The 57,671-nt window shown below is 44.6% G+C and carries 46 protein-coding genes; 21 read left to right on the top strand and 25 right to left on the bottom strand.

What is annotated here, in order from left to right:
* Positions 1 to 45: 45 nt before the first annotated feature.
* Entirely contained in the window at positions 46 to 1,314 is a 1,269-nt protein-coding gene (locus ACED46_RS10880; RefSeq protein WP_017061406.1) for an O-acetylhomoserine aminocarboxypropyltransferase/cysteine synthase family protein, read from the top strand.
* 102 nt (positions 1,315 to 1,416) lie between these two features.
* On the opposite strand, the gene glmS is transcribed toward ACED46_RS10880, so the two are convergent.
* Positions 1,417 to 3,249 (bottom strand): glutamine--fructose-6-phosphate transaminase (isomerizing), encoded by a 1,833-nt coding sequence (gene glmS, locus ACED46_RS10875; RefSeq protein WP_017067690.1) that lies wholly within the window; start codon positions 3,247 to 3,249, stop codon positions 1,417 to 1,419.
* Between the two features lie 107 nt (positions 3,250 to 3,356).
* Positions 3,357 to 4,127, bottom strand: a complete 771-nt coding sequence (locus ACED46_RS10870; protein WP_017061404.1) for a DeoR/GlpR family DNA-binding transcription regulator — start codon at positions 4,125 to 4,127, stop codon at positions 3,357 to 3,359.
* Positions 4,128 to 4,556: 429 nt separating this feature from the next.
* Between ACED46_RS10870 and pykF the strand changes: the two genes are divergently transcribed.
* Both pykF and ACED46_RS10860 read left to right on the top strand, forming a co-directional pair.
* Positions 4,557 to 5,969, top strand: a complete 1,413-nt coding sequence (gene pykF / locus ACED46_RS10865; protein ID WP_017061403.1) for a pyruvate kinase PykF — start codon at positions 4,557 to 4,559, stop codon at positions 5,967 to 5,969.
* 176 nt (positions 5,970 to 6,145) lie between these two features.
* Complete coding sequence (locus tag ACED46_RS10860; RefSeq protein WP_136979312.1) at positions 6,146 to 6,817, top strand: GntR family transcriptional regulator; 672 nt, start codon at positions 6,146 to 6,148, stop codon at positions 6,815 to 6,817.
* Between the two features lie 583 nt (positions 6,818 to 7,400).
* Here the strand turns inward: ACED46_RS10860 and ACED46_RS10855 are convergent.
* The 10 genes from ACED46_RS10855 to ACED46_RS10810 form a co-directional block, all read right to left on the bottom strand.
* Positions 7,401 to 9,284, bottom strand: coding sequence for a diguanylate cyclase (locus ACED46_RS10855; RefSeq protein WP_017068819.1), 1,884 nt, complete (start codon positions 9,282 to 9,284; stop codon positions 7,401 to 7,403).
* A 113-nt stretch (positions 9,285 to 9,397) separates the two neighbouring features.
* On the bottom strand, positions 9,398 to 9,892 hold the full coding sequence (gene ilvN / locus ACED46_RS10850) for an acetolactate synthase small subunit (protein WP_008219984.1): 495 nt from the start codon (positions 9,890 to 9,892) through the stop codon (positions 9,398 to 9,400).
* Position 9,893: 1 nt separating this feature from the next.
* A complete protein-coding gene (locus ACED46_RS10845; RefSeq protein WP_017062926.1) occupies positions 9,894 to 11,651 on the bottom strand; it encodes an acetolactate synthase 3 large subunit in 1,758 nt (585 codons plus the stop codon).
* Positions 11,652 to 12,111: 460 nt separating this feature from the next.
* On the bottom strand, positions 12,112 to 13,920 hold the full coding sequence (locus ACED46_RS10840) for a long-chain fatty acid--CoA ligase (protein ID WP_017066937.1): 1,809 nt from the start codon (positions 13,918 to 13,920) through the stop codon (positions 12,112 to 12,114).
* 201 nt (positions 13,921 to 14,121) lie between these two features.
* Complete coding sequence (leuO, locus tag ACED46_RS10835) at positions 14,122 to 15,081, bottom strand: transcriptional regulator LeuO (RefSeq protein ID WP_371721433.1); 960 nt, start codon at positions 15,079 to 15,081, stop codon at positions 14,122 to 14,124.
* A gap of 345 nt (positions 15,082 to 15,426) precedes the next feature.
* The gene (locus ACED46_RS10830; protein ID WP_371721432.1) at positions 15,427 to 16,482 is read right to left on the bottom strand and encodes an MJ1255/VC2487 family glycosyltransferase; all 1,056 of its coding nucleotides are present in this window, start codon (positions 16,480 to 16,482) and stop codon (positions 15,427 to 15,429) included.
* Between the two features lie 54 nt (positions 16,483 to 16,536).
* On the bottom strand, positions 16,537 to 17,061 hold the full coding sequence (locus ACED46_RS10825; RefSeq protein WP_017068816.1) for a phosphatase PAP2 family protein: 525 nt from the start codon (positions 17,059 to 17,061) through the stop codon (positions 16,537 to 16,539).
* Between the two features lie 293 nt (positions 17,062 to 17,354).
* Positions 17,355 to 20,462 (bottom strand): efflux RND transporter permease subunit, encoded by a 3,108-nt coding sequence (locus ACED46_RS10820; protein WP_102393665.1) that lies wholly within the window; start codon positions 20,460 to 20,462, stop codon positions 17,355 to 17,357.
* On the bottom strand, positions 20,459 to 21,796 hold the full coding sequence (locus tag ACED46_RS10815) for an efflux RND transporter periplasmic adaptor subunit (protein WP_371721431.1): 1,338 nt from the start codon (positions 21,794 to 21,796) through the stop codon (positions 20,459 to 20,461). The genes ACED46_RS10820 and ACED46_RS10815 overlap by 4 nt, the downstream gene beginning before the upstream one ends.
* Complete coding sequence (locus ACED46_RS10810; RefSeq protein WP_017062933.1) at positions 21,796 to 22,455, bottom strand: TetR/AcrR family transcriptional regulator; 660 nt, start codon at positions 22,453 to 22,455, stop codon at positions 21,796 to 21,798. The genes ACED46_RS10815 and ACED46_RS10810 overlap by 1 nt, the downstream gene beginning before the upstream one ends.
* A gap of 568 nt (positions 22,456 to 23,023) precedes the next feature.
* Here ACED46_RS10810 and leuA point away from each other — a divergent pair.
* The 5 genes from leuA to ACED46_RS10785 all read left to right on the top strand — a co-directional run bounded on the left by leuA (position 23,024) and on the right by ACED46_RS10785 (position 28,846).
* Positions 23,024 to 24,571 (top strand): 2-isopropylmalate synthase, encoded by a 1,548-nt coding sequence (leuA, locus tag ACED46_RS10805; protein WP_371721430.1) that lies wholly within the window; start codon positions 23,024 to 23,026, stop codon positions 24,569 to 24,571.
* 97 nt (positions 24,572 to 24,668) lie between these two features.
* On the top strand, positions 24,669 to 25,760 hold the full coding sequence (gene leuB, locus ACED46_RS10800; RefSeq protein WP_017061390.1) for a 3-isopropylmalate dehydrogenase: 1,092 nt from the start codon (positions 24,669 to 24,671) through the stop codon (positions 25,758 to 25,760).
* Between the two features lie 117 nt (positions 25,761 to 25,877).
* A complete protein-coding gene (leuC, locus tag ACED46_RS10795; RefSeq protein ID WP_371721429.1) occupies positions 25,878 to 27,290 on the top strand; it encodes a 3-isopropylmalate dehydratase large subunit in 1,413 nt (470 codons plus the stop codon).
* 14 nt (positions 27,291 to 27,304) lie between these two features.
* A complete protein-coding gene (leuD, locus tag ACED46_RS10790) occupies positions 27,305 to 27,907 on the top strand; it encodes a 3-isopropylmalate dehydratase small subunit (protein ID WP_017062937.1) in 603 nt (200 codons plus the stop codon).
* Between the two features lie 156 nt (positions 27,908 to 28,063).
* A complete protein-coding gene (locus ACED46_RS10785) occupies positions 28,064 to 28,846 on the top strand; it encodes a DUF547 domain-containing protein (protein WP_137001752.1) in 783 nt (260 codons plus the stop codon).
* A gap of 95 nt (positions 28,847 to 28,941) precedes the next feature.
* On the opposite strand, the gene ACED46_RS10780 is transcribed toward ACED46_RS10785, so the two are convergent.
* Together ACED46_RS10780 and djlA are read right to left on the bottom strand one after the other, a co-directional pair.
* The gene (locus tag ACED46_RS10780; RefSeq protein ID WP_017061386.1) at positions 28,942 to 29,487 is read right to left on the bottom strand and encodes a DUF924 family protein; all 546 of its coding nucleotides are present in this window, start codon (positions 29,485 to 29,487) and stop codon (positions 28,942 to 28,944) included.
* 57 nt (positions 29,488 to 29,544) lie between these two features.
* Positions 29,545 to 30,399: a co-chaperone DjlA gene (djlA, locus tag ACED46_RS10775; RefSeq protein ID WP_017061385.1), complete on the bottom strand. Its 855-nt coding sequence runs from the start codon at positions 30,397 to 30,399 to the stop codon at positions 29,545 to 29,547.
* A 149-nt stretch (positions 30,400 to 30,548) separates the two neighbouring features.
* On the opposite strand from djlA, the gene lptD reads away from it, so the two are divergent.
* The 6 genes from lptD to ACED46_RS10745 all read left to right on the top strand — a co-directional run bounded on the left by lptD (position 30,549) and on the right by ACED46_RS10745 (position 37,311).
* Positions 30,549 to 32,876, top strand: coding sequence for an LPS assembly protein LptD (gene lptD, locus ACED46_RS10770; RefSeq protein WP_371721428.1), 2,328 nt, complete (start codon positions 30,549 to 30,551; stop codon positions 32,874 to 32,876).
* A gap of 43 nt (positions 32,877 to 32,919) precedes the next feature.
* Positions 32,920 to 34,218 carry a peptidylprolyl isomerase SurA gene (gene surA / locus ACED46_RS10765; protein ID WP_065584690.1) on the top strand — a complete coding sequence of 433 codons (1,299 nt, stop codon included), beginning with the start codon at positions 32,920 to 32,922 and terminating at the stop codon, positions 34,216 to 34,218.
* Positions 34,205 to 35,197 (top strand): 4-hydroxythreonine-4-phosphate dehydrogenase PdxA, encoded by a 993-nt coding sequence (gene pdxA / locus ACED46_RS10760; protein ID WP_017062941.1) that lies wholly within the window; start codon positions 34,205 to 34,207, stop codon positions 35,195 to 35,197. Before surA ends, pdxA begins: the two co-directional genes overlap by 14 nt.
* Positions 35,194 to 36,009, top strand: coding sequence for a 16S rRNA (adenine(1518)-N(6)/adenine(1519)-N(6))-dimethyltransferase RsmA (gene rsmA, locus ACED46_RS10755; RefSeq protein ID WP_017062942.1), 816 nt, complete (start codon positions 35,194 to 35,196; stop codon positions 36,007 to 36,009). Before pdxA ends, rsmA begins: the two co-directional genes overlap by 4 nt.
* A gap of 88 nt (positions 36,010 to 36,097) precedes the next feature.
* Complete coding sequence (gene apaG, locus ACED46_RS10750) at positions 36,098 to 36,478, top strand: Co2+/Mg2+ efflux protein ApaG (protein WP_004735899.1); 381 nt, start codon at positions 36,098 to 36,100, stop codon at positions 36,476 to 36,478.
* Positions 36,479 to 36,507: 29 nt separating this feature from the next.
* The gene (locus ACED46_RS10745; protein ID WP_017062943.1) at positions 36,508 to 37,311 is read left to right on the top strand and encodes a symmetrical bis(5'-nucleosyl)-tetraphosphatase; all 804 of its coding nucleotides are present in this window, start codon (positions 36,508 to 36,510) and stop codon (positions 37,309 to 37,311) included.
* 74 nt (positions 37,312 to 37,385) lie between these two features.
* On the opposite strand, the gene folA is transcribed toward ACED46_RS10745, so the two are convergent.
* The 6 genes from folA to rplU form a co-directional block, all read right to left on the bottom strand.
* Positions 37,386 to 37,865: a type 3 dihydrofolate reductase gene (gene folA / locus ACED46_RS10740; protein ID WP_017062944.1), complete on the bottom strand. Its 480-nt coding sequence runs from the start codon at positions 37,863 to 37,865 to the stop codon at positions 37,386 to 37,388.
* A gap of 36 nt (positions 37,866 to 37,901) precedes the next feature.
* The gene (locus ACED46_RS10735; RefSeq protein WP_017062945.1) at positions 37,902 to 38,375 is read right to left on the bottom strand and encodes a threonine/serine exporter family protein; all 474 of its coding nucleotides are present in this window, start codon (positions 38,373 to 38,375) and stop codon (positions 37,902 to 37,904) included.
* Complete coding sequence (locus tag ACED46_RS10730) at positions 38,375 to 39,142, bottom strand: threonine/serine exporter ThrE family protein (RefSeq protein WP_017061378.1); 768 nt, start codon at positions 39,140 to 39,142, stop codon at positions 38,375 to 38,377. Before ACED46_RS10730 ends, ACED46_RS10735 begins: the two co-directional genes overlap by 1 nt.
* A 164-nt stretch (positions 39,143 to 39,306) precedes the next feature.
* Complete coding sequence (cgtA, locus tag ACED46_RS10725; protein ID WP_371721427.1) at positions 39,307 to 40,479, bottom strand: Obg family GTPase CgtA; 1,173 nt, start codon at positions 40,477 to 40,479, stop codon at positions 39,307 to 39,309.
* Between the two features lie 305 nt (positions 40,480 to 40,784).
* Positions 40,785 to 41,042, bottom strand: coding sequence for a 50S ribosomal protein L27 (gene rpmA / locus ACED46_RS10720; protein WP_004735905.1), 258 nt, complete (start codon positions 41,040 to 41,042; stop codon positions 40,785 to 40,787).
* Positions 41,043 to 41,061: 19 nt separating this feature from the next.
* On the bottom strand, positions 41,062 to 41,373 hold the full coding sequence (gene rplU / locus ACED46_RS10715) for a 50S ribosomal protein L21 (protein WP_004740823.1): 312 nt from the start codon (positions 41,371 to 41,373) through the stop codon (positions 41,062 to 41,064).
* A gap of 268 nt (positions 41,374 to 41,641) precedes the next feature.
* Here rplU and ispB point away from each other — a divergent pair, with 268 nt between their 5' ends.
* On the top strand, positions 41,642 to 42,613 hold the full coding sequence (gene ispB, locus ACED46_RS10710; RefSeq protein WP_017061376.1) for an octaprenyl diphosphate synthase: 972 nt from the start codon (positions 41,642 to 41,644) through the stop codon (positions 42,611 to 42,613).
* 110 nt (positions 42,614 to 42,723) lie between these two features.
* Here ispB and ACED46_RS10705 read toward each other — a convergent pair whose 3' ends face one another.
* Both ACED46_RS10705 and mdh read right to left on the bottom strand, forming a co-directional pair.
* Positions 42,724 to 42,906: a hypothetical protein gene (locus ACED46_RS10705; protein WP_371721426.1), complete on the bottom strand. Its 183-nt coding sequence runs from the start codon at positions 42,904 to 42,906 to the stop codon at positions 42,724 to 42,726.
* Positions 42,907 to 43,030: 124 nt separating this feature from the next.
* Positions 43,031 to 43,966, bottom strand: coding sequence for a malate dehydrogenase (gene mdh / locus ACED46_RS10700; protein ID WP_009847834.1), 936 nt, complete (start codon positions 43,964 to 43,966; stop codon positions 43,031 to 43,033).
* Positions 43,967 to 44,298: 332 nt separating this feature from the next.
* Between mdh and argR the strand changes: the two genes are divergently transcribed.
* From argR to ACED46_RS10680, 4 genes are all read left to right on the top strand, one after another.
* Positions 44,299 to 44,769 (top strand): transcriptional regulator ArgR, encoded by a 471-nt coding sequence (argR, locus tag ACED46_RS10695; RefSeq protein ID WP_004740827.1) that lies wholly within the window; start codon positions 44,299 to 44,301, stop codon positions 44,767 to 44,769.
* Between the two features lie 342 nt (positions 44,770 to 45,111).
* Positions 45,112 to 46,080, top strand: coding sequence for a TAXI family TRAP transporter solute-binding subunit (locus ACED46_RS10690; protein ID WP_017061374.1), 969 nt, complete (start codon positions 45,112 to 45,114; stop codon positions 46,078 to 46,080).
* A 254-nt stretch (positions 46,081 to 46,334) separates the two neighbouring features.
* Positions 46,335 to 48,914, top strand: coding sequence for a TRAP transporter permease (locus ACED46_RS10685; RefSeq protein ID WP_371721425.1), 2,580 nt, complete (start codon positions 46,335 to 46,337; stop codon positions 48,912 to 48,914).
* A gap of 107 nt (positions 48,915 to 49,021) precedes the next feature.
* Positions 49,022 to 49,459, top strand: a complete 438-nt coding sequence (locus tag ACED46_RS10680; protein WP_010434405.1) for a universal stress protein — start codon at positions 49,022 to 49,024, stop codon at positions 49,457 to 49,459.
* Positions 49,460 to 49,543: 84 nt separating this feature from the next.
* Here the strand turns inward: ACED46_RS10680 and ACED46_RS10675 are convergent, their stop codons facing one another.
* Complete coding sequence (locus ACED46_RS10675) at positions 49,544 to 50,506, bottom strand: D-2-hydroxyacid dehydrogenase (protein ID WP_229647483.1); 963 nt, start codon at positions 50,504 to 50,506, stop codon at positions 49,544 to 49,546.
* Positions 50,507 to 50,542: 36 nt separating this feature from the next.
* Positions 50,543 to 51,277: a pseudouridine synthase gene (locus tag ACED46_RS10670; protein WP_371721424.1), complete on the bottom strand. Its 735-nt coding sequence runs from the start codon at positions 51,275 to 51,277 to the stop codon at positions 50,543 to 50,545.
* Positions 51,278 to 51,435: 158 nt separating this feature from the next.
* On the opposite strand from ACED46_RS10670, the gene ACED46_RS10665 reads away from it, so the two are divergent.
* Positions 51,436 to 52,713, top strand: coding sequence for an NRAMP family divalent metal transporter (locus ACED46_RS10665; protein ID WP_065584686.1), 1,278 nt, complete (start codon positions 51,436 to 51,438; stop codon positions 52,711 to 52,713).
* 92 nt (positions 52,714 to 52,805) lie between these two features.
* Here ACED46_RS10665 and rapA read toward each other — a convergent pair whose 3' ends face one another.
* Positions 52,806 to 55,715: an RNA polymerase-associated protein RapA gene (gene rapA / locus ACED46_RS10660; protein ID WP_017062952.1), complete on the bottom strand. Its 2,910-nt coding sequence runs from the start codon at positions 55,713 to 55,715 to the stop codon at positions 52,806 to 52,808.
* Positions 55,716 to 56,181: 466 nt separating this feature from the next.
* Here rapA and ACED46_RS10655 point away from each other — a divergent pair, with 466 nt between their 5' ends.
* Positions 56,182 to 57,561, top strand: a complete 1,380-nt coding sequence (locus tag ACED46_RS10655; RefSeq protein WP_017062953.1) for a PhoH family protein — start codon at positions 56,182 to 56,184, stop codon at positions 57,559 to 57,561.
* The last annotated feature ends 110 nt before the right edge of the window (positions 57,562 to 57,671 follow it).

Genomic DNA, 57,671 nt, shown 5'->3' with positions numbered 1-57,671 from the left:
GCAATATGAGAGTACATAAATCGCTCAATAGTTCAGGGAAGACTCATGAAAGACGAAACACTCTCGATTCACTTCGGTTACGACACTGATCCAACAACCAAATCGGTTGCCACTCCAATCTACCAAACCGTCGCGTACGAATTCGATGACGCACAACACGGCGCCGACCTCTTCAACCTTGCGGTGCCAGGCAATATCTACACTCGCATAATGAACCCAACCAATGATGTGTTAGAAAAACGCATGGCCGCCTTAGAAGGAGGTATCGCAGGCTTAGTGGTAAGTGCGGGCAGTGCTGCGATCAACTATGCGATTCAGACGTTGGCGCAAATCGGTGACAACATTGTTTCAACACCTCAGCTTTACGGTGGTACTTACACCCTATTTGCTCATATGCTGCCAAACCAAGGGATCGAAGTTCGTTTTGCTAAAGACGATAAACCAGAAAGCTTAGCGGCACTGATTGACGAAAAAACCAAGGCGGTTTACTGCGAAAGTATCGGTAACCCAGCAGGTAATATTATCGACTTAGAGCGTGTTGCTGAACTTGCTCACGCACAAGGTGTACCTGTGATTGTTGATAACACGGTGGCGACGCCTGTACTGTGTAAACCTATCGATTTTGGTGCTGACATCGTGGTGCACTCACTAACTAAATACGTGGGTGGTCACGGTACAACGTTAGGTGGCGTGATTGTCGACTCAGGTAAATTCCCATGGGCACAGCACAAGGACCGCTTCCCTGTGTTTAATCAGCCAGAGCCTTCTTATCATGGCGTGGTTTATACCGAGGCCTTTGGTGAGGCTGCGTTTATTGGTCGTGCTAGAACGGTTCCCCTACGTAATACAGGTGCAGCACTGTCACCAATGAATGCTTTCATGTTGATGCAAGGTTTGGAGACGTTGTCGCTACGCATGGAGCGACACACAGAGAATGCCTTGAAAGTAGCGGAATACCTCAAGCAACACGAGAAAGTCAGTTGGGTAAGTTACGCTGGCCTGCCTGATTCAGAATTCTATCCACTCGCTGAAAAGTACATGCAAGGTAAGCCATCGGCCATTCTATCTTTTGGTTTAAAAGACGGTTATGAAGCCGGTGTTCGCTTCTATGATGCACTGCAAATCTTCAAGCGCTTAGTTAACATTGGCGATGCGAAATCTCTCGCTTGTCACCCAGCTTCGACGACACACCGTCAACTAAGCGAAGCTGAACAGAAACAAGCCGGTGTATCACCGGAGATGATTCGCCTATCAGTAGGTATCGAGCACATTGACGATATCTTGGCTGACCTAGAGCAAGCACTGAGCGCTTAATGACGCTACAGCTAGCTCTAACACTGATCGTTAAGTAACAGACATAAAAAAGCCCATCACAGGATGGGCTTCTTATTATCTATATCTTAGGTAAGCTGTCGATTACTCAACTGTTACCGCTTTCGCTAGGTTACGAGGTTGGTCAACGTCGGTACCTTTTATTAGTGCGACATGGTAAGACAGCAGCTGCATCGGTACTGTGTAGTAGATAGGCGCTGTTACTTCACTTACGTGAGGCATCTTGATGATCTTCATGTTCTCATCGCTTTCAAAGCCCGCATCTTCATCAGCGAATACGTAAAGTAGACCGCCACGAGCACGCACTTCTTCAACGTTCGATTTCAGCTTCTCTAGCAAGTCGTTGCTTGGTGCAATAACGACTACAGGCATATCTGCATCGATAAGAGCCAAAGGACCGTGCTTAAGCTCACCAGCTGCGTATGCTTCTGCGTGGATGTAAGAGATCTCTTTCAGTTTAAGAGACGCTTCCATCGCGATTGGGTAGAACTCACCACGACCCAAGAACAGTGTGTGATGCTTATCAGCAAAATCAGGTGCCAGTGCTTCAATTTCTTTATCGAACGCTAATGCTTTCTCGATATCAGCAGGCAGTTGGTGAAGTGCTTGAACGATTTCCGCTTCTTTTTCTTCATTGATACGACCTTGTAGACGACCAATTGACGTTACCATCATCAGCATCGCTGCTAGTTGAGTTGTGAAAGCTTTAGTAGAAGCAACACCGATCTCTGTTCCTGCGCGAGTCATGAAGGCAAAATCAGATTCACGAACCAGTGAAGAACCCGCAACGTTACAGATAGTCATTGCAGACATATAACCCTTCTCTTTTGCAAGACGAAGTGCAGCAAGCGTATCCGCCGTTTCACCAGATTGAGACAGAGTCACCAATAGGCTGTTCGGACGAACAACGAAATCACGGTAACGGAATTCAGAAGCAATCTCTACGTCACAGCTTACGCCAGCTAGAGATTCAAACCAGTAACGCGCTGCCATGCCTGAGTTGTAAGACGTACCACATGCGATGATCTGCACGTGTTCAACCTTGCTTAGGATCTCTTCAGCTTTAACGCCGATCGCGTTAGTGATAACCGAAGTATCAGAGATACGGCCTTCCATTGTATTGATCAGCGCTGTTGGCTGCTCGAAGATCTCTTTCTGCATGAAGTGGCGGTATTGACCTTTGTCACCTGCGTCGTGTTCAGCGTTTGACTCAACGATTTCACGCTCAACACGCTCACCCGCTACATCAAATACCGTAACATCACGACGAGTTACCTCAGCAACATCACCTTCTTCTAGATACATGAAGCGACGAGTTACGCTCAGTAGTGCAAGTTGGTCTGATGCCAAGAAGTTCTCACCGACACCAAAACCGATAACGATAGGGCTACCAGAACGAGCCACAACAATGCGGCTAGGATCTTTGCGATCAACCGCTACCGTGCCGTATGCACCGTCTAATTGTTTTGCTGTTTTCTGTAGCGCTTCAACCAAAGAAGCTGAAGTGCGAAGTTCCCACTCAACTAAGTGAGCAATAACTTCTGTATCCGTTTGTGAAGTAAATACGTAACCACGCTCTTGCAGCATAGCGCGCAGTGCTTCGTGGTTTTCGATAATGCCATTGTGTACAACGGCAATATCACCAGACATGTGCGGGTGTGCGTTCGCTTCAGATGGCTCACCATGTGTCGCCCAACGTGTATGAGCGATACCTGTACCGCCAATCACTTGTTGCTCTTCTACTGCGTCAGCTAGCTCTTGTACTTTACCTAGGCGGCGTACACGAGTTAGGTTAGATGCAGTATCGACGACAGCGACACCAGCTGAATCGTAGCCACGGTATTCTAGACGACGAAGGCCTTCTACTAAAATTTCAGCTACATCACGCTGTGCTACTGCACCAACAATTCCACACATAGTTTCACTCCATCAATTTTGTTTTATTCCTATTGGCAGCAAGCAAAGGCCAAATCTTCATTAAGATCAATTATAGGAAGGTAAATGCATAATACTTAAATTTGTTTTTACGCTGGATCGGTCAGGATCACTCGAACATCATGTGATTCGATACTTGCTTTGGATTCTTCGCCTAAGTCTGTATCGGTAATTAAGATGTCAATGTGTTCCCATGCCAGCTCTAAGTTCGGGATCTTTCGTCCCACCTTTTCCGACTCAACCATCACGATCACTTCTCGTGACACTTCAGCCATTACTTTGCTCAGGCCAACCAGTTCGTTAAACGTGGTTGTGCCTCTATCGAGGTCGATACCATCAGCCCCAATAAATAGTTGGTCAAAATCGTAAGCACGAAGTACCGACTCTGCAACTTTGCCTTGGAAAGAGTCCGAATGGGTATCCCAAGTGCCGCCAGTCATTAATAACGTCGGCTCGCTTTCAAGCTCATTAAGCGCATTAGCAACGTGCAATGAGTTGGTCATAACAACCAAGCCACGCTTAGCATTAAGCTGCTGAATTAGAGCACCGGTCGTACTGCCACTATCGATCACGATGCGGTTATGGTCGCGAATTAAATCTGCAGCGGCTTTTGCCAATGAAATCTTTCGAGTCGAAACTTGTTGACCCAGTTCTTCGTTGACAACCTCTTTCGGTAACGAAATCGCACCACCATAACGGCGTAAAAGCTGACCGTTTTTCTCTAAAGACGCCAAGTCCTTTCTAATAGTGACTTCTGAGGTTTCGAACTTAGCGGATAATTCATCAACACTAACCTCCCCTTTTTCATTCACTAGGTTAGAAATTGCATGTCTTCTGAGCTGGGTGTTTCGTTTCGACATTTAAAAAAGGCCATTAAGTTTCGATATGAAACATATTATAGTTACAACGAAACTATTTAGTCCATTTATTTTGATCCAAAAAATTAATAAATAGCGATAAAACCTTGTCCTAAGACAATTGTTAAGCAGTGATATTGAACTCATTAGGTGGTAGAATCCGCACCCGAAAAGAAAAAAAATTACAAAACTGACTGTTATTTTTTTGCAACCTACCCCCTATATAGTGGGGTAAGTCACAGAAAACCGATATTGAATCAAAATCTTTTAGTCATAAAATGACTAAAATTGATGAAAGACTTACAACTCTGAAGGACATATTGGAAGTCCCGCGCTTTTACACAACAGGCACAAAATGTTGATGTAGCGGACCAATCTTCAGAACTTAAATAAATTTCAAATTGTAACAATACTTACCGGAGAGTACCTTCCATGAAAAAGACCAAAATCGTATGTACGATTGGCCCTAAAACTGAATCTGTAGAGAAGCTAACTGAACTAGTAGATGCTGGCATGAACGTTATGCGTCTTAACTTCTCTCACGGTGATTTCGCAGAGCACGGCACTCGTATCGCGAACTTCCGTAAAGTAATGGAAAACAAAGGTGAGCAACTTGCTATCCTTCTAGATACTAAAGGTCCAGAAATCCGTACTATCAAACTTGAAGATGGTAACGACGTAGATCTAGTAGCTGGTCAAGAGTTCACTTTCACAACTGACGCAACAGTTGTTGGTAACAAAGACGTAGTAGCAGTAACTTACCTAGGTTTCGCTAAAGACCTAACAGCAGGTAACACTATCCTTGTTGATGACGGCCTAATCGAAATGGAAGTTATCGCAACAACAGAAACTGAAGTTAAGTGTAAAGTTCTTAACAACGGTGCTCTAGGCGAAAACAAAGGTGTTAACCTTCCTGGCGTTTCTGTTCAACTTCCAGCTCTTTCTGAGAAAGACAAAGCTGACCTTAAGTTTGGCTGTGAGCAAGGCGTTGATTTCGTTGCTGCTTCTTTCATCCGTAAAGAAGAAGACGTTAAAGAAATCCGTGAGCTTCTAAACGCTAACGGCGGCGAGAACATCCACATCATTTCTAAGATTGAAAACCAAGAAGGTGTTGATAACTTCGATTCAATCCTTGAAGCTTCTGACGGCATCATGGTTGCTCGTGGTGACCTAGGTGTTGAAATCCCAGCTGAAGAAGTAATCTTCGCTCAGAAGATGATGATCGAGAAGTGTAACCGCGCACGTAAGATGGTTATCACAGCAACTCAAATGCTTGACTCTATGATCAGCAACCCACGTCCAACTCGTGCTGAAGCGGGTGACGTTGCGAACGCAATCATGGATGGTACTGATGCAGTAATGCTTTCTGGTGAAACTGCTAAAGGTAAGTACCCAGTTGAAGCTGTTACTATCATGGCTCAAATCGCGAACCGTACTGATTCAGCTCTTAAAGCTGAGCTAGGTTCTCGTCTAGACAGCCCACGTCTACGTATCACTGAAGCAGTATGTAAAGGCGCTGTAGACACAGCAGAGAAGCTAGCTGCTCCTCTAATCGTTGTTGCAACTGAAGGCGGTAAATCTGCACGTTCAGTACGTAAGTACTTCCCAACTGCAAACATCCTAGCTCTAACAACTAACGAAAAGACAGCTGCACAGCTAGTTCTTACTAAAGGTGTTAAGCCAGTTCTTGTTGACTCTATCGAGAACACAGACGCGTTCTACATCAACGGTAAAGAAATCGCTCTACAATCTGGCCTAGGTAACAAAGGCGACATCGTAGTTATGGTTTCTGGTGCTCTAGTAGCTTCTGGTACTACAAACACGGCATCTGTTCACGTTCTATAAGAATGAACCGATTCGCATAAAATATAAAAGAGGGCTTCGGCCCTCTTTTTTTATGAAACAAAATCTTGCCTAACTTTTCAGTACGCTGTATTATCAATCGCAATAGAACTACGTACTGTTAACCTCCAATTGACTCTTTCTAAGAGACGGATTAGCAGACTAGAAATCATATATAGATGAGGTTTGTAATGTCTAGTCCTACGCTCACTGAAAAAGTATCAAAGATGATTCGCCAAGATATTCTTAATGGTGAGTTAACCCCAGGCCAAAAGCTTGTTGTTGCTGATCTAAAAGCACGCTACAACGTTGGCGCATCCCCTATTCGCGAAGCCTTGGTACAGTTATCTTGGAGCAAATACGTAAAGCTAGAGCCACAAAAAGGCTGCTGGGTATCTCCTGTATCAAAGAAAGAACTGAATGACCTATACGAAAGCCTTCGTGTTGTATCATCGGTTCTGCTTAAAAAAGCGATTGCAGCAGGTGATGAGAGCTGGGAACTGGATGTACTAACGTCTTACCATAAACTATCGCGAGTACAGTACGTATCTGAAGAGTTTGACTGTGTAGAATGGGAAGAGCGCCACCAGCAATTCCATGTCGCACTGCTTGAAGGTGCAGATTCAGAGAACATGTTTAAGTTCTTTGATGACCTAATTAACCAAGTGAAACGTTACCGCTTCCTCGCTATGTCTGCAGAAAGCGCATCTGATGATCTGTTCAATATTGATGAGCACGAAATGATCATGAAACTAGTACTCTCTAAGAATGTAGAACAAGCAACAGAACTGCTTGATCAACACTTACTAGGTTCAATGAAACGAATTGAAGAAGTTATCGAAGCGGCATGATGCCAAGATAGATTCTAACCAAATAAAAACGGAGCCCAGCGGCTCCGTTTTTTTGTTTCCAGTACCACGACTGAACTACCACCCAAAAAACTCTTTGTGATGAGTATTGAGCAGCACAACCATAGGTAAAAAATACAATGCACTAAGTTGAAAGCCAAGAATGGCTAATGTGCCTATGGTTAACCTAACTAAAAAATCGACAAACATACCACGCCTCTTTTAACCAGACTGTATGATCCCCAAACTCTTGCTCCAGCTAACCTAATTCTACTGCTGCCTTTCAAGTTATTGATAAGGCTAGCTAACCAGCTGAATTAAGTTAACGGTGTCATCCTTTTACATCTGGTAAACACTCTATTTATTGCATCGTTTAACACGATGTAATCTGAAGCAAAGTAGTTTACTTACTGTTCATTTTAGCTCAAATTTTCACCAGCATTAGACTTTAGTCTAACTGTATAGATTTTGTGACATAGGTCGCTCAAAAGTGAGATTCCTAATAAAAAGAGGGGAAGGAAAAAGGAGTCGGGCCGCGACTTGAAGAGGTGAAGGAAATAGAAGACAGGACTAGATAGAAGCGAACCTAAGCGACATCATCGTAGCTAGGACACATAGAGACCGTATTACGACCAGACGATTTAGATTCGTAAAGCGCAACATCGGCACACTTGTATGAGCGAGTACTGTTACTTGTTAAATCAGTAAAGCCAACACTCACCGTTACCTTAGTTCCGGCTGCCAGTTCAATCTCTATTCGCAAGCGATCCAATACGCGCTTTGCTTCTGGCAGAGACGTGTGTGGCATCAAGAGTGCAAACTCTTCTCCTCCGACACGTGCAACAAAGTCCGTCCCACGAAGGCTATCTTGCAGAAGTTTAGCAACACCAGCGATCACACGGTCACCTTCGTCGTGGCCAAGCTCATCATTGATTCGCTTGAAGTTATCGATGTCCACCAAGGCTAAGCAGGTGGTCGCTTCGATCGGGTAACGCTCAACTAAGCGAGAATAGTAGGCCAGCTGCTCTTCGAATTTTCGTCGGTTCCAGAGATTACTCAAAGAGTCACGTTCACTTAAAATCCTCAAACGTACCTCAAGCTCCTTCCTTACGGAAATATCAACCAACGAGGTGATGTAGTAACTGACTTTGCCTGAATTGTTTTTGACCGCATGCACTCGCATGATCGCAGTAAAAGGAATACGCAGCTTGTTCTTACACTGAACCTCCCCTTCCCATACTTCTTCTTGCTCTAAATGACTCCAAATAGCCGAGCTTGAGAGCACTTGGTCGGTATTCTCAAGCAGCAACTGCAATGCATTTTGACCGATCACCTGTTTTTTGCAGTACCCAGTCATGTTCTCAAATTCGTTGTTGATCATCATTGTGCGGTGCTGCTTGTCAGAGATCATCACTGCCGACATACCATTCAATGCGGCTCGTGCCAATTTACTCTCTAGGCTTCGGCGTCGGCAGTGCGTCACCAGGTAAGCAAACGGGAAAGCGAATATCAGCACCGTAATCAGAACAATGATCTCTTCATGGGCCAAATCATCTAGATCACGCTCAGCCCGATCCATCAGTTGCTTTTGATTAAGTTGAATCAGTAAATGGACCTTTTGACTGTTCGCGAGCATAACCGTGTTAAAGGCAAACAAATTACCATCTTCAAAAACGTATCCCACCTGATCATTGGAGATCGCATCCCACGTCTTCGGCGCGATATTTTTCAGGTTATAGCCTTTTCTTTCAGGAATAGAGTCTCCGAACAACTTACCGCTGTTGTTACTCGCGATGAAGTAACCCGCGTCATTGAGAACTTCTGCTCTAAGATCGTTATCTGGTGAAAAGCTCAGACGCGACGATAAGCCCCATACATCAAGATTGATGACGAGGTAGCCTACTCTTTCGTCAGGGGTTTCTACTGGGGTAAAGACACGGATTACCGGCGAATAAGGGAAGGTGACTTCACCATGCTCAGTTTCAAGCTCAATACCCCAACCGCCAATCTGTTCGGCTTCTAGTTTTTGAGCGTATTGGAAGTAGTTAGAATCCGACCTATCTTGCAGCTGTTGAGGAAACGTCACTCTACCGGTATCAGAGGAGTAGTTAACACGCACCAATTCTTTGCCAGTGACATCTAACAGATGGATTTGTGTATACCACTTCTGGTTCACGAGAACAGATTGCCAGACCTCTTCAAGTAGATGTTTGGTTTGGTCTGAGGGAGAGGAAGCAAAGTTAACCAAGCTCTGGCTATGACTGAGTAGCTCCATGACCGAGACTAACTGAGTCTTGAGAAGATCATAATCTCGCTTGGCATACACTAACTGATGAACGGCTTGCTTAGCTGAGTAGTCAAAGCTCTGCTGTTTTACTTCTTTGTAGCGCTGCAAATAATACAGACATACTGCAGAAGACAATATGATAGAGATAATCAGCAATGTAATTATTGATTTTTTATTTCGCATTGCTAACTCAGATGAATGGAAGTGCAGCGCGGGATTATAGCACTCTAAAAAATTAACAAAATAAAAGCCGCTTAAAAAAGCGGCTTTAAAGTTATTTTTTAAAGACTTATCGTCTAGGCTTTCAACGCACGTTCGCCTCGTGCGATGCCAACAACACCACTTCGAGCTACTTCAAGCACTTCCGTCACTTCAGACAGCGCCTGAATGAAGGCATCCAGTTTCTCGCTAGTACCCGCCATTTGAACCGTATATTGAGAAGCCGTAACATCAACGATCTGACCACGGAAGATATCCGCTGTGCGCTTCACTTCCGCACGAGCAAAGCCGCTCGCACGTACTTTTACCATCAACAGCTCACGTTCAATGTGTTCAAGTTCAGACACTTCTTGTACTTTAAGTACGTCGATTAGCTTATGCAGTTGTTTCTGAATCTGCTCAAGCTGCATTTCGCTCGAGTTAGTAGTGACGTTCAAACGAGACAGCGTCGGATCATCGGTTGGAGATACGTTCAAAGACTCGATGTTGTAGCCACGCTGAGAAAACAAGCCAACCACACGAGAAAGCGCACCAGGTTGGTTTTCCATTAGTAGTGAAATAATGTGTCTCATATTATGTTCTCTCCGTTTTGCTTAGCCACATGTTATCCATACCCTCGCCTTTGATCTGCATTGGGTATACGTGCTCGGTGTCATCCACACTAATATCGACAAATACCAAACGGTCTTTCATCGCCAGTGCTTTTTCCAAACCTGATTCCAATTCATCCGGAGATGAAATGCGCATACCAACGTGGCCATAAGCCTCAGCGATAGCAGCAAAATCAGGAACAGAGTCCATATATGAGTTAGAGTAACGGCCTTGATAAACAATGTCTTGCCACTGTTTTACCATGCCTAGGAAACGGTTGTTAAGGTTAATAATCTTAACCGGGATATTGTATTGCAGCGCAGTCGACAGCTCTTGGATATTCATTTGAATGCTGCCGTCACCGGTTACCACAACCACCTCTTCATCTGGCTTAGCAAACTTAACGCCCATACCAGCAGGCAGGCCAAAGCCCATCGTGCCTAGACCACCAGAGTTAATCCAACGACGTGGCTTGTTAAACGGGTAGTATAAAGCAGCAAACATTTGGTGTTGACCTACGTCAGAAGCAACATAGGCATCGCCATTGGTTACTTTATGCAGTGTTTCAATTACTTGCTGTGGTTTGATGCGCTCAGACGATTTCTCGTAAGCTAGGCAGTCACGCTCTTGCCACTGCTTGATTTCACTCCACCAGCTTTCAATCGCTTCTGCATCGTTAGTGCCGCCTTGCTCAACGAGCAAGTTCACCATGCTCTCTAGAACCTTTTCAGCAGAACCTACAATCGGTAGATCCACTTTTACGTTCTTAGAGATCGAAGATGGGTCGATATCAATGTGCATGATCTTCGCATCAGGGCAGTACTTATCTAGGTTATTAGTCGTTCGATCATCGAAACGTACGCCAATACCAAAGATCAAATCCGCATTGTGCATCGCCATATTGGCTTCATATAAACCATGCATGCCTAACATACCCAAAGAGTTCTTATGGGTGCCAGGGAAAGCGCCAAGCCCCATTAGGGTGCTTACCACAGGTAAATTCAGTGCCTCTGCTAATTTTAACAGCGGCTTATCTGCCTCAGAAATAACCGCACCACCACCGACATAAAGTACCGGCTTCTTCGCTTCAAGAAGGGCTTTTAGCGCCTTTTTGATCTGACCTTTATGACCCGTAACCGTTGGGTTATACGAACGCATTTTGAGCGTTTCTGGGTATTCATAAGGAAGCTTGATTTGTGGGTTTAAGATATCTTTCGGCAGATCAATAACCACAGGACCGGGACGCCCTGTCGTTGAAATATAGAATGCTTTTTTAACGACTTCAGGGATATCTTCCGCTTTCTTAACTAAGAAGCTGTGTTTAACGATCGGGCGTGATACACCCACGATGTCACACTCTTGGAAGGCGTCATTACCAATGAGGTTATTTGGTACGTTACCAGAAATAACAATCATTGGGATTGAGTCCATGTAGGCGGTTGCAATACCAGTAACGGTATTGGTCGCACCTGGACCAGAACACACAAGTACTACACCCGGTTTACCGGTAGAACGAGTATAGCCATCTGCCATGTGGGTAGCGGCTTGTTCGTGTCGCACTAATACGTGTTTAATTTCAGCAGTTTTAGCATGCAACGCATCGTAGATATCAAGTACAGAACCACCTGGGTAACCAAAGATTTGTTCTACACCCTCTTCAATTAGAGACTGCACCACCATCTCAGCGCCGGATAACATTTCAGCGCCGGATGACATGGCTGTTTCAGGTTTTGTTGTCATATTGCTCTCCTCACCAGTTTCCAATCATATTTGGTGAACATGTTGGGCTGGTTTTTCATAGTCTAGGGCTTATTCGTAGCCTAATTCGAAATACTTCCACTTTTTCGGCTATGGCTGTCTGTCGTGATAACAACAAACAGTAATACGAAACAACTTTAACGCTTTATTATCATCTGGTCTAACACCTGTTATTCGGCAACTGTGCCAAAAAACCAACTATTAGCTCAAAGCATTAAATAAAACCCAACTCAGCCCCCTACGCCAGGTTTAAACACTAGTTAGCGAACAAAAAAAAGCACTTAATATTTTAATAGATCGCTATTTATCGATAAACCGCGAGCTTGCTGGTGTGCGCTTTCGCACATTGTGCTGTGTCATTAGATACAAAAAATCCCCCTAAAAATGCAATCACATTCGTAGGGGGATTTTTAAACAACTGAAAATTTATCTAAGCAGAAAACTACTTATCTTTAGGCTTTTCGTTGTACATTTCTTCGATTTCGTCTTGATACTTATCGTTGATAACTTTACGACGCAATTTTTGAGTTGGTGTCAGTTCACCATCATCCATAGAAAATGCTTTTGGTAGCAGTTTGAATTTCTTCACTTGCTCAAACTTAGCCAGTTCTTGCTGTAGGTCATTCACACGCTTTTCTAGCATCTCGACGATTTGGTGGTGCTTAACAAGTTCAACGCGATCGTGATACTTGATATTAAGCTCTTTGGCGTACTCTTCTAGCGAGTCATAACAAGGAACAATCAGCGCAGAAACGAATTTGCGTGTATCAGCGATAACAGCAATCTGTTCGATAAAGTGATCTTTACCAATCGCACCTTCAACCACTTGCGGGGCAATATACTTACCACCAGAAGTTTTCATCAGCTCTTTGATACGATCAGTAATGAACAGGTTACCATTTTCATCAAAATGACCCGCATCACCGGTTTTCAAGAAACCGTGCTCATCGAATGTCTTAGCTGTCTCTTCTGGCATCTTGTAGTAGCCACGCATCACCATTGGACCGCGAACAAGAATCTCGTCCTTAGCACCAATCTTAACTTCTGCGCCCGGCATCGACATACCAATTGAATCAGGGTTAAAACAGCGGTCATCCCAGCACGATACTGTTGCCGTGGTTTCTGTCATGCCGTAGCCAAGTTTTACGTTGATACCGATAGCATGGAAGAAGCGACCGATGGTTTCATCTAACTTAGCTCCACCACAAGGCATGAAGTTGATGTTACCGCCGAGTAGAGCGCGCAGTTTAGATAGCACAAGCTTATCAGCTAGCGCATGGCTCTTCTTCAGCATCAACGATGGAGTACGACCTTCTTGGTGACAAACTGAAAGCTTTGCTCCCATGTTCACCGCCCAAGTAAATAGCACTTTACGAATAAATGGTGCTTTAGATACCTTCTCGTGAATCGCAGAGAAGATCTTCTCGTAGAAGCGTGGAACCGCACACATTACAGTAGGTTTCACATCACTTAGCGCATCACGCACTTGCATCGTATCTTGCAGGTAGCAGTTGGTTGCGCCTTTATAAAGAACGTAGAACGTCCAAGCACGCTCAAATACGTGTGATAACGGTAGGAAACACAATGAGACATCGTCTTTGCTCAGGCTAAGGCGCTCATCGTGGCCTTCTAACTGGTAGCCAATGTTGGTGTAATCAAGCATTACGCCTTTTGGCTGACCTGTGGTACCAGAGGTATAGATAAGAGTCAGCAGGTCGTCCATGCTTGCATCAGCAAGACGCACGTCAAGTTCAGCTTGTTGTGCTTCAACGCCACGCGCCATGAAGTCATTCCAAGATACGGCAAAGCTGTGTCCTTGCAGGTCGATGTCATCAGACATAGCCACAACAACTTCTAGCTGCTCGCACTCTTCAAACAGGCTAACCGCCGCATCGAATTGAACTTGCTCACCAACGAATAAGATCTTCACATCTGCATTTTGGATGATGTAAGAAGACTGTGCTGCTGTATTCGTTGGATAAATCGGCACAGTCACAAGGCGTGCTTGTAACGATGCAAAATCTGCCACGGTCCATTGAGGCATATTGTTCGAATAGATACCGATCTTATCCTGAACTCTCAGTCCTTGAGCCAACAGTGCTAATGAAAGCGTATCGATTTGTTGTCCAAACTGCTGCCAGCTAATACCTTGCCATACATTATCTACTTTGTGCTTCAAAGCTGTACGGTTGCCGCCTTGGGCAATTTGGTCACGAAGTCTTTTTACGATATGAAAATCTAAATTGGCCATCTCTTTACCTTTGGCTTACACCTGTAAGCTTTTTTGAGCGCACAAGTGTACCTCTGATCATGGAAAAGGCAACTGATGAAGCTCAAAGTTATAAGTAATAGTACGTATCACGCTAAGTTTTCTATCAACAAAAATAGCAGGTACAAAAAAGCCCCAAGCCAGACTCCCAGCTTAGGGCTTATAAATCATAGAGTTTAGTGCTTAGTTAAGCGCCACTACTTCGCCACAGATCATCATTAACTGATCTCGTAACCAAATGTGTCCTTTATCCTTTTCACTTGATTCGTGCCAGCTTAGGAAGCCAGAAATCGCCGAATTATCGAATGGGAAATCTAGAATCTGAAGCTGCTCTTTGTTTGCTGCATGTTCTACCATCCAACGAGGAGCAATTGTTACTAGTTCAGACTGGCCTACAACGTAAAGAACGTTGCTCAAGCTCGTACCTTCGTAGAAAGGCGTGCAATCTAGGTCACGGTAAGCTTGCTCAGAGAAGCTACGTTGACCGTGGATACGAGACAATTTCGCGTGCTTTTCGTTAAGCAGCTCTGCCGCTGTTACTTCACCGTTAATGCGTGGGTGAGAAGCAGAAGCGACAACAACCAACTCATCTTGGAAGATTTCAGTGCTTGAGAAACCTTGCTCATCAAAGCGAGCGTAATCGATCACGAAGTCGATTTCTTGGCAGCGCATACGCTCAGAAAGCTGACGATCGAACTCAGCGTCCATGTGCAGTTTAACGCTTGGTGCTTGCTCGTTAATTGTCGACATAATCTTAGGTGCAAAACGCATGTCACAAGGGCTGCAAATCGCAAGTTTGAACAGGCGAGAAGACGACTCTGGAGAGAACACAGAACTTGGTAGTTCGTTGCGTACTAACTGTAGCGCTTGGCGGATAGGACCAAACAACTGACGAGCACGTTGAGTCGGTTGAATACCACGACCTTGGCGCATGAATAGTTCGTCGTTAAACATCACTTTTAGACGAGCAACAGCGTTACTTACAGCAGGCTGAGACATACCCAGATTGTGAGCTGCACGTGTAATGTTTTGCTCTTGCATAACTGCATCAAATACAGTCAAAAGATTTAAGTCGACTCCACGAAGTGTGCTTTCCATTCTGTAGCTTGCAATAGCACTCATTGCGTCTTTCTTATCTAACATTCAAGTTGCCTCTTGTCGGTTCAACAGCGTTAAATTGGTAATGGTATGAGAATAGATAACCACTAATTCTTATATTTATCAGACCGATGTTTTTCGGATTGACATTACTATTAACCAATGCATCTCGAGCTACCAACAAGATTGATAAAGAATAATTTTATTTACCTTAATGATTAAACAACATCTAAAAATCAATTATTTATAGAGTTATAAAAAAACATAAAATGCGTCACTTATGAGTTTAATTTCGACTTATTTAGCTGTTCTATCGTTTGGTTACATTTGTTACAATTTATTGAACTCGTGAATTGTTCAACCGGTCAATTTAGAAATAGCACTTATGAGTTAGGTGAGCGATGCATAACTTGGAAAGTCGACCTTGTCCCAAAGTTGCTTTCTTAAATCATCTTGATTAGACCAATTCCCTGCTAATACCCACTCAACGAGTGCACTTGCCACGTCTGGATAGGTGACCACTTCGGCCTGTTTTTCACTGAGCCAAGCACGCAAGATAGCCGCATCTAAAAACGTCATGGTTTGAGCTAACCCAAGGGCCTCTAGCGTCGCCACATTGCTCTGTTGTTCGAACTGCCCTTCGAGTGGTTTGAGAAGCAATTTCTTCCCTAAGGTTAAGGCTTCAGATGGCAATTCAAAGCCGCCATTTGCGACCACACCAGAGCACTGATTGAGGTCGAATTGAAAGCCCGCATGACTCAGTGGTTTGAACTCAATATTTTCAACTCGGCTATGCTCAATCACATCCGGGTGGTAACAGACAAAGTTTTGCGAAATGAACTTCATCAGCAGCTCTGAGATCGACTCAAGCTCCTCAAATGGCAAATAGACCAACGTAAAGTCTTGTGCTGTTTTGGTTTGTTGCTCACCAACCAGCGTGTGAACGATAGGCGGCAAAATCGGCTGTTCAAAGTGATACCAGTGCAAGCCAATAGAGTGCTCGGTTGGGGCGAAATGTTGAATCACTGAATGTTCAATCCAGTTGCCCCCTTCTTTGGGTACATCATAACGAAACGCATTCTGGTGGCTTATCCCAATGCATGGCACACCTTGTCTCTTAGCCGCCCATGCAGTGACAGGCTCAAAATCATTAATCACTAAGTCATAAGGCGTAAGATCGATCTGGTTAATCTCACGGAGAAATCGCCAGATGTTGTTCTTCATGAATGTTTTGCCGTATTTGACCTGCCCCTGCTCGCTGTAAAAAGTTAAGCCGCTGCGGGTCTGATAGTTGCCAAACGCTTCCATCGAAAAGTATTTGCTCTCATCTCGCCCAGAGAACAGAAAATCGACATCAATATTTTGCTGACGAAAAGCGACGGCCATTGCTCTCGCTCGAGCGATGTGCCCATTTCCTGTGCCTTGTACGCCATATAAAATTTTCATGCATGTTCCTTTAAGTTTGCCACTTAAACTCGGCAGTGGTTGCCAACAAAATAATTACAGGATGAAGCTGATAGCAAGGCTAGTACAAGCGATGCCCAAAGCTGCGCCAATCAATACATCCGTTAAAAAGTGCACACCGAGCAGGATTCGAGAGCCTGCAATCGCAGTTGCCCACACCAAGCTAAAGAGGTACAAGCTCGGATAGAAATGTCCAATTAAGGTCGCCATAACAAAAGCAGCAGCGGAATGCCCTGAAGGCAGGCTGTATTTATCGGATGGCACAATATGAGAGTGAAGTAGTGAAGAGAATTCAGCTGGTCGACGGCGCTTGAGGGTATTTTTAGCAAACCAGTAAATAGGCAGTTCGATTGCGAAGGCGGTTAAGCCCACCAATAGAAAGTCTCGACCGGTGTTGCTATCGGCCAGCAGTGCAATCAAGGCAATCAAAACATAAAGGTGTCCATCTCCAGTATGAGACACCGCTTTACTGAGCGTTGCATGTTGCCCGCCATAGCGGTTGTTTAAACAGAAAACAGAAAATGCCACATCCCAGCGGACAATAGGTTCGATAGTACGCATACGATCTCCTTAACAATCCTTATTCAGTTAAGGCTCAAGTTATGCTCAACAAATGACAGTTAAGTGACGTTTTGAATGAACTAAAATGAAATTTCCCATGCTTGATAGGCTGGTCAATGGATCAAGTCAGGATGGCGATAGAAGCGACCGATAAAAATAAAGCGACCCAAGGCCGCTTTATTCTTCTATGTTTTCAATTCTTTATATAAGCAAGCAAACGCTACTTCTATCGTGTTAATGGTTATAGCGTTCGCTAATGATAATAGAGCTCGCAAATAATTAAACGCTAAAGGCTATAGCGCTAGTGGCTCGTGCTTTTTAACCAAACCGAAATCCGCCAATATCGCGTAGGCCGCTGGGATCATAAACAATACTAATAAGGTCGAGGCAAATATGCCGAATACGATCGAAATAACCAGTGGCTGGATAACCTGAGCCTGTAAGCTGGTTTCCGTCAACAGCGGTAGCAAACCTGCCGCAGTCGTCATTGAGGTCAAGAATACCGCTCGGAAACGCTCGCGACTGGCTTTCACCACCGAGTCATGCACGCTATCTCCCTCATCGACATGGTGACGAATGTACTGCACCAACAAGATGGAATCATTAACCACAATACCGGCAAGCGACACAAAGCCCATCATGCTTGGCATACTCAAAGAATGGCCAAGTATCCAGTGACCAACGACCACCCCAATAAAAGCGAGTGGAATCGCTAACATCACGACCACAGGCTCTAAATAGCTTCTGAACTGATAGCTAAGAATCGCAAACACGCCGAATAAGCCGAGCAAGAATCCTTTGCCCATCGAAGCGCCAGTCTTGGCTGCATCCTTGGCCTCCCCTTCGAAATCAAAGCGTAAACCCGGGTACTTCTGAATAAGTTTGGCGGCTTCATCTTTTTGGAACTGAGCCAAAATCGCGGATGAACTCGCTTTCTTATTATCAATATCACCAAAAATACTGATGGTTCTCAGCCCATCAATACGCTGAATTCGCACGTAGTTACGCTGGAAATCTAATGTCGCCAACGTTGCTAGCGGGATCTGACTGCCATCTGCGGTAATGATTGGGAAGTTAGCCAGCTGCTGTAAATCACCCGCTTGTTCTTTATCAAGACGAACTTCAATCGAGATATTCTCAACACCGATTTGAATCTCATCCGCTGTCTGACCAAAGAAAGCCGCACGTAATTGGGAAGCGATCATCTGTCCATTCACATTGTAGGTCTCAGCGCCCGGACGCAGCTTCACCAAAATCTCTTCTTTACCCATACGCATGTCATCCAGCACGCCGTGCACGCCATCAAACTGATTAAGGTATTCCTGAATATCCAAAGAAGCCGATTTCAATGCGCTCAGGTCATCATGCTTAGCACGAATCTCAATCGCACGGCCGCCCGGTCCCATGGTCGGTTGCTTGAAAACTAACGAGATAGGATCAGCCAAGTCACCGATGTCTTCTCGCCATGCATCAATAAAGTCATCAATAACCGTGTTACGGCTCTCAGCTCCGCGTAAGTCTAAGCGCACGGTAGCTAAGTGCGGACCAGATTCGTTGGCATCTGCGTTGGCATTAAATTGGCTAGTAATGTGCTCAACCAAGGTGTTGCCTTCTTCGACCTCTTCGCTCCACTGCGCATTTAAACGCTCGGCTGATGCAACAATCTTATCGACCACTATCTCGGTTTGAGACAGTGACGCCCCCGGCGGAAGAATGATACGCGCCTCGGCAATATCGCCATCCAACTCAGGGAACGGTTGGAATTTGACAACACCACCAGCAATCAAGGCGACCGAAAGTAACAACAGCGTAATCACTCCGCCCATAAAGGCATAACGGAAGGTCACGACTTTCTCAACCATGTTCATCAAAGTGGTATTACGAAAGTTCTCGAATTTCTCAAGTAACACAACCTTAAAACGCAGCGCTGGCTTGTCATTCTTTTCTTTATGTAATGAATGAGATAGGTGATTAGGTAGAATCAAGAAGGCTTCAATCAAGCTCAACGACAGCACCAAAATCAAGACTTGAGGAACGGCCTTAAGCACCGCGCCCATCTCACCATCAAGAAACAGTAAACTACCGAAAATACACACCGTGGTTAGGAAAGAAGACAACACTCCGGGAAGCACTTTCTTAACGCCGTTGTACACCGCATCATCGACGCTTTGTCCCCTATCTAAGTGGGAGGCTATCGATTCGGCTATCACGATGGCGTCATCCATCATAATACCGATTGCCATTAACAACCCGACCAGCGACATAATGTTGATCGACAAACCAAGGTTGGCCATTAAGAACAAGCCACCAAGGAAGGCCACTGGCAACCCTGCCGCCACCCAAAATGAATAACGTAAGCTGAAGAACAGCCACATGGTGGCGAACACCAGCACAATACCTTGCCAGCCATTGCTCACCATCATGGTTAGACGATCCCAAAGCACAGAGGAGAGATCGTTGGTCATTTGTAGCGTCACGCCATCAGGGGCAATCGCGCTCTGATCTTCAACGAAACGCGTCACGTTCTCTTTGATTCGTAGCGCATCATCTTCTTTGTTTTTACTGATTTTCAACAGAGCCGATGGCTTGCCATCAAACAACACCTTCTGTTCATCAAGCTCAAAGCGGTCGGTTATTTTTGCAATGTCCCTCAGACGGATCACTGATCCATTAGGCGCAGAACCAACCACGATACTTTCCAGTTCAACTGGTGTAATACGTCTCTCGTCGAAACGAATCAGAAAGTTCTTGTCTGGTGTTTCAACGTTACCGCTCGGCAGTTTTACATTTTGACGGCCAATCTGATCCGCAATATCACCGACGCTCAAACCCAGCTGACGAATGGCTTGGGTATCCAGTTCAACACGGTATTGATGATCAGAGAAACCGCTAACATCGACCAGTGAAACATCATAATCAAGCTTCATGATACGTTTGAGGTCTTCAGCGTAGGCCTTAAGCTCTGGCCACGACGTTTCTGCTGTGATGGCGATATCAACAACCGGTTCATTCCAATCCAATTCTTGAACAACTGGCGATTCAATCTCAGTCGGGAAATCATTGATCGAGTTGATTTGAGTTTGTACATCCACCAGCATTCGGCCGATATCCGCTTTCTCATTCAACTTCAGGATTAGACGTGCGCTACCTTCGATGGCTTCACACTGAGTCTCTTCAATGTTAGCTAAGCCGTCTACTGCATCTTCCATTCGTACACACAAGCTTTCTTCCACTTCTTGTGGTGATGCACCGGGATAAACGATGGCAGCCATAATATAAGGCGGATCATAAGCGGGGAAGGTTTCACGCTTGATGGTTGATAATGAGCTGATACCCATGATCAATAACCCAAGCATCAACAAGTTTGCCGCTGTTGGGTGCCTAGAAAAGAACTTGATCATGACGCACTCTCCTGAGTATCAGGTTCAAGTGCCACTTCTTTTGAGCCCGATTCTTTGAGTAACATGCCTTCAATGGCTGGTAATAAGTCATTGAGAACCAGTTTGTCGCCCGTTTGAAGCTCCCCGTTCACAACCACTTGGTTGTCTCTACGATAAAGCACTTCAACATTCACCATTTTCAGACGAGAGTTATCGTCCATTAGATAAATTTTGTCACCATGTAGCGCTCGTTCAGGCAACACCCAACTTAGATTTGCTACACCTTCAATCTCAGCTTTGACAAACATACCGTTAACCAAAGGCGTCGCGCTGTCTGGTTGCAATTGTGAGTAATCTTGAGCGATCTCGAGAATAATCCCCGCCGTCGCTTGGTTTTCATCAACTGTTTCGCTGATTCTTGCCACCTTCGCTGGCCAACTGAGGTTCAGGTTGCCGCTGTTAAGTTGAATGCTTGCTTTGATTGGCGCTTCATAAGGATTAGGGATTCCTGCAGCATCGCGAGGAAATTGGTTAAAGCTGGAGGCTAAAGTTTGCATATCGTGAATAGAAAGTTGCGCCTCTACTTCCATGACATTAATCCCGTGAGCAATAAACATCTCCTGCTGAAGGTTAACTACTTGATTTTGTTCGATATCAACCTGAGCAATTCTCATTGCTCTTGGCAAAATGATGGTGGTCTTATCGAGAGAGCGCTGCGCCTCTTTTACTTTAGACACGTTGACCTTAATCACCGCTTCCGCAACACGTTTTTCATCTGGCATTAAAGCGATTTGGTTCGCGATATCTAGCACTAGCTTCTGTTGAGATAAAGCACTTTGTTGTTGCAGGTCGACATCCGATTGAGAAGTCAGCCCTTTCTTACGCAGATCTTGTTTACGTTGTAGCTCTTTGTTGCTGATCACTAAGCGATTCTTTTCGATCTTAAGAGTCTGATTCAGGTTGTCTTCTTCTTGATTCAATTTTGCTAATGAGGTTTGGCTTGATTTTAGATCCGCCTCTGCTTGTATCAGCTTCAATTCGTAATCCAATGGATCAACCTTGAGCACGACCGTTCCCGCAGGGATCACCTGACCTTTCTCAAGATCTGGATGGCGATAAACGATCTGTCCTGTCACCTCGGCAATCGCTTTCCATTCGACTTTCGGCACCACTTTGCCAAAACCAACCGCTAACGGTGCTATCAGTTGTTGCTCTAGGCTTACTGTGTCAACTAAGCGAGCTCTATTACCCGCAGGCTTGGTTGGAAGATCCGGCTTCAAGTTAATCGCAACCACAAGGCCAATGACACCAACCGCAAGTGCCGGAAAGAAGAGTAGTTTTTTATTTATTTTCATTATCTTTGGTCCTGCACGGAAGAAGGGCTCGGTGCGTTAATAAAGCCTTCAGTCATCAATTGAATGTTGTGTTCGATTAAACGATTAAGAAATTCTTCATTAATCTCAATCCCATGAATTGCCAATAAAGGCGGCGGAGCGATGAAAGGAAACACCATCAAGCTTACATACGAAATACGGCACAATTTTGGATCCATGTTCTGTTTTAAGATGCCTTGTTCAACCAACTTTTCAAAAATGACATCTTGGGCTGGCTTTGCAACATCGAGGAAAACCTTTTCGAGCAACTCTCTTTGCACTTCAGAGGGAGGCATATTCATCACTTGGGCTATCAAGCGAGGAAACTTCGGCACTTTGACCATCTCTTTGTAGTAAGTCCGCATTAAATCAAGAAAGTTCTCATGACTGCTTTCATCAACGAGTCTCTGCATTTGTAATTGCATAGGGCGTAATGTTTCACGCAGCATCGCCTCAAACAATCCGGCTTTACTGCCAAAGTAATAGCGAATCATCGCAATATTCACACCCGCTCGCTCAGCAACTAAGCGAGTCGATACCTTGTCGTACGGTTGAACCACGAACAGATCTCGAGCGTGCTCAATGAGTAACTGCCGTACATCTAGATTCTGTTGAGGTCGCCCTGCTTTACGCGCTGCCATCACTGAGACCTATCCCTATAATTAATCACACGATTAATTATAGGGATAAATCGACATGGTTGTAGAAGATTAATTACTCACTATTTAATCAAATGATTAATTAATTTAGCCACCCTTTTAATTTTATTGGTGAATCGTTCCATCAAAAAGATTTACTACAAAGTTTTAACCTACACATCAGCCAAACGATAAACTAACCGCCCAGTACAAAACACTCAATCAGCTGATAACACCAGCAAACAACACGCAAGCAGCACAAACCAAAAAAAAACACCGCCAAAGCACGCTGATATTGGATTTTCTTGTTTGACGCTCAGAATAAATTGCGGTAAATATGGTGTTAACAGTTTATTTACGGATATTTGTGTAATGATTTTTTCTTCTTCTCGACTGCTGAAACTTCTCCTTATCGTGAACCAATCGCGCGGGTAAGTTGTGGGTCAAGAACTACACAAATATTAAAACCCGCGCTGAGCGGGTTTTTTTGTAACTGGCACTTTTAAAAGAACATCATTCTTAATAATAATTTGGATAGCAATCGATTCATTATCGATATAAGGAAGCACCCATGAACGATCAAGTGATAATTTTTGACACGACCTTACGTGATGGCGAGCAAGCGTTGGCTGCAAGCTTAACGGTAAAAGAGAAATTACAGATCGCTTATGCACTTGAACGACTGGGTGTAGATGTTATTGAAGCGGGCTTTCCGGTGTCATCACCAGGCGACTTTGAGTCAGTACAAACCATCGCAAAAAATATTAAAGACAGCCGAATCTGTGCACTTTCTCGTGCTGTAGCGAAGGATATCGATGCCGCTGCAGAAGCGTTAAAAGTCGCTGAGCAGTTCCGTATTCACACCTTCATTTCTACATCAACGGTTCACGTGCAAGATAAATTACGCCGTAGCTACGACGATGTTGTCGATATGGCAGTAAAAGCGGTAAAGCATGCGCGCAACTACACAGACGATGTTGAGTTCTCTTGTGAAGATGCAGGTCGTACGCCTATCGATAACCTATGTCGTATGGTTGAAGCGGCAATCAACGCGGGCGCGAAAACCATCAACATTCCAGACACAGTGGGCTACACAGTACCTAACGAGTTTGGTGGCATTATCAAAACGCTATTTGATCGCGTTCCAAACATCGACCAAGCAATCATCTCTGTTCACTGTCACGATGACTTGGGTATGTCGGTTGCTGACTCAATTGCTGCGGTACAAGCCGGTGCTCGTCAAGTTGAAGGTACTATTAACGGTATCGGTGAGCGTGCGGGCAACTGTTCTTTAGAAGAAATCGCAATGATCATCAAAACTCGCCAAGAGTTACTAGGTGTTCATACTGGTTTGAATCATCAAGAGATTCACCGTACCAGTAAGTTGGTTAGCCAGCTTTGCCACATGCCAATTCAAGACAACAAAGCTATCGTCGGTGCAAACGCATTCAGCCACTCTTCAGGTATCCACCAAGATGGCATGCTAAAGAACAAGAACACTTACGAGATCATGACACCTGAGTCTATTGGCTTGAAAAACAAAGCATTGAACCTAACAAGCCGCAGTGGTCGTGCAGCCGTTAAGAGCCACATGGACGCAATGGGCTACAAAGACAATGAGTACAACCTAGATTCATTGTACGAAGACTTTTTGAAACTGGCTGACCGTAAAGGCCAAGTATTCGATTACGACCTAGAAGCACTAATGCACTTCGCAAATCTACGTGACGAAGATGACTTCTATAAACTTAACTACCTAAGCGTACAATCTGGTAGTGTTATGTCTACCACTAGCATCAAGCTGCAATGTGGTGATGAAGAGAAATGCGAAGCGGCTGTCGGTAACGGACCTGTTGATGCTTTATACCAATGTATCTACCGCTTAACGGGTTACGAAATTGCATTGGATAAATTCGACCTTACCGCGAAAGGTGAAGGCGAAGATGGCTTAGGCCAAGCTGATATTATTGCTAACTATAAAGGCCGTAAGTACCACGGTACGGGCGTTTCAACGGATATCGTTGAGGCCTCTGGTCAGGCGCTACTGCACGTTATTAATAGCATTCAACGCGCAGACACCATTGCTGAAATGAAACAGCAAAGAATCGCAACAGTTTAAACACCCAATAACAGAGCCCTAGAGCCGATGTTATTGGCTTTAGGGACAAAATTTAAAACGAGCGAAAGAGCTCAGTAACAAGAATTAAAGGATTAACATGACTGATAAATCATACAAGATTGCCGTACTACCTGGTGATGGCATTGGCCCAGAAGTAATGCAGCAAGCACACAAAGTGCTAGACGCGATTGAAAAGAAGCATGCGATTAGCTTTTCTCGTGAAGAGTATGATGTTGGTGGTATCGCAATTGATAACCACGGCTGTCCACTTCCAGAAGCGACAGTAACAGGCTGTGAAGAATCTGACGCAGTACTATTTGGCTCGGTTGGCGGCCCTAAGTGGGAACACCTTCCACCAAACGATCAACCAGAGCGTGGTGCCCTACTTCCTCTCCGTAAACACTTCCAACTGTTCTGTAACCTACGTCCTGCACAAATCCACAAAGGTCTAGAGTCTTTCTCGCCTTTACGTGCTGACATCTCAGGTAACGGTTTCGACATCGTGGTAGTCCGTGAGCTAACAGGCGGTATCTACTTCGGCCAACCTAAAGGCCGTGAAGGCGAAGGCGCAACGGAAAAAGCATTTGATACCGAGGTTTACCACCGTTACGAGATCGAACGTATTGCCAAGATTGCGTTTGAATCTGCACGTCTACGTAACAAAAACGTTTACTCAATCGATAAAGCAAACGTTCTGCAGAGCTCTATCTTATGGCGTGAAGTGGTTGAAGAGATCGCTAAAGATTACCCAGATGTAACGCTAAACCACATGTACATCGACAACGCGACCATGCAGCTAATCAAAGACCCGTCTCAATTTGACGTAATGCTATGTTCAAACATCTTCGGCGACATCATTTCTGATGAGTGCGCAATGATCACTGGTTCTATGGGTATGCTTCCTTCTGCAAGCTTAAACGAAAGCAACTTCGGTCTATATGAACCAGCAGGAGGCAGTGCACCAGACATCGCAGGTAAGAACATTGCAAACCCAGTCGCGCAAATCCTTTCTGCAGCCCTAATGCTTCGTTACAGCCTAGGCGAAGAAGCGGCAGCACAAGACATCGAAGCAGCGGTTTCTAAAGCACTTTCTGCAGGCGAGCTAACGGCAGACCTTGCTGGCAAAAACCAAGCGCTGACTACCTCTGAAATGGGTGACAAGATCGCTGAGTACATCTTAGCTTCATAAGCTAAAGGCTCCGATTAGAAGCAAGTACATAAGAATAATATCAAGCCAAGTCAGCGTAAACCGCATGACTTGGCTCGAAACAAACACTGGGACTGATGCTCCCAAGGAAGAAAAGCTATGTCGACAAACCAGCACGCAAAAACCTTATACGAAAAAATTTATGACGCTCACGTTGCGGTTGCAGCGAAGGGCGAAACACCAATTCTTTATATCGATCGTCACTTAGTTCACGAAGTAACGTCACCTCAAGCATTTGATGGCTTGCGTGAGAAAGGCCGCAAAGTTCGCCAAGTTGGCAAGACTTTCGCGACCATGGATCACAACGTATCGACACAAACTAAAGACATCAACGCTTCTGGTGAGATGGCTCGTATCCAAATGGAAACGCTATCGAAGAACTGTGAAGAGTTTGGTGTCACGCTTTACGACCTAAACCACAAATACCAAGGTATTGTGCACGTAATGGGCCCTGAGCTAGGTATTACTCTGCCGGGCATGACCATCGTATGTGGTGACTCGCACACGGCTACACACGGTGCATTTGGTTCACTAGCATTCGGTATCGGCACTTCAGAAGTGGAGCACGTTCTAGCTACGCAAACGCTAAAACAAGCTCGCGCTAAAACCATGAAGATCGAAGTAAAAGGCAAGGTTACTCCTGGCATCACTGCAAAAGACATCGTGCTAGCGATCATCGGTAAAACAACGGCTGCTGGCGGTACTGGCTACGTAGTTGAATTCTGTGGTGAGGCAATTACCGACCTTACGATGGAAGGTCGTATGACAGTATGTAACATGGCAATCGAGCTTGGCGCTAAAGCAGGCTTAATCGCTCCAGATGCAACGACATACGAGTACATCAAAGGTCGTAAGTTCTCTCCAGAAGGCGAAGACCTAGAAGCAGCAATCGAATACTGGGATACGTTAAAAACCGATGCTGATGCAGAATTCGATGCAGTTGTTACATTAGAAGCGGCAGACATCAAACCACAAGTCACTTGGGGTACCAACCCAGGTCAGGTTATCTCAGTAGACACACCAATCCCTGCACCAGAAAGCTTCGCAGACCCTGTAGAAAAAGCATCAGCTGAAAAAGCGCTGGCTTACATGGGTCTTGAAGCCGGTAAATCTCTATCTGATTACAACGTAGATAAAGTGTTCGTGGGTTCTTGTACTAACTCTCGTATCGAAGACATGCGTGCAGCAGCAGCGGTAGCGAAAGGCCGTCAAGTAGCAAAACATGTGCAAGCGCTTATCGTTCCGGGCTCTGAGCAAGTAAAAGCTCAAGCTGAAGCTGAAGGTTTGGATGTTATCTTCAAAGAAGCCGGTTTTGAGTGGCGCCTACCAGGTTGTTCTATGTGTCTTGCAATGAACAACGACCGCCTAGGTCCACAAGAGCGCTGCGCTTCTACATCAAACCGTAACTTTGAAGGTCGCCAAGGCCGTGATGGTCGTACGCACCTAGTTAGCCCTGCAATGGCTGCCGCGGCAGCGATCGCTGGTCACTTTGTCGATATTCGTGAACTTTAATTAGAGGATTTAACATGTCAGGTTTTCAACAACACACCGGATTAGTCGTTCCTCTAGATACGGCCAACATCGATACTGATGCGATCATTCCAAAGCAGTTTCTACAGAAAGTAAACCGCATCGGTTTTGGTAAGCACTTGTTCCACGATTGGCGCTTCCTAGACGATGCAGGCCAACAGCCAAACCCTGATTTTGTAATGAACGAAGCTCGCTACCAAGGCGCTTCAATTCTTTTAGCTCGTGAAAACTTCGGTTGTGGTTCATCTCGTGAACACGCACCGTGGGCGCTTGCCGATTACGGTATCCAAGTAATGATCGCACCAAGCTTTGCCGACATTTTCTACGGTAACTCGATCAACAACCAAATGGTGCCAGTTCGATTGACTGAGCAAGAAGTGGATGAGCTATTCCAATTCGTTGAAGCGAATGAAGGTGCAGAAATTACGGTTGATCTAGAAGCAATGAAAGTCAGCGCGAACGGCAAAGAGTACTCGTTTGAAATTGATGAGTTCCGTCGTCACTGCTTACTGAATGGTTTAGATAATATCGGCCTTACACTTCAACATGCCGATAAGATCTCAGAGTTTGAAGCTAAGATTCCTAGCTTCCTAAAATAATGAGACGTTTCTGAATAAATCTAAAGGTTGGCCAAGTGCCAACCTTTTTTATTTGGCTAAGCTTTTAACTTAACTTCATATGTTTATTTAAATGAAGGGCAATGAAAGAAAATGGTAAGCCTTAAGGTCTTAGTAGTCAGTCATCAGGAGAATGCCATGAAACAACTACTTTTTATTGTCAGCCTACTTTTCTCAACCTTAGCTTGGTCTGCGCCTAAGTCCGATCTTTGGCCATACTGGAACCAAAGCGACGAAACCAAACTAGAACAGGTATCTCATCAAGATTGGCAGCAATTCCTCGATAGCTACTTGGTTAAACAGGGGCAAAATACGTTAGTTCGCTATAAAGCAGTGAACACCGCCGATAAAACAAAGCTTAAACAATACATCAAGCAACTCGAACAGGTGAATCCGCTCGACTATTCAAAAGCGGAGCAGTATGCCTATTGGGTTAACCTATACAACGCCGTGACTGTCGATTTGATTCTTGATGCCTACCCGATCAAATCCATAACTAAACTTGGCGGACTATTTAGTTTCGGTCCGTGGGGAGATGATGTGGTAGTCGTTAATGGGAAATCACTGACACTCAATGACATTGAACACCGAATCCTAAGACCAATTTGGCAAGATCCTCGCACGCATTATGCAGTGAACTGTGCCAGCCTAGGTTGCCCTAACTTACAACCTGACGCTTTTACCTCTAAAAATACTGAAGCCTTGCTAGAGCAAGCTGCAACTGAGTTTGTAAGCAGTGACAAAGGCGTGATGGTTACAAACAATAAGCTTCAACTATCATCGATTTACGAATGGTTTGCTGTGGATTTTGGTACGAAGAAACAGCTTATTCAGCACTTAGAACAATATCGAATTGAAGCAGTAACCAATACTCAAAACATCAGTTATGAATACGATTGGTCGCTCAACCAAGCAAACTAGCTCTAAGGCTAAAGTTGATCACTAAAGTAAAAAAGAGGCGAGAGGTTTTTATTAACCTCTAGCCTCTTCTCAATTATTTGACCGTATTTCTACAATTAAAAGCTTGAGCCCGGTTGCTGCAAGAACTCAATCTCTTCGGGAGTCGAAGCTCGCCCTAACACCTCATTACGGTGCGGATAGCGACCAAATCGCTCAATGATAACCTTGTGCTTAAACTCAAAGTCCAGATTATGCTCTAATCCCGTTTGAGAAAAGAGTTCCACGGCTTGTTCATGGACTAACAAAGATTCACTGTGCATATAAGGCATATACAGGAAGCTTTTCTGTTGCTCGTTAAGCTGGTGATCAAAACCACCCGCTACCGCCTCTTGGGCTAGAGCCAACGCCATCGGATCAGCAGAAAATGCTGTCGGACTTTTTCTACCAATATTTCGAGAAAACTGATCAAGTACGATAATCTCAGCCAATCGTCCTTGCGCAGTTTGGCGCCACTCAAATAGCTCGCCTTGAATGGCTGCTTTATGCAATTCAGAAAATCGAGACTCTATCAAAGTGTCAATCTCGGCGCCGCCAGTAAACCAATCTTTAGGCGTCAACTCATCGAACCAAAACTCTAGAACATCCTGATACGTTACCGTCATATAATTCCCTTTAATAAAAAACCGAGTAACTTTGTTATTACTCGGTTTAGTGTTCAATTACTTAAAACCTTTTACTTTCTTTATCAGGTCATAAGCATTCTGAATTTCTTGCGATTTCTCTTTCGCAACATTCATCATCTCAGGCGGTAAGCCCTTCGCCATCAGTTTATCTGGGTGATGTTCATTCATCAGCTTGCGGTAGGCTTTCTTCACCTCTTTACCGTCAGCACTTTCACTCACACCAAGAACCTTATATGCGTCGCCAAGTTGGTTCTGTTGCGAAGCCTGTTGCCAACCTGATGATTGCCCATGACCCTGATGGCCACCAAAGCTTCCACCTTGCTGTTGGAAACGGAACGCAGCTTCTTGCATCTGCAAGCGGCGTTCTAGTTGTGCTGCCGAAAACCCAAGCCCTTGCGCTATTTTATGCAGAACTTGACGTTCACTCGGGTGCAAACTTCCATCCGCAAATGCGGCAGATACCTGAAGCTCTAGAAAGAACTGCAGAAGATCAAAACGACCACCCGATGAGATTTTAACTCGCTCAAGTACGTCGTTCAGAGGGAAGTCGCTCTCTTTGCCGTCACGGAATGCATCTTGCGCTGCTTTACGCTGTTCGCCATGCAGGTTCATACGCTCCATCATGGTAGAAGCGAGTTGAATCTCTTCTGGCGTTACCTGCCCTTTCGCTTTAGCAACGTGCCCCATAACCGCAAAAGCGGATTTAAAAAACTCGTTCTGTCTTTCTGCTTGGCTTGGACCTCGACCAAAACCAGAGCTATTGAAGCCTGATTGGTTCAATCCGCGAGCTTTATCGAATTGGTGTCCTAAAAACAGACCAAAAACTAAACCGAGTGGCCCTCCAAATAAAAAGCCAAAAAACGCGCCCAAAATTTTGCCAAATATTTGCATTATGTGTTCTCTATCTATGAATTTTATCTGAGTAATGCTGTCTGATGATGCTGAATGCTATTATTTCCTTTATCATAAGGAAAATGCTTTATTAATTGGATTGATACTAGATCAACCCTTCATCTAGTGACACAGGATAGTTCAACTTCATGCAATCTTTTTCCCGCACCTTGTTAGCCGCGTCTATAAGTACGGCGTTATACGTGTCGACAACTCAAGCTGAAACAATCACCGATAGTAGTGTGCAGGAAATGCCCTCTATAGATCAATGCTTGATCGAGCCCGCTGCAGAAAACGAGACACAGCTACCCGCTCATGTTGAGTCAGATCGCTTAGAAGCTATCAATGGTAACAAGGCAATATATTCAGGTGACGTAGTCGTTACGCAAGGGAACAAGACCATCGTTGCCGATAACGTAACCCTGCACCAACAAGAAAATATCGTTGTAGCTGAAGGCAACGTAAACTTTAGTGATGGTCAAATCAAATCTATCTCAGACAGAGCGACCAATAATCTGACTACAGATGAAATGACGCTTGAGAACACCGATTACGAATTCCTTTGCGAGCCCGGTCGCGGAGATGCTGTTTATATTGCAAAAACAGGTAAAGCGGTTTATGAGATTGAAGATGGTTCGATTACGTCTTGCCCGATTGGTGATAACGCTTGGCGCCTAAGAGCATCGAGCATCAGTGTCGACCAAGACGAAGAACAAGCCACTTTTTATAATCCACGTTTTGAAATCCAAAGTGTTCCCGTCTTTTACTTACCTTACTTAACAGTACCGGTGGGTGATACACGTAAAACCGGTTTCTTGTACCCAACAGTTTCGTATGGTTCAAGCGATGGTTTTGAAGCTGAAATTCCTGTTTATTGGAACTTAGCACCAGACTACGATTTGGAAACTACCTTCAAGTACATGCAAGAGCGTGGCACTCAACTCAACAGTAAATTCAGATATTTAAGCGATTTTGGTTCCGGTAGTATCGAGTCTGAATATTTACCAGACGATCAAAAGTACACTGATCTAGGCGATCGTTGGGGTTTCCAACTAGAACATTCAGGAATATTCCAACAATCTTGGTTATTCGAAATTGATTACTCTAAAGTCAGTGATATTGACTACTTTTCGGACATGAGCTCAAATATCGGTAACCGTGAAGATGGACAACTGCTTCAAGAAGGGCAAGCAACATACCGTTCTCAAAATTGGGATGCGTCTGTACTTGTTCGAGACTTCCAAGTTCTTACCACCAGCAATAACTTGCCTTATCGTCTAATGCCACAACTCGAGTATAACTACTATGCTCCAGAGGTAATGGATTACCTAGATTTTGACTTAATCAGTCATATATCAATGTTCGATACCGACGCATCAGGCAAACCATCAGCCACTCGTGTTCACGTTGAACCTGGTATTACAATCCCAGTAGGTAACACTTGGGGCACTTGGACAACCGAAGCACGATTACTTGGTACATACTACCAACAGGATCTGAATGACATTGATAGTGAGTATGAAGATTTAGAGGAATCAGTAACACGTGTAATACCTGAGTTTAGAAGCCACGCAGGTATCGTTCTTGAACGTGATACAAAAATTGTAGGTAATTACACTCAAACACTCGAACCTCAAGTTCAGTACCTTTACGTGCCAGAAGAAGATCAAAGCGAAATTGGTCTTTACGATACAACACTACTACAGACTGATTACTATGGCTTATTCAGAAGCCGCAAATACAGTGGTGTAGACCGCATTGCGTCAGCAAATCAAATTAGCTATGGCGCATCGTCTCGTTTCTTCGATGATGAGTATAAAGAGCGCTTAAACATATCTTTTGGTCAAATTTTCTATTTTGATAAAGATACAAAGCAAACTTTAGGCAACGAAGACTCCGCTGACAAAACTAATTATTCATCTTGGGCTATTGAAATGGACTTCAACTACGATGATTACCTTTTCTACCATGGCGGTGTGCAATACGACATTGATTCATCTTCGATGCAACTTGCTAACAGTACCATTGAGTACCGTTTTGCCGGCGGCTATATACAAACCAACTACCGCTACGTTACAGAAGAATATATTGAGGATAATGTAGGCGAAAGTATAAATGTTGGTTCAATAACTAGAGATGGTATCTCACAAGCAGGCTTACTTGGTGCTTACCAGATTTCGCGGAAGTGGAATGCCAGTGCTCAATATTTCTATGATTTAACCACACAAGAAAATCTAGAATGGTTGGCTCGCTTGAACTATAAATCGGATTGTTGGTATATCGGATTTACGTATAGTAACCAGCTGACAAATAACATTAGTGATCCAAATGTCACGCCTGAATATGAAAATAACTTTGGTGTGAATTTCGGTATTATCGGCTTTGGTACTAACTTAGGCTCTGATTCAGGCGCTGTTGGGGATAGCAGTTCTGATAACTCATTGAGCTACGGTCGCCCATTCTTCTTAAACAACTAATTTTCTTTACTGATAAGAAATCAGTAAATTTAAAGGATTACACATGACATTGTGGAAACGCACATTAATTGCTATTGCAGCGACTTGTACTTTATCAACAAGCTTTGCAGCACCGGTTGAGCTAGACAGCGTAAAAGTTATCGTTAACGAAGGCGTTATCTTACAAAGCGACATCGATGCTTCGATGAAGACACTGCGTGCCAACGCAAAAAAAAGCGGTCAAACACTGCCATCGCAAGATGTGCTCAATGAGCAAGTACTAGAAAAACTGATCATCGATACTATTCAAACTCAAGAAGCAGAACGTATCGGTGTTCGTATTGATGATGCTCGACTTGATCAAGCAATTGAAGGTATCGCTAAAGACAACAACCAAACGGTAGAACAACTTACCGCATCGGTTGCTGAAGAAGGCCTTAGCTACAATGCATTTCGAGAGCAAGTAAGAAAAGAGATTGCAGCAAGTGAAGCTCGTAACGCCTTAGTTCGTCGCCGTATCAATATTCTTCCTGCGGAAGTTGATAACCTAGCAGATATCTTAGCGCAAGAGACTAACGCGACCGTTCAATATAAAATTGGCCACATTCAACTGCGCTTTAATGATGACCAAACCAAAGAAGAGTTAGAAGCTCAAGCTACTGAACTGGTTGAAGAACTGAACTCAGGCAAAGATTTCAGCACCATGGCATATACTTACTCTAAGGGTCCTAAAGCGCTGCAAGGTGGTGATTGGGGTTGGATGCGTAAAGAAGAGATGCCAACCATTTTTGCTGACCAGATCAAAATGCAAAATAAAGGCAGCATCATCGGTCCTTTCCGTAGCGGTGTAGGTTTCCACATTCTAAAAATTGAAGATGTGAAAGGCTTAGAAACCGTAGCAGTAACGGAAGTGAATGCTCGTCATATATTGATTAAGCCAACCGTAATCTTGAGTGACGATGGCGCGAAAGAACAACTTGAAGAGATCACGCGCCGCGTAAACACAGGTGAAGCGAGCTTTGGCGACCTTGCACAGCAATACAGCCAAGATCCAGGTTCTGCAGTACAAGATGGTGAGCTAGGCTACCAAACACCAGATTTGTATGTACCAGAATTCAAACACCAAGTAGAAACGCTACCAGAAGGCAAAATCAGTGCGCCATTCAAAACCGTACACGGTTGGCACATTGTTGAAGTACTAGACCGTCGCGAAGTCGACCGTACCGATTCAGCTTTGAAAAACAAAGCTTACCAAATTCTATTTAACCGTAAATTCAACGAAGAAGCTGGTGCTTGGCTACAAGAAGTAAGAGCAAGTGCCTTTGTTGAGATGGTTGAGGACGACCAAGATGACAACAACTAAACGTATTGTCATAACCGCAGGTGAACCAGCAGGGATAGGCCCAGATTTAACTTTGGCTCTATCTCAAGAAAGTTGGCCTCATCAACTCGTGGTTTGTGCTGATAAAACACTGCTATCCGAGCGAGCTAAAATTCTTGGTATCGAAGTCGATCTTCTGGACTACGATGCAAATGCAGCTAAGCAACCGCAACGCGCTGGCACACTGGTAGTGAAACACGTTCCACTTGCTGAAACGGCAGTTGCAGGTCAACTCAATGAGGCTAATGGTCATTACGTATTAAATACTTTAGAAACCGCAGCAATTGGCTGTATGAATGATGAATTTGATGCTATTGTCACCGGCCCCGTTCACAAGGGTGTAATTAACCGAGCTGGCGTTGCTTTTAGCGGCCATACCGAGTTCTTTGCAGAGAAGTCCAATACACCACTGGTGGTGATGATGTTGGCAACTGAAGGGCTGCGTGTTGCGCTAGTAACAACGCACATCCCACTAGCTTATGTATCTCAAGCTGTGACCGAAGACAGATTAGAGCAAATTATTGCTATTCTAAATAAAGACTTGGTTGAAAAATTTGCTATTGAGAAACCAACTATCTATGTGTGTGGCTTGAATCCACATGCTGGTGAAGATGGTTGTTTAGGGCGTGAAGAGATTGAAACTATCACCCCGACGCTAGAAAAAATTCGCCAAAAAGATGGCATCAATTTAGTTGGCCCATTGCCAGCAGACACCATCTTTAATGAAAAATATTTGCAAGATGCAGATGCTGTTTTAGGTATGTATCACGACCAAGTACTCCCGGTATTGAAATACAAAGGGTTTGGTCGCTCAGTGAACATCACGCTTGGCTTACCGTTTATTCGCACATCAGTCGACCACGGTACCGCCTTAGACTTGGCAGGGAAAGGCCAAGCCGATACAGGGAGCTTTAGAACAGCGCTCACGCACGCCATTGAATTAGTAGAGAAAAAGCAATGAGAAATGATGTCCACTTAGGGCACAAAGCGCGTAAACGTTTTGGTCAAAACTTCCTTAACGATCCATACATTATTGATGGCATCGTATCGAGTATTAACCCACTACCAGGTCAAAACTTGGTAGAGATCGGTCCTGGTCTAGGCGCAATTACTGAGCCTGTGGGTAAGCTTGTCGATAAATTTACTGTTATCGAATTGGATAGAGACCTTGCAGAACGTCTTCGTAACCATCCAGATCTTGCGGACAAGCTAACGATCCGTGAAGGCGATGCGATGAAGTTCGATTTCCAAGAACTGGTTAAGCCAAACAATAAGCTACGCATCTTTGGTAACTTGCCATATAACATCTCTACACCATTGATGTTCCACCTTTTTGAATTCCATAAAGACGTGCAAGACATGCACTTTATGCTTCAAAAAGAAGTGGTTAACCGTCTAGCTGCTGGCCCTGGCAGTAAAGCTTACGGTCGTCTTACTGTAATGGCTCAATACTACTGTAAAGTAACGCCTGTGTTAGAAGTTCCACCAACGGCCTTCGTTCCGCCACCGAAAGTAGACTCAGCAGTCGTGCGCCTACAGCCATACGAAGTGCTGCCTTATCCGGCAAAAGATCTGAAATGGCTAGATCGCGTCTGTCGTGAAGGCTTTAACCAACGTCGTAAAACAGTTCGTAACTGCTACAAGAGCTTAATCGATAAGGAAGTGCTTGAAGAGCTAGGTATCAACCCAAGCATGCGTCCTGAGAACTTAACGCTCGAGCAGTTTGTCGACATGGCAAACTGGTTGTACGACAGTCATAACGCTGACAAATAAATAAAAAAGGCTCCTACACTTCGGTTAGGAGCCTTTTTTATGTAATACTTTAATTACATTAAGTATATCAACAACAAAAGGTGCGAATATGGATATATCTACGCCTTGTATCAAATGCCAGGTTCACTCTAAGTACATAGAAGAACAATCTGAGCCAACGAAGAATCGTTATGTCTTCGCCTACATTATTACCATCAAAAATCTAAGTAAAACAACGGTGCAACTTATGTCTCGCCGCTGGTTAATTACCGACTCTAACGGCAAGCAGCTCACCATTGAGGGTGATGGTGTAGTTGGCCAACAACCCGTGATTGAAGCCAACGACGAGTACACCTACACAAGTGGTACGGTCATCGAAACCCCTGTTGGCGTTATGCAAGGTCACTATGTGATGACCGATAACAAGGGCATTGATTTTATTACCGAAGTTGACCCATTCAGACTCGCAATCCCTAATATTCTTAATTAGCCGTACATCCGTATCTACAGGAAATTATTGTGTCGAATTACATTGTCGGAGACATCCAAGGGTGCTTCGACGAACTTCAAGGACTACTTGAAAAAATTAACTTTGATAAACACCAAGATACTTTATGGGTCGCCGGAGACTTAGTTGCTCGAGGCCCTAAATCATTGGAGACGTTACGCTTTATTCGTAACCTTGGTGACGCAGCTAAGGTTGTATTAGGCAACCACGACTTACATCTTCTGGCGGTGTCCTTAGGACTATTTCCAGCGAAACCAAAAGATAAGACTCAAGCGATTCTTGATGCTGAAGATCGTGAACTGCTAATCGAATGGTTAAGACAACAGCCTTTGCTTCAAGAACACCCAGAGTTCGTGATGTGCCATGCGGGTATCTCACCGCAGTGGAATCTAGAAAGAGCACGTGTTGAAAATCGAGAGATCGTATCCTTGTTAAAGTCCGATAAATGGCAATGGCTAATCGAAAACATGTACAGCAACGCGCCTGATTTATGGCATCAGGATTTACATGATATTGAGCGCTATCGCTATGCGATCAATAGCCTGACAAGAATGCGTTTCTGTTTTGAAGATGGCCGTCTCGACATGGCATGTAAGCTACCACCGAATGAGATTACCGATGAACCATTAGTGCCATGGTTTGACCTTCCGCAACGCATAAAGCTCGATAAAACCGTTGTTTTTGGACACTGGGCTGCGCTTGAAGGCTATAACGGAAAAGACGTAATTGGACTTGATACTGGATGCGTCTGGGGAGGTGAATTGACAATTCTTCGCTGGGAAGATAAACAGTTTTTCACTCAGAAAGCGCTATAAAGATACGAGAAACTTGCGCTACCTTGGTAGGGTAACGCAAGCATTTTTCAGAGACTAGCTATTGATAACCACAGTTAACGCTCGAGAATCACAAACTCCATGTTGTGTTTGTTTTTCTCGTCAGCTTGATAGCTCTCGTTAAAGCTCTGCTTCCAACCTTCACCCCAGTCAGGAAATTGTGTATCTCCATCGACGGCGAAATCGATGTAAGTCAGATACAACTTGTCCGCTTTAGGTAAGCAGCTCTCATAAATAGAGCCGCCACCAATGATCATCACCTCTTCAACATCACTGAGTAGCTCTAGAGCCTGTTCAATAGAAGTTACCGTCGTTACACCTTCAATCTTTAAACTCTCATCACGGCTGATTACGACATTCAACCGACCCGGCAAAGGGCGTCCAATAGAATCGTAGGTCTTACGTCCCATCACGACTGGTTTACCCATAGTCGAGCGTTTAAACCATGCAAAATCCGCAGGTAAATGCCAAGGCATCTGATTGTCTTTACCAATTATACGGTTGTTTGCCATTGCCGCTATCATGCTGATGATCATAAATCGAAAGTCCTGTCCCTAAAAAGAAAATTAACGCTAAACGATAGGTCTACGGCGATAGAATAACAGCCCTGGCACAGCTAAGCCAACCGCCAACCCTGCGATAATGAACATCGATTTTAAAAAGTTCTCCATCAACATTGCCAACAACTCAGGCGTGTAGCCTGCCCTGTTAATCTCCACCATCGCAATCATCGCCTTGAAGGCGAACACACCTGGCACCATAGGAATTAGAGCTGCAACCGTAAACACCTTCGGATGTGCTAACAGTTTATGTGACCAATGAACCCCTATCATACCAACCACGGTTGCGGCGAAGAACGTCGCCCATTCGATTGGAATACCAAAGTGCATCATCAGATACCGGCTACCATGACCGATAGAACCACCGAGTGCACAATAAATTAAAGCACGTTGCGGAACGTTAAACACCAATGCAAACCCAACCGCAGGAATAGCGGCGAAAAACATATCGTTGAGCAGACCTAAAAACAGTTCGAAAATACTCATTAGCTTGCCCACCCCCAAACATCTGATAGACTCATCGCCGCGACAATGCCCAAGCTCGTCGCCAGAGTTAATAAGCTGGCCATGGTAAAGCGCGCTAACCCCATATTAATATGGCCTTTAAGCATATCAGCGACGGAGTTAATCAGAGGAAAACCAGGTACTAACATTAATACAGATGAAGCCATCACGATCGTGGGTTGGCCGCCAATATTGTAAAGTACGGCTTGAGCTGAAATGGTCGTGGTAACGAATGCTGTGATAGCAAAGTTTAATAGCGGATTGAAATGGCGGTGCCCAATCTCTTGCCTGACGATCATACCGCAAGCTGAAGCAATAAAAGTCATCATGAAGACTTGCCAGTCTCCGCCCGCAAGGTGGCTAAAAGAGGCGCACGACAACCCTATCATCACAACCACTAACCAACGGTTGTAGCGCTCGGGGCTGATGTTTTGAATCTTTTTATACGCCAAATCATAATCGAGAATTCCCTTCTCCATCATGATGCAAATGCGTTGAATGTCGGTGATAACCTGCATGTTAATGCCACGATCAGCACAACTTCGAGTAGTGGTAATACAGTGATCATCCATTACGGTAGTTACAACAAGCGCATTGGCTGACAGTGCGACTTCAACCTCATTCACCCCACAAGCAATACCGATGCGACGCATGATATCGCCGACCAGTGTGCTCTCTGCCCCGTGCGCCAATAACATTTGTCCTGATTGAGCGACGAGTCTTGAGATCGCTCTTTGCTTTGATGCCATGATTTCCTTCCCATAGGCGTTAATTATCTAAAGATAAATTTTGCATAAAAAACAGTAAGACGTCATGATTTAGATACAAAAAAACCGCAATTTTCATTGCGGTTTAATAAAACTATCAGTGTACTCGTAAGAAGCGACCGATGCGTTATGAGAAACTAAGAGGATTAGTCACGAACATAGATAACATGGCCGTCATCCTCTTCGTCATCCCAATCGTCCCAATCGTCGTCATCTTCAGTAACGACATTCTTACCGCTCATCGCATCTTTATGGTAGTCATCCCACATAAAGTCTACTTTTTCTTCTTCTTCAACTTCTACAACTTCACGAGGTAGGTTTTCCATAAACTCACCTAGTTTGAAGCAAAGATCTTTGGTGCCGATTTTATTCACAGCAGAGATCTTGAAGTACTCGCCTTCCCAGCCCAAAGCATCGATGATTTCTTGAATCTTTTCGTCTGCTTCGTCTTCTGGCATTAGGTCAACTTTATTGAACACTAACCAGCGAGGTTTTTGTGAAACTTTTTCACTGTATTGCTCAAGCTCATCGATGATCGTTAGTGCATTCTGAATAGGATCAGATTGATCGATCGGCATAATGTCGATCATATGCAGAAGAACACGACAACGCTCAAGGTGCTTAAGGAATCGGATACCAAGGCCAGCGCCATCAGCTGCGCCTTCGATTAGTCCTGGGATATCGGCAACAACGAAGCTCTTTTCAGGGACAACACTTACCACACCCAAGCTTGGGATCAAAGTAGTGAACGGGTAATCAGCCACTTTTGGTTTCGCAGCAGATACTGAACGAATAAAAGTAGATTTACCTGCGTTTGGTAGGCCAAGCATACCAACGTCAGCTAATAGAAGAAGCTCTAAACGCAGTTCACGAACTTCGCCTTTAGTACCCATTGTCTTTTGACGAGGAGCGCGGTTAACAGACGATTTAAAACGCGTGTTACCAAGACCGTGCCAACCACCTTTACCAACCATTACTTTCTTGCCGTGTTCAACAACTTCAGCAACGATTTCGTTGGTGTGGATATCAACTGCACGCGTACCAACTGGTACTTTCAGCGTAATGTCTTTACCACGTTTACCAGTACAGTTACCGCCGCGACCATTCTCGCCACGCTCTGCATTGTAAAAACGTTGGAAACGGTAATCGATCAGTGTGTTTAAGTTCTCATCCGCTTGGATGTAAACATCACCGCCGTCACCACCGTCGCCGCCATCAGGACCACCTTTAGCGACGAATTTTTCGCGCCAAAAGCTAACTGTACCATTACCGCCATCACCGGCTTCTATTTTTACTACCGCTTCATCAACGAATTTCATTTTTTAACTCCGCACTTACGTTGCGTTACCACTCATCAAGGAGTGATATAAATTCTAGCAGATCCGTGTTTAGATCGATCACCTAAGATCTAGGCCGACCTGCAACCAAGGAACAAATAAGGAGAGGTTCTTTGCTTCTTATTTCTTAAAAACTAATCTGTTTATCAAAAAATAAAACGGCTTCTCAAAACCAAAACAAGAGCGTCTGCTTTTTTATTCTTGCTATAAATAAAAAACCCTGCCGAATCGGCAGGGCTTTTGAATTCAGCTTGAAAGCTAATAAAATAATCTAGTTAAAGATTAAATTACTCAGCTTCGATGCTTACAAACTTACGGTTTTTAGGACCTTTAACAGCAAATTTCACTTTACCTTCAGTAAGAGCGAAAAGAGTGTGGTCTTTACCGATGCCAACGTTTGTGCCAGCGTGGAACTTAGTACCACGTTGACGAACGATGATGTTACCTGCAAGAACAGATTCACCACCAAAACGCTTAACACCAAGACGTTTGCTTTCTGAATCGCGGCCGTTATTAGTAGAACCGCCAGCTTTTTTATGTGCCATTGTTAAACTCTCCTAATACTTAAGCGTTAATGCCAGTGATTTTCACTTCAGTGAACCACTGACGGTGACCAGCTTGCTTACGCGAGTGCTTACGACGACGGAACTTAACGATTTTTACTTTATCGCCACGACCGTGTTGTACTACTTCTGCAGTAACCTTGCCACCTTCAACAAGAGGTGCACCAACAGCGATTTCTTCGCCGTTAGCAACAAGAAGAACTTTATCAAATTCAACAGTTGCACCAGTTTCAACGTCTAATTTCTCTAAACGAAGTGTTTGACCTTCGCTTACTCGGTGTTGTTTGCCACCAGATTGGAAAACAGCGTACATATTTTACTCCGCTTTTTCCGCACAGCCTATGGTTGTTAATTGTACAACTCGGGTGTGCGCTAAACTAATCAATAGGGCGCAGATTCTACGGGAATCATGGCGCTATGACAAGCCATATTTTTAAAAAATTGGCGAAAACCTGTTCGCCAAAGAAAAGTGCGGCAATCATGCCCTTTAGCGATGTATTAATCAACGTTTTTTAGTGTATTATTCAACAATTAAATACAACGTATAAGCCTTACAGGGTCTAACTTCAGCCGGATGAACAATGGATTTTAAAGCTATCCAAACGCTTACTGCCAATGATATGGCAAAAGTGAATGAAACAATTCAAGCCCAACTTAATTCTGACGTAAGTTTAATCAACCAGCTTGGTTTTTATATCGTTAGCGGTGGTGGCAAACGCCTACGCCCTTTGCTTGCTCTTTTATCTGCTCGCGCACTTGGATATCAAGGTGAAGCTCATATCACCTCTGCAGCCTTTATCGAGTTTATTCACACCGCAACCCTGCTTCACGACGATGTTGTCGATGAATCAGACATGAGACGCGGTAAAGCGACGGCCAATGCCGCTTTTGGTAATGCCGCTAGCGTTTTGGTGGGTGACTTTATCTACACACGCTCATTCCAAATGATGACAACGCTAGGATCTTTAAAGATCCTTGAGCTAATGAGTGAAGCGGTAAACGTGATTGCCGAGGGTGAAGTTCAACAATTAATGAACTGCAATAACCCAGACACCACAGAAGAAAGCTACATGCAGGTGATCTACTCTAAGACTGCTCGTTTGTTCGAAGCTGCGACCCAAATCGGTGCGATTCTTACTGAGTCATCACCAGAGATCGAAACAGCAATGCAGAACTATGGTAAATACCTAGGCACCGCTTTCCAACTGATTGACGATGTGATGGATTACACTGCAGATGGTAAAGAGATGGGTAAAAACGTTGGTGACGATCTAGCCGAAGGCAAACCAACACTGCCTCTACTTTACGCAATGCATAATGGCTCTCCTGAACAAGCAAGCATGATTCGTGAAGCGATTGAGAAAGCGAACGGCATGGAACGTCTTGACGATATTATGGCTGTAATGAAAGAGACAGGCTCTTTAGAGTACACAACAAATAAAGCCTACGAAGAGGCCGATAAAGCCATCGCTGAGCTTTCTGTACTTCCTGACTCAGAATATAAGCAAGCGCTAACCACGCTCGCACACTTAGCTGTTAAACGCAGTAAGTAAGCAGGTTAATAGACAACTCGCTTCTAGCTTCTAGCTTCTATATAAATAACAAAAAGAGCCTCAGGGCTCTTTTTTTTGGTTTTCAACAAATATTTGTAGGTGAGCCAAATTCAATATCGACTGGCTTCTAATGATAACGGCAGTTGTGCTTCAAGCTCTTCCATTGGCACCGCGTACTGCTCTTGCCCGTTGTAAGTCTCTACTAGCGCGTACTGCTCTTGCTCATCAATTACCAATACTTTTCCTAAGTGCCCCAAATATTCGACATTCATACCCTTCTGAACAGTAGCCATAACATTTACCTTCACATTAATTGTAAAGCTAAATACGAGTAGCTTGAACTTCAGGATCAAAAAAGCCGATCATAATGACCGGCCCTTATTAATTAGCTTAAGTCTGAGTTAAATAGCGTTTCGCTTATTTAGCGAATTCAACACCAATCTCGATGTCACCATTTAGCGTTTCAAGCATGCTATCTAAAGCGTTACGTTCGAAGTCACTTAGCTCACCGTAGCTAAGGATCGCTTCAGCGCCCTCTTTGCCTAGTTTAACTGGCTGTGCGAAGAATGGAGCGTGCTCGCCTTCACCTTCAACGTATGCACATTCAATCACGTTTTCTTCACCTTGAAGTGCTTTAACTAGTGCAAGACCGAAACGACAAGCCGCTTGACCCATAGACAGTGTCGCACTGCCGCCGCCAGCTTTAGCTTCTACTACTTCAGTACCTGCATTTTGGATGCGAGTCGTTAGCGCTGCAATTTCTTCATCAGTGAACTCTACGCCTTCAACTTGAGAAAGTAGAGGAAGAATCGTTACGCCTGAGTGACCACCGATAACAGGAACACGGATGTCGCCTGGATCTTTGTCTTTTAGTTCAGCAACGAACGTTTCAGAACGAATCACATCAAGAGTCGTAATACCGAATAGACGACGCTTGTCGTAAACGCCCGCTTTCTTCAGTACTTCAGCCGCGATTGGCACTGTTGTGTTTACTGGGTTAGTAATGATACCAACACAAGCAGTCGGACAAGTAACTGCGATTTTCTCTGCAAGAGACTTAACAATGCCAGCGTTCACATTGAAAAGATCCGCACGATCCATACCAGGCTTACGAGCAACACCCGCTGAAATAAGTACAACATCCGCACCTTCTAGTGCTGGTGTTGGATCTTCACCCGCGTAACCTTTGATCGAAACAGGCGTTGGGATATGGCTAAGATCGGCAGCAACACCCGGTGTTACCGGAGCGATGTCGTAAAGTGCAAGATCTGAACCAGCAGGTAGGCGGTTCTTAAGTAGTAGGGCTAGGGCTTGACCGATGCCACCAGCGGCACCAATAACAGCTACTTTCATTGTTATTCTCCTTGAGAGCTTTCTCTTATAGATTCTTTGTAGGGTAATTCTTGAGCTAAATCTAAGTTAAAAAACTATATTAATCACAAAGTGATTACAATCAATTAACGCTAGCTTTGCGACTTCGCGCAAGTCAATAAAACCGTGCTACACAGCAAGTTCGCATTATGGCGATAATCGACTGAAATAACAAAATAAGTCGTCGCAAATAACACATTATTCTATTAAATATTTACAGTGATATGACTAACAAATTACAGGGATGTTTTGGCTAAAATTGAATATGTATGCGAAAATATGCAAACATCTTTGTTAATGAATAAGAATGACATATGCGCAATACAGAAAAGCAAGACAACTTAGTTCGTGCATTTAAAGCCTTACTAAAAGAAGAACGTTTTGGCTCACAAGGCGAAATTGTGGATGCCCTAAAACACGAAGGTTTTGAAAGCATCAACCAGTCTAAAGTCTCGCGTATGTTAACCAAGTTTGGTGCCGTTCGAACTCGTAACGCAAAAATGGAGATGGTTTACTGTCTTCCTGCTGAGCTAGGTGTTCCGACCGTTTCTAGCTCTCTAAGAGAATTAGTACTAGATATTGACCACAACAATGCATTGGTGGTGATACACACAGGTCCTGGTGCGGCGCAGCTGATTGCTCGTTTATTAGACTCACTAGGTAAGTCGGAAGGTATACTGGGCGTAGTCGCAGGTGATGATACTATCTTCATTACCCCAACGTTATCGGTTACCACTAAGCAACTGTTTGATTCAGTGTGTGAACTGTTTGAATACGCAGGATAATTGATCGCTGTTTCATAACTATCAGCCTTATTAATGGATCACGAGTATCTATTTGCTTCGTGATCCAAATCACATCCTAGAATATCCATACCTCCCTTCCAAAATCACACTAAACCATTGATTTTAAAAAACTCAGTAGCAAATCAAACACGAGATCAAGACATCATTTGTTAGATTTTTTAGCTATATCTTTTAACATTCGAGTAATTTTCTGCCAATTTTTGATATTATTCAGCCACTTTTTCATCACATGGATTGAAAAAGGTGCCGTTTCCAAATAGGAAACTCCTGAAGCAACTACACTTGTTTCAGGGTTAATAATGAATAAAGGAAGGGAAATTCATGGCATTTACCAAACTTATTAAAGTTGGTGCTATTGCAGCTGCTGTAATGGGCGCTGGCGCTGTTAACGCTCAAGAGTTCATCACGATTGGTACTGGTTCAGTTACGGGTGTTTACTACCCAACTGGTGGTGCGATTTGTAAGCTAGTGAACAAGGGCCGCAAAGACCACAACATTCGTTGTTCTGTAGAGTCTACTGGTGGTTCAATCTACAACGTTAACACCATCCGTGCTGGTGAACTAGATTTCGGTGTTGTTCAATCGGACTGGCAATACCACGGCTACAACGGTACAAGTAAGTTCAAAGATCAGGGCGAATACAAGAAACTTCGCGCGATGTTCTCTCTACATACAGAACCGTTCAACATCATCGCTCGTACTGATGCTGGCATCAACAATGTGTCTGACCTAGCAGGTAAGCGTGTAAACATTGGTAACCCAGGTTCTGGTGACCGTGCAACGATGGGTGTTGTAATGGACGCTATGGGCTGGACTAACGACAGCTTCAAGCTTGCTTCTGAACTTAAAGGTTCTGAGCGTTCACAAGCACTTTGTGATAACAAGATTGATGCATTCATCTACATGGTTGGTCACCCGAACGGATCAATCAAAGAAGCAACAACGTCTTGTGATGCAAAACTGGTTTCAGCAACAGGTCCACAGATCGACAAGATCGTAGCTGAAAACCCATACTACGCTTACAGCACAGTTCCTGCTGGTATGTACCGTGGTACTGACGCTGACGTAAACAGCTTCGGTGTTGCAGCTACTATGGTAACAACTTCAGACGTTTCTGAAGAAGTTGCATACAACGTTGCTAAGGCAGTATTTGAAAACTTTGACACTTTCAAACGCCTACACCCAGCATTTGCTAACCTGAAAAAAGAAGACATGGTTAAAGCGGGTATCTCTATCCCTCTTCACCCAGGCGCAGCAAAATACTACAAAGAAGTGGGCCTTCTAAAGTAACTCTACTTTAAGCCTACTACACCAATAAGGAGGCTAGCCCTCCTTATTGGCTTTTCACGTTTTATAAAAATAATTTAAGTGAAAAGAACAGCCCTTTAAGTTTCTCCAATTTGGAGGACTTACCTTCGTATCAAGCCTAAGACAAAGACGAGCAAAAAACGCATTTCCCTATCCATTCACTACACTAGATAGGAAAGAAATAACGTCTCGTTGTTCGTAAGAAAGGCAGACCATCAATAATAAGGATAAAGTACATGACGCAGACAACATCACCGTCTCCAGATGTGCAAGAAATGGTGGCACAATCAGACACTGGTGCGCGTAGCCCTCGCGGTATCCAAGGCCGTATTTTATGGTTTGTGCCTCTATGTTGGTCACTGTTCCAACTTTGGTATGCATCTCCGCTGCCGTTCATTTTTAACTTCGGAATTTTAAACGATACCGAAGCTCGAGCAATTCACCTTACCTTTGCTATTTTCCTAGCATTTACCGCTTATCCAGCTATGAAGAACTCGCCGCGGGACCATATCCCGGCAGTCGACTGGGTATTAGCGCTTGTAGGTAGTTTTTCAGCTTCTTATATCTATATTTTCTACACTGAACTTGCTGAGCGATCGGGCGCACCAACAACATTCGATATTGTTGCGGCTGTATTCGGTATGGTTTTACTGCTTGAAGCAACACGACGCGCTTTGGGTCCACCTCTTATGGTTGTGGCAGCAGTATTCCTACTTTATACCTTTGGCGGCCCTCACATGCCGGACGTTATTGCCCACAAAGGTGCGAGCCTGAACAAGGCAATGTCGCATCTGTGGCTAACAACTGAAGGTGTATTCGGTGTGGCACTTGGCGTATCAACGTCATTCGTATTCTTGTTTGTACTGTTTGGTGCAATGCTAGAACGTGCTGGCGCCGGTGCTTACTTTATTAAAGTTGCATTCTCTCTGCTTGGTCACATGAAGGGCGGCCCAGCGAAAGCAGCCGTTGTCGCATCAGGTCTGTCTGGTTTGGTATCAGGTTCATCTATCGCGAACGTGGTAACCACGGGTACCTTTACTATCCCGCTAATGAAGCGTGTCGGTTTCCCAGGTACTAAAGCAGGTGCGGTAGAAGTCGCGGCTTCAACGAATGGTCAATTAACACCACCTATCATGGGTGCAGCAGCCTTCTTGATGGTTGAGTATGTGGGTATTTCTTACGTAGAAGTAATCAAAGCAGCACTATTGCCCGCTCTAATCTCTTACATCGCTCTGATTTACATCGTTCACTTAGAAGCATGTAAAGCAGGCATGACTGGTTTACCTCGCCGTCACACACCGACACTTGTACAAAGCCTACTTTCCTTCACGGGTACCATTCTTGGGCTATGTGTGATTAGCGCTGCGGTTTATTACGGTGTAGGTTGGACAAAAGATGTCTTTGGCGATGCAGCGACACCAATCGTGACAGTAGCGCTATTGATCGCTTATGTTGCCCTCGTTCGCGTATCAGCAAAGTACGCCGCTGAAGGCGGCATGGAAATCGATGCTGAGCTTACTGAGGTTCCAGACCCAGGCCCAACGATTAAATCAGGTCTTCACTTCTTACTACCAATTGTCGTACTAGTATGGTGTCTAACCGTTGAGCGCTTCTCTCCTGGTCTATCTGCATTTTGGGCAACAGTTTTCATGATCTTCATTTTGATCACTCAGCGTCCTTTGATGACTCTGATGAACAAATCGAACGATCTTGCAGAACAAACTAAAGCGGGCTTCGTTGACCTCGCAGAGAGCTTGGTTTCAGGCGCACGTAACATGATCGGTATCGGCGTAGCGACAGCGGCTGCTGGTACCGTTGTAGGTGTAGTAACTCTGACCGGTATCGGCCTTGTTATGACCGATTTCGTTGAATTTATCTCAGGCGGTAGCATCATTCTTATGCTGTTGTTTACCGCGGTAATCAGCTTAATCTTAGGTATGGGCTTACCAACCACAGCGAACTACATTGTTGTTTCAACCTTGATGGCTCCGGTCATTGTTACCCTGGGCGCAGCACACGGCCTAATCATTCCATTGATTGCGGTTCACCTGTTTGTGTTCTACTTCGGTATTCTTGCGGATGATACACCTCCAGTAGGTTTGGCAGCCTTTGCTGCCGCCGCGATTGCGAAATCAGACCCAATTCGCACTGGTATTCAAGGATTTACCTACGATATCCGGACCGCGATATTGCCATTCATGTTTATTTTCAACACCCAACTACTGTTAATGGGGATTGATTCTTGGTGGCACTTAGCGCTGACTATCTTCTCCTCTGTTACTGCAGTACTTATCTTTGCAGCAGCAACACAAGGATGGTGGTTTACTAAGAACAAGTGGTGGGAAACATTACTGCTGTTGATTCTAACCTTCTCTTTCTTCCGCCCTGGTTTCTGGTGGGACATGATCTATCCAGAGAAAGTTCTTTCACCAGGAGTTGAGATCGCTCAAATCACAGAGAATCTATCTGTGGGACAATCACTTGAATTGAGAGTAGGTGGTGAAAACTTAGAAGGTAACTATTCTGAGAAGACAGTTCGCCTTCCGTTTGAAGATTCTGCAACAACAAGTGAAGACCGTATTGCTTCAATGGGCTTAATGCTGACACAAGCTGACGACAAAATGATTGTTGATATGGTTGAGTTCGGTAGCCCTGCAGAAGCCGCTGGTATTGACTTTGATTGGGAAATTAAATCCGTTATCCAAGATGCAGATCGACCAATGAAAGAGTGGGTGTTCTTGCCTGCCCTACTGATTTTGATTGGTTTAGCAATGAACCAAAGAAGGCGTGCTCGTAAGGATGAGATTAGCGCGTAATGGATAGAGCCAAGTAGCGCTCTACTCTATTTGGCTTTTTTACTACATGGAAAAGATAATTACAGCGTTTGGTGTTTACTTAGCGCTGCTCAAAAAGAGACGAATACATGTATAGACAGATCCTTGTTCCCGTAGATCTTAACGACAAAGGCTTTTCAGACAAAGCTGTCGAGCTAGCTGTATGGCACGCAAAACACAGCAATGCTGAGATCCATATTCTGAACGTACTACCTGGCATTCACATGTCGATGGTTGCGTCTTACTTCCCAAAAGATGCGGCGAACCAAATGAAGCTCGATGTTAAAAATCAGCTGAAAGAGTTTGCCGATAAGCACATCGATGATGAAGTGGTGTATAAGGTTCATGTTGCCGAAGGCAAAACCTACACAACGATCCTAGATTACGCTGAAAAACTTGGTGCCGACCTTATCGTCATGCCTAGCCACAAGCGTTCAAAAATCGACAAAGTTGTACTTGGCTCGGTTGCAAGCAAAGTAGTACAGAACTCACCAATCAATGTATTGGTGGTTAAACCGCAAGGTTAAGTCATTTAATCGACACACAATCTAAAAAGGTTGGCCTACAGGCCAACCTTTTTTGTTTTGCGTTCGCACCATTTAATTCTTTAATCAACTCACTAAGTTCTGCGGATTACCCTCAACAAACCCATCAATATTATCGATTAAGATATCAGACAGTTTTTGAATCGAGCTGTCGCTGCCCCACGCCACATGTGGAGTGAGTAATAAGTTCGGTAAGTGGCTATTAGCCAATAGTGGATTTGAGTTGTCGGCTGGCTCTTGTGTAAACACATCCATACCTGCGCCTGCAATCTCATGTTTTTTCAAAGCCTCAACTAGGGCTTGTTCATCTACTAGACCTCCGCGCCCGGCATTAATTAATACCGCGCTCGATTTCATCATTGTGAGCTCTCGCTCTGAAATCAGATTTTGGGTCGCATCAGTCAATGGGCAATGTAGACTGATCGCATCCGCTTGCTTCAATACCGTATCAAAAGGTAGATACCCTTCTCGACAAGACTCTGCTCCTTTTCGCTCGGCAAACATCACCTTCATACCAATCGCTTTGGCTAACATTGCGGTGGCTTGACCTAAGCTGCCACTCCCCATCAACCCCAGTGTGCTGCCAGCCACATCTTGAATCGGATGAGTAAAGAAGCAGAACTGCTTGTCCTTTTGCCACTCGCCCGCCTCAATGTCTTTATGATAACCAACAAGGTTTCGTTTAAGTGCAAACAGCATTGCGATGACATGTTCAGGAACCGATTGAATCGCATAGCCTTGCACGTTTGTCACTGCAATGTTTTTAGATTTGCAGTATTCCACATCGACATTATTGACACCGGTCGCTGAAACCGCGATCAACTTGAGTTTTTTCGCACCAGCGAGATTCGACTCATTGAGCACTACCTTGTTAGTGATCACCACATCAGCTTCTTCAACTCGCTCTGATACTTGCTCAGGAGCTGTGAAATCATACTCTACCCATTCATGCTCAAAGCTCAGAGGCTTTAAATGAATTTGAGATGGGATAGTCGCTCTATCGAGAAACACAACATTCAGCGTTGGCATTCTTCTTCCTTGGTTAGATCTATGAATCAGTCCATTCTAAGCTTTTAGCTTACTGTAGTCTGGAAGCTCAAGCGCAATTTCAAAGTGCTGTTCGATTTGTGGGGATGCTTGAGGATAAAAGTCACAGGGAACAAAGGCTTTAAACAACTGATTATTCGCTGGATGATAAAAGCTCAGCTCACACGCATGCAAAGCCAACCTATCACTGTATTCAAATGCTTCTGATGTTGCGTAAAACTCATCGCCCACAATCGGTGCGCCTATTTCCATGCAATGCACTCTCAATTGGTGAGAACGCCCGGTAATTGGCAGTAACTTAAGTAAAGTCGTTTGGAGTTCTTGCTGTTCTACCACATAACGAGTCTGTGATGATTTACCATCCTCGAAACTCACTTTTTGCTTCGGCCGGTTTGGCCAATCGCAAATAAGAGGGAGGTCAATCAAACCTTCTGCTTCTTCTACTGAACCCCATACTCGGGCGTAATAGAGTTTGTGTGTCCGTCGATATTGAAATTGCTTCTTCAAATGACGCTCAGCTTGTTTGTGTTTAGCGAGCAGCATCAAGCCTGAGGTCGACATGTCCAATCGATGAACGACTTGAATCTCTGGAAATTCGACAACTAACCGACTCCACATGCTGTCGTAATGCTCAGGTAACCTACCCGGAACAGAAAGCAGGCCTGCAGGCTTGTTCACCACAAGAATATCGTCATCTTGATAAACAATATCAATCCACGGTTCACGCGGTGGTGTGTACTGTTCTAACGCCATTGAAGCCTCTTAATTGCTAGTGAATAAATAATTTACGGTTGATTCGTTTATAAATAAATACAACTTTCAACATTTTCGTACATAAAAGTTGACGACTTTACAAAACATGGTATTGATAGGGTAACGGATAATAAGAAGTCAGCATCAAAGGAAAAACGATGGACAGTACGGTTAAAACCACCAACACAAAAACACCAACCTCAGCTCCCCTATCAAGTTTAATTAAGTCTCTTGGCCCAGGCGTTATGATGGCCGCAGCGGCTGTAGGTGGTTCTCACTTAGTCGCCTCAACCAAGGCGGGTGCGATTTATGGTTGGCAGCTTGCCGCTCTCATTATCCTCGTTAACGTATTTAAATATCCATTCTTCAGAGCCGGCATCCAATACACGCTAGGAACGGGTCAAAGCTTGGTGGAAGGTTACTCTAACCTAGGCCGCCCATACCTTGTGATCTTTTCGATCTTGAGTGCCATATCTGCGGTCGTGAATACCGCTGCCCTGCTATTATTCAGTGCAAGCCTACTCAGTTACTTTGTTCCTTTCGATTTAGCCACTAGCACCTTGTGCATGATCGTTTTAGCGACCTGTTTGATCATTCTGTTTGCTGGCCATTATCGTGCTCTAGATACACTATCTAAAGCGATCATGGCGATCTTAACCATCACAACCTTAGCTGCAGTCGCCATTGCTATCGGCTCTCCAGTCGAACCTGATGCTGCTTTTGTTCCACCGTCGCCTTGGTCATTGGCTGCTATTGGTTTTATCGTGGTGACCATGGGTTGGATGCCTGCGCCTATCGAAATATCAAGCATCACCTCTATGTGGCTAAAAAGCCAAAAAGAGAAGCAGGAAGTGACCGCACAATCAGCGCTGTTCGACTTTAACGTTGGCTACATTGGTACGGCGCTGCTTGCTTTAGTATTCGTTGCGTTAGGCGCGCTAGTACTTCACGGTTCGGGAGTTGAACTGTCTCGCTCCGGTGTTGGCTTTACTCATCAATTGGTCGGCATCTACGCTTCGACAATTGGTGAATGGTCTCGCCCGTTAATCGCTCTTATCGCTTTCTTCTGTATCTTTGGTAGCACCATTACCGTTATCGATGGCTACTCACGCGTGCTTGCTGAATCACAACGTCTATTATTCAAAAAAGATTCAAGCCCAAGAATGCTGCAAGGCTGGATAATCATTGTCTCTATCGCGGCACTCGCGATTGTGATGTTCTTTAGCGCAGCACTGATGCCTATGCTCGATTTCGCAATGGTACTCGCGTTTGCAACAACGCCATTCTTCGCTCTGCTTAATTTCATCTTGGTCAACAAAGCTAAGCTTCCAGAAGCGCTAGCCATTGGCAGCAAACTAAAATGGTTGTCTGTAGCAGGTCTTGTTTACCTATTTGGTTTCCTAGCGGTATTTGTTTGGTGGAAGTGGTTAATGTAACCAGCTACTTGAATTGTTAATTAAGCTACAGATACAAATAAGGCCTTCATAATGAAGGCCTTATTTCGTTGAAGCATTTCGCTAATTCAAAACTAGTTGTGAGAAACCACAATCAAGCGTAATGAATCTAGCTGAACCTGAGCTTTGCTGATGTAACCGGTCAGTTCATTGATTTGAGCTTCGATTACCTCTAGCTCTTCATCACGAATATTAGGATTCACGGCTTTAAGCGCTTGTAGACGCTCTAATTCACCGTTCAGGTTAGTCTGCATATCTCGTTGAGCTTGTTCACGCACTTCTTCCACTTTAGGAAGTACGTGCGTCTCACCCGCTTCGATTAGCTTGTGAATTTCACCTTGTACCGAGTTAACTAGCTTGCTCGCTAGGTGACGGTTTACAGGGCTTAATTGACGGTTAAAGCTGTCGAACTCAACCTGAGCTGATAAGTCATTACCACGGCCATCCATCATCAAACGAATTGGCGTCTTAGGCAAGAACTGGCTGATACCGCTGCGTTTCGGCGCTTGCGCATCCACAAGGTAAACCAGCTCAAGCAGGATAGTACCCACTGGCAGCGCTTTGTTTTTCAGTAGTGATACCGCTGATGCACCAACACCTTCACTCAGTAGCAGATCGATACCGCCCTGAATCATTGGGTGTTCCCAGCTAATGAAGTTCATGTCTTCACGAGAAAGCGCAGTATCACGATCAAACGTGATGGTTGCGCCTTCGTATGGTAAGCCTGGGTAGCTTGGCACCATCATGTGCTCAGACGGCGTTACAACCAGAGCATTCTCACCCTTGTCGTCTTGGTTCAAGCCAATCGTATCGAACAGGCTTAGTGCAAACGTTACTAGGTTAGTGTCGCCGTCAGTCGAGGCAATCTTCTCTGCAATTTCATGCGCTTTGTCGCCGCCGTTTGAGTGCATTTCTAATAGGCGATCACGGCCTTTTTCTAGATCTGATTTCAGGCTTTGATTTAGCTTGGCAGACTCTTCAATCACTTCATCAAGTTGCTCAGTGTTACCAGAAGCCAGCATCTCGATAAGAACATCTGAGTACTTATCGTAAACCGTGCGACCCGTTGGACAAGTTTCCGCAAATGCATTCAGACCTTCATCGAACCAACGCGCAAGGATCGCCTGTGATGTGCCTTTTAGGTAAGGAACATGAATGTCGATATCACGCAGCTGACCGATACGGTCCAAACGGCCAATACGTTGCTCAAGCAAGTCTGGGTTGAATGGAAGATCGAACATCACAAGTTGGTTAGCGAACTGGAAGTTACGACCTTCAGAGCCGATTTCACTACAGATAAGAACCTGAGCGCCGCCCTCTTCTTGAGCAAAGTAAGCCGCAGCTTTATCACGCTCTAGAATCGACATGCCTTCGTGAAATACGGTTGCACGCACACCTTCACGCTCACGCAGTGCTTGCTCTAATTGAAGAGCCGTACTTGCACGAGAGGCGATCACTAGGATTTTCTCGCTGCGCTTGTCTTGGATCTTTTCAATCAACCAGTTAACGCGTGAGTCGAACTGCCACCAGCTTGAATCTTCACCTTCAAACTCTTGGAAGATCTCTTCTGGATACAGCATCTTCATTGCACGAGCTTCGGGAGCCATTTTGCCACCGATCATGCCAGATACACGCATTGAGGTTGTGTACTGCGTTGGAATCTCCATCGGCAGTAGGTTTACATTACGCTTAGGGAAGCCTTTGATTGCAGCACGTGTGTTTCTGAAAAGAACACGGCCGGTACCATGGCGATCCATAAGGTTATCAATCAGTTCTTGGCGAGCTAACGCTTGCTCTTCTTCGCTGCTATCACCTTCAATCACACGGAACAGAGGCTCAACATCTTGCTCAGAAAGCAGTTCCGTAATCTGGTTCTTCGCGCTGTTTTCAAGCTTCACTCCAGAGAACAGAGCCGTTACTGCATCAGCAACCGGTGCGTATTGGTCTTCTTCTTCAACGAATGCTTCGTAATCGTAGAAGCGATCAGGATCAAGCAGACGCAGACGTGCAAAGTGGCTCTCACGACCAAGCTGTTCAGGCGTTGCTGTTAGTAGTAGCACACCAGACGTATTTTCCGCTAAGCCTTCAACCACTTGGTATTCACGGCTTGGTTTGTCTTGGCTCCACTCAAGGTGGTGCGCTTCATCGACAACCAACAAGTCCCACTCGCCTTCAAGTGCTTGCTCGTAGCGCTTACGGCTCTTACGTAGGAAGTCCAAAGAACACAGAACGTACTGCTGGGTATCAAACGGGTTGTCTGATTCAGCAAACGCTTCAATACAACGCTCTTCATCGAAGATAGAAAAATGCAGGTTGAAACGGCGCATCATCTCTACTAACCATTGGTGTTGTAGAGTTTCAGGAACCACAATCAGAATGCGTTCAGCACGGCCAGACAGCACCTGTTGGTGGATGATCATGCCCGCTTCGATGGTTTTACCTAGGCCCACTTCATCAGCCAGTAAAACGCGCGGAGCGTGACGACGACCCACTTCATGAGCGATGTATAGCTGATGAGGGATCAAGCCAGCACGCATACCACACAAGCCACGCATCGGGCTCTTGTGTTGTTGGTACTGGTTGCTTAGCGCACGGTAACGCAACACAAAGTTATCCATACGGTCAATTTGACCTGCGTATAGCTTATCTTGTGGCTTGTTAAAGCGGATCTGGTTGCTTAAGAAGATTTCACGCAGAGTGACTTCTGTTTCTTGGGTATCTTCGCGAGTACCTAAGTAAGTCAGCAGACCTTTGTCTTCGATAACTTCCTCGACAGACAGAGACCAACCTTCTTGGCATTCGATGACATCGCCTACATTAAACGTTACTCGGGTTACGGGAGCATCAGTACGTGCATAAACACGGTTTTCTTCTGACGCTGCAAACATTAGTGTCACTGTGCGAGCATCCATTGCTACAACGGTACCTAAACCTAAATCGCTCTCCGTATCGCTTATCCAGCGTTGCCCCAAAGCAAATGTCATGAATCGACTACCTCAATCTTATAGTTGGAATTTGGTCTTCTTAACTGCAGTTTTAAACAAGAACATTATCGCTCCTGAACTAAAAATATAGCCAAAAATGTCTAGTTTGCAGCCACTTTTTAAGTGCGCTCTCAATAATAAATATCTCGAGAAAATGGTGCAGAAAAAGGTCGCTAATCTTACTCGATGCTGTGATTTAGGTCACGCCTAAAGGAGATGATTTCATGCTTTTTTTCTGTTTTCGCCAGTGCAATCAAACTGTCAAAAATTCATGGTTAATCTATAGGTAGCAGATTGCTGCTCTCAAACGAATACACCATATTCACTCGTAACGATATGGTGCTGTTCCTCTAGATGAAGTTTAGGTGAGTAGTTGACTATCACCAGAATCAGATACTAATCTTTATATGAGCTTTATCTACGTTCAATGAATGCAAGGCAAGCCGCACGTCGGCAAGGAGATGCTATGGGCGAGACCAACCGGAAGCTATTTGTTTTAGACACCAATATCCTACTTCACGAACCCTTCGCTATATTTTCTTTCCAAGAGCACGATGTCGTTATCCCCATGACAGTGCTAGAAGAACTCGACAGAATCAAAGACAGTAAAAGAGACGTTGCTCGAGATGCGAGAATTGCGATTCGAACGCTCGAAGACCTGTTCAGGGAAGCCACACCAGACCAAATATCGGAAGGCATCCCTTTTTCTAAAGACATAAATGCATCTGGCAGTATTTCAATACTCGCTGACTACGAACTTCAAGAAAGCATCAAAGCCTTTGCCGATGACAAGGCGGGCGATAACCGAATCCTCAACGCTGTCCTCTATCTTCAAAATAAACGCGCACCACGCGAAGTGGTTCTCATCACCAAAGACATCAATATGCGTTTACGAGCAAAAGGCGCCGGTGTACGTTTTGTTGAAGACTATCAAACTGACCAACTGATTGATGATATCCAATACCTCACCAAAGGCTTCCAACAACTGGAAGGCTCATTTTGGGATGGTATCGATAATGTCGAGAGCAGAAGTTTAGGCGGCAAGACGCTGCACACCTTAGCAAGAGCGCCGTTCGAGCCAACCTTCCTCAACCAATATGTGATTGACGAAGAAAGTGACTTTGCCGCTCGAGTCGAGGAGATTGAGCCGGAAAGCATTACCCTGAGAGACCTCAGCCGCGAAAGATTGATGAATCGCAGAGCATGGGACATCACACCAAAGAACGTCTATCAAGGCATGGCGATTGATGCGCTGCTCGACCCTGATATTGATCTTGTGATTCTCACTGGCGCCGCAGGTAGTGGTAAGACACTGCTTGCTATGGCTGCTGCACTTGAACAAACCATTGAACGTAAGCAATTCGATAAGATCATCGTAACCCGCAACACCCCTGATATTGGTGAGTCGATAGGTTTCCTTCCGGGTACAGAGGAAGAGAAAATGTTGCCTTGGTTAGCCGCAGTGACCGATACACTGGAAGCGCTGCACAAGAACGACCACTGCACAGAAGGCTCGATGAAGTACATCTGTGACAAAGCCAATATCCAGTTCAAATCAATCAACTTCATGCGTGGCCGCTCGATTCAAAATGCCTTTGTGCTTTTGGATGAGTGTCAGAACCTCACCGCTTCACAGATAAAAACCATCATCACCCGTTGTGGTGAAGGTACTAAGATCGTCTGCTCAGGTAACTTAGCGCAGATAGATTCTTCTTACCTAACCCCTGTGACTTCAGGCTTAACCTACATGGTTGAGCGTTTTAAAAACTTCGAAGGCAGTGCCAACATCCACCTCAATGGTGTGGTGCGTAGCCGACTAGCTGAGTTTGCGGAAGAGAACATGTAGTGACTCTATACGCTCACTGAATCAGTAATCTAAAAACAAAAAGCGCCTCACATTGGAGTAATGCCGATCGTTTAAGAAGACTTGAACGATCCTGCAGTTAGCAGATAATC

This window comes from Vibrio sp. 1S139, from assembly GCF_041439475.1.
GTDB classification, from domain to species: domain Bacteria; phylum Pseudomonadota; class Gammaproteobacteria; order Enterobacterales; family Vibrionaceae; genus Vibrio; species Vibrio crassostreae_C.
The sequence above is the reverse complement of the archived record's forward strand: the minus strand, read 5'-3'. Positions and strand labels throughout refer to the sequence as shown.

Bases quoted from the DNA above. Each gene is read 5' to 3' on its own strand.
- ACED46_RS10880 (WP_017061406.1), top strand. From the start codon at position 46: ATGAAAGACGAAACACTCTCGATTCACTTCGGTTACGACACTGATCCA.
- glmS (WP_017067690.1), bottom strand. From the start codon at position 3,249: ATGTGTGGAATTGTTGGTGCAGTAGCACAGCGTGATGTAGCTGAAATT.
- ACED46_RS10870 (WP_017061404.1), bottom strand. From the start codon at position 4,127: ATGTCGAAACGAAACACCCAGCTCAGAAGACATGCAATTTCTAACCTA.
- pykF (WP_017061403.1), top strand. From the start codon at position 4,557: ATGAAAAAGACCAAAATCGTATGTACGATTGGCCCTAAAACTGAATCT.
- ACED46_RS10860 (WP_136979312.1), top strand. From the start codon at position 6,146: ATGAGGTTTGTAATGTCTAGTCCTACGCTCACTGAAAAAGTATCAAAG.
- ACED46_RS10855 (WP_017068819.1), bottom strand. From the start codon at position 9,284: ATGCGAAATAAAAAATCAATAATTACATTGCTGATTATCTCTATCATA.
- ilvN (WP_008219984.1), bottom strand. From the start codon at position 9,892: ATGAGACACATTATTTCACTACTAATGGAAAACCAACCTGGTGCGCTT.
- ACED46_RS10845 (WP_017062926.1), bottom strand. From the start codon at position 11,651: ATGACAACAAAACCTGAAACAGCCATGTCATCCGGCGCTGAAATGTTA.
- ACED46_RS10840 (WP_017066937.1), bottom strand. From the start codon at position 13,920: ATGGCCAATTTAGATTTTCATATCGTAAAAAGACTTCGTGACCAAATT.
- leuO (WP_371721433.1), bottom strand. From the start codon at position 15,081: ATGTTAGATAAGAAAGACGCAATGAGTGCTATTGCAAGCTACAGAATG.
- ACED46_RS10830 (WP_371721432.1), bottom strand. From the start codon at position 16,482: ATGAAAATTTTATATGGCGTACAAGGCACAGGAAATGGGCACATCGCT.
- ACED46_RS10825 (WP_017068816.1), bottom strand. From the start codon at position 17,061: ATGCGTACTATCGAACCTATTGTCCGCTGGGATGTGGCATTTTCTGTT.
- ACED46_RS10820 (WP_102393665.1), bottom strand. From the start codon at position 20,462: ATGATCAAGTTCTTTTCTAGGCACCCAACAGCGGCAAACTTGTTGATG.
- ACED46_RS10815 (WP_371721431.1), bottom strand. From the start codon at position 21,796: ATGAAAATAAATAAAAAACTACTCTTCTTTCCGGCACTTGCGGTTGGT.
- ACED46_RS10810 (WP_017062933.1), bottom strand. From the start codon at position 22,455: ATGGCAGCGCGTAAAGCAGGGCGACCTCAACAGAATCTAGATGTACGG.
- leuA (WP_371721430.1), top strand. From the start codon at position 23,024: ATGAACGATCAAGTGATAATTTTTGACACGACCTTACGTGATGGCGAG.
- leuB (WP_017061390.1), top strand. From the start codon at position 24,669: ATGACTGATAAATCATACAAGATTGCCGTACTACCTGGTGATGGCATT.
- leuC (WP_371721429.1), top strand. From the start codon at position 25,878: ATGTCGACAAACCAGCACGCAAAAACCTTATACGAAAAAATTTATGAC.
- leuD (WP_017062937.1), top strand. From the start codon at position 27,305: ATGTCAGGTTTTCAACAACACACCGGATTAGTCGTTCCTCTAGATACG.
- ACED46_RS10785 (WP_137001752.1), top strand. From the start codon at position 28,064: ATGAAACAACTACTTTTTATTGTCAGCCTACTTTTCTCAACCTTAGCT.
- ACED46_RS10780 (WP_017061386.1), bottom strand. From the start codon at position 29,487: ATGACGGTAACGTATCAGGATGTTCTAGAGTTTTGGTTCGATGAGTTG.
- djlA (WP_017061385.1), bottom strand. From the start codon at position 30,399: ATGCAAATATTTGGCAAAATTTTGGGCGCGTTTTTTGGCTTTTTATTT.
- lptD (WP_371721428.1), top strand. From the start codon at position 30,549: ATGCAATCTTTTTCCCGCACCTTGTTAGCCGCGTCTATAAGTACGGCG.
- surA (WP_065584690.1), top strand. From the start codon at position 32,920: ATGACATTGTGGAAACGCACATTAATTGCTATTGCAGCGACTTGTACT.
- pdxA (WP_017062941.1), top strand. From the start codon at position 34,205: ATGACAACAACTAAACGTATTGTCATAACCGCAGGTGAACCAGCAGGG.
- rsmA (WP_017062942.1), top strand. From the start codon at position 35,194: ATGAGAAATGATGTCCACTTAGGGCACAAAGCGCGTAAACGTTTTGGT.
- apaG (WP_004735899.1), top strand. From the start codon at position 36,098: ATGGATATATCTACGCCTTGTATCAAATGCCAGGTTCACTCTAAGTAC.
- folA (WP_017062944.1), bottom strand. From the start codon at position 37,865: ATGATCATCAGCATGATAGCGGCAATGGCAAACAACCGTATAATTGGT.
- ACED46_RS10735 (WP_017062945.1), bottom strand. From the start codon at position 38,375: ATGAGTATTTTCGAACTGTTTTTAGGTCTGCTCAACGATATGTTTTTC.
- ACED46_RS10730 (WP_017061378.1), bottom strand. From the start codon at position 39,142: ATGGCATCAAAGCAAAGAGCGATCTCAAGACTCGTCGCTCAATCAGGA.
- cgtA (WP_371721427.1), bottom strand. From the start codon at position 40,479: ATGAAATTCGTTGATGAAGCGGTAGTAAAAATAGAAGCCGGTGATGGC.
- rpmA (WP_004735905.1), bottom strand. From the start codon at position 41,042: ATGGCACATAAAAAAGCTGGCGGTTCTACTAATAACGGCCGCGATTCA.
- rplU (WP_004740823.1), bottom strand. From the start codon at position 41,373: ATGTACGCTGTTTTCCAATCTGGTGGCAAACAACACCGAGTAAGCGAA.
- ispB (WP_017061376.1), top strand. From the start codon at position 41,642: ATGGATTTTAAAGCTATCCAAACGCTTACTGCCAATGATATGGCAAAA.
- ACED46_RS10705 (WP_371721426.1), bottom strand. From the start codon at position 42,906: ATGGCTACTGTTCAGAAGGGTATGAATGTCGAATATTTGGGGCACTTA.
- mdh (WP_009847834.1), bottom strand. From the start codon at position 43,966: ATGAAAGTAGCTGTTATTGGTGCCGCTGGTGGCATCGGTCAAGCCCTA.
- argR (WP_004740827.1), top strand. From the start codon at position 44,299: ATGCGCAATACAGAAAAGCAAGACAACTTAGTTCGTGCATTTAAAGCC.
- ACED46_RS10690 (WP_017061374.1), top strand. From the start codon at position 45,112: ATGGCATTTACCAAACTTATTAAAGTTGGTGCTATTGCAGCTGCTGTA.
- ACED46_RS10685 (WP_371721425.1), top strand. From the start codon at position 46,335: ATGACGCAGACAACATCACCGTCTCCAGATGTGCAAGAAATGGTGGCA.
- ACED46_RS10680 (WP_010434405.1), top strand. From the start codon at position 49,022: ATGTATAGACAGATCCTTGTTCCCGTAGATCTTAACGACAAAGGCTTT.
- ACED46_RS10675 (WP_229647483.1), bottom strand. From the start codon at position 50,506: ATGCCAACGCTGAATGTTGTGTTTCTCGATAGAGCGACTATCCCATCT.
- ACED46_RS10670 (WP_371721424.1), bottom strand. From the start codon at position 51,277: ATGGCGTTAGAACAGTACACACCACCGCGTGAACCGTGGATTGATATT.
- ACED46_RS10665 (WP_065584686.1), top strand. From the start codon at position 51,436: ATGGACAGTACGGTTAAAACCACCAACACAAAAACACCAACCTCAGCT.
- rapA (WP_017062952.1), bottom strand. From the start codon at position 55,715: ATGACATTTGCTTTGGGGCAACGCTGGATAAGCGATACGGAGAGCGAT.
- ACED46_RS10655 (WP_017062953.1), top strand. From the start codon at position 56,182: ATGGGCGAGACCAACCGGAAGCTATTTGTTTTAGACACCAATATCCTA.